This is a genomic window from Balneolales bacterium ANBcel1, assembly GCA_029688905.1.
Taxonomy (GTDB): Bacteria; Bacteroidota; Rhodothermia; order Balneolales; family Natronogracilivirgulaceae; genus SLLW01.
In genome coordinates this window covers 1-57,671 of sequence record JARULB010000008.1, presented here as the reverse complement: position 1 = coordinate 57,671, position 57,671 = coordinate 1, and the positions used below count along the sequence as shown (strand labels likewise).

Annotated in this window: 47 protein-coding genes and 6 tRNA genes; 33 read left to right on the top strand and 20 right to left on the bottom strand. The window is 52.0% G+C overall.

Annotated elements, in window-relative coordinates; all coding sequences use genetic code 11:
* Nucleotides 1-127 precede the first annotated feature (127 nt).
* The 7 genes from QA596_11350 to QA596_11320 form a co-directional block, all read right to left on the bottom strand.
* A tRNA-Glu gene (locus QA596_11350) sits at nucleotides 128-203 on the bottom strand.
* A 17-nt stretch (nucleotides 204-220) separates the two neighbouring features.
* Nucleotides 221-294 (bottom strand) — tRNA-His (locus tag QA596_11345).
* Between the two features lie 16 nt (nucleotides 295-310).
* A tRNA-Glu gene (locus tag QA596_11340) sits at nucleotides 311-386 on the bottom strand.
* Between the two features lie 24 nt (nucleotides 387-410).
* Nucleotides 411-481: transfer RNA gene (locus QA596_11335), tRNA-Cys, on the bottom strand.
* A gap of 17 nt (nucleotides 482-498) precedes the next feature.
* A tRNA-Arg gene (locus QA596_11330) sits at nucleotides 499-572 on the bottom strand.
* Nucleotides 573-725: 153 nt separating this feature from the next.
* Nucleotides 726-799 (bottom strand) — tRNA-Pro (locus QA596_11325).
* 479 nt (nucleotides 800-1,278) lie between these two features.
* A complete protein-coding gene (locus QA596_11320; GenBank protein ID MDG5768057.1) occupies nucleotides 1,279-2,286 on the bottom strand; it encodes a glycosyltransferase in 1,008 nt (335 codons plus the stop codon).
* Nucleotides 2,287-2,427: 141 nt separating this feature from the next.
* Here QA596_11320 and QA596_11315 point away from each other — a divergent pair, with 141 nt between their 5' ends.
* Nucleotides 2,428-3,591 (top strand): hypothetical protein, encoded by a 1,164-nt coding sequence (locus QA596_11315; GenBank protein MDG5768056.1) that lies wholly within the window; start codon nucleotides 2,428-2,430, stop codon nucleotides 3,589-3,591.
* A 73-nt stretch (nucleotides 3,592-3,664) separates the two neighbouring features.
* Here QA596_11315 and QA596_11310 read toward each other — a convergent pair whose 3' ends face one another.
* From QA596_11310 to rpsT, 3 genes are all read right to left on the bottom strand, one after another.
* Nucleotides 3,665-6,265: an ATP-dependent Clp protease ATP-binding subunit gene (locus QA596_11310; protein MDG5768055.1), complete on the bottom strand. Its 2,601-nt coding sequence runs from the start codon at nucleotides 6,263-6,265 to the stop codon at nucleotides 3,665-3,667.
* Between the two features lie 503 nt (nucleotides 6,266-6,768).
* Nucleotides 6,769-8,280, bottom strand: a complete 1,512-nt coding sequence (gene gpmI / locus QA596_11305; GenBank protein MDG5768054.1) for a 2,3-bisphosphoglycerate-independent phosphoglycerate mutase — start codon at nucleotides 8,278-8,280, stop codon at nucleotides 6,769-6,771.
* A 178-nt stretch (nucleotides 8,281-8,458) separates the two neighbouring features.
* Entirely contained in the window at nucleotides 8,459-8,713 is a 255-nt protein-coding gene (gene rpsT / locus QA596_11300) for a 30S ribosomal protein S20 (protein MDG5768053.1), read from the bottom strand.
* Between the two features lie 168 nt (nucleotides 8,714-8,881).
* On the opposite strand from rpsT, the gene cmk reads away from it, so the two are divergent.
* From cmk to nadA, 3 genes are all read left to right on the top strand, one after another.
* The gene (gene cmk / locus QA596_11295) at nucleotides 8,882-9,559 is read left to right on the top strand and encodes a (d)CMP kinase (GenBank protein MDG5768052.1); all 678 of its coding nucleotides are present in this window, start codon (nucleotides 8,882-8,884) and stop codon (nucleotides 9,557-9,559) included.
* An 81-nt stretch (nucleotides 9,560-9,640) separates the two neighbouring features.
* On the top strand, nucleotides 9,641-11,806 hold the full coding sequence (rpsA, locus tag QA596_11290) for a 30S ribosomal protein S1 (GenBank protein ID MDG5768051.1): 2,166 nt from the start codon (nucleotides 9,641-9,643) through the stop codon (nucleotides 11,804-11,806).
* 91 nt (nucleotides 11,807-11,897) lie between these two features.
* Nucleotides 11,898-12,938: a quinolinate synthase NadA gene (nadA, locus tag QA596_11285; GenBank protein ID MDG5768050.1), complete on the top strand. Its 1,041-nt coding sequence runs from the start codon at nucleotides 11,898-11,900 to the stop codon at nucleotides 12,936-12,938.
* A gap of 143 nt (nucleotides 12,939-13,081) precedes the next feature.
* Here nadA and QA596_11280 read toward each other — a convergent pair whose 3' ends face one another.
* Together QA596_11280 and QA596_11275 are read right to left on the bottom strand one after the other, a co-directional pair.
* Nucleotides 13,082-13,333, bottom strand: coding sequence for a hypothetical protein (locus tag QA596_11280; GenBank protein MDG5768049.1), 252 nt, complete (start codon nucleotides 13,331-13,333; stop codon nucleotides 13,082-13,084).
* A 90-nt stretch (nucleotides 13,334-13,423) separates the two neighbouring features.
* Nucleotides 13,424-14,425: a MoxR family ATPase gene (locus tag QA596_11275; protein MDG5768048.1), complete on the bottom strand. Its 1,002-nt coding sequence runs from the start codon at nucleotides 14,423-14,425 to the stop codon at nucleotides 13,424-13,426.
* 259 nt (nucleotides 14,426-14,684) lie between these two features.
* Between QA596_11275 and QA596_11270 the strand changes: the two genes are divergently transcribed.
* The 19 genes from QA596_11270 to folE2 all read left to right on the top strand — a co-directional run bounded on the left by QA596_11270 (nucleotide 14,685) and on the right by folE2 (nucleotide 34,024).
* Nucleotides 14,685-15,197 (top strand): NADH-quinone oxidoreductase subunit J, encoded by a 513-nt coding sequence (locus tag QA596_11270; protein MDG5768047.1) that lies wholly within the window; start codon nucleotides 14,685-14,687, stop codon nucleotides 15,195-15,197.
* The gene (nuoK, locus tag QA596_11265; GenBank protein ID MDG5768046.1) at nucleotides 15,194-15,496 is read left to right on the top strand and encodes an NADH-quinone oxidoreductase subunit NuoK; all 303 of its coding nucleotides are present in this window, start codon (nucleotides 15,194-15,196) and stop codon (nucleotides 15,494-15,496) included. Before QA596_11270 ends, nuoK begins: the two co-directional genes overlap by 4 nt.
* Nucleotides 15,497-15,583: 87 nt before the next feature.
* Nucleotides 15,584-17,602, top strand: coding sequence for an NADH-quinone oxidoreductase subunit L (nuoL, locus tag QA596_11260; GenBank protein MDG5768045.1), 2,019 nt, complete (start codon nucleotides 15,584-15,586; stop codon nucleotides 17,600-17,602).
* Between the two features lie 18 nt (nucleotides 17,603-17,620).
* Nucleotides 17,621-19,246, top strand: coding sequence for an NADH-quinone oxidoreductase subunit M (locus QA596_11255; protein MDG5768044.1), 1,626 nt, complete (start codon nucleotides 17,621-17,623; stop codon nucleotides 19,244-19,246).
* The gene (locus tag QA596_11250; protein ID MDG5768043.1) at nucleotides 19,243-19,524 is read left to right on the top strand and encodes a 4a-hydroxytetrahydrobiopterin dehydratase; all 282 of its coding nucleotides are present in this window, start codon (nucleotides 19,243-19,245) and stop codon (nucleotides 19,522-19,524) included. The genes QA596_11255 and QA596_11250 overlap by 4 nt, the downstream gene beginning before the upstream one ends.
* 9 nt (nucleotides 19,525-19,533) lie before the next feature.
* Nucleotides 19,534-20,964 carry an NADH-quinone oxidoreductase subunit N gene (locus QA596_11245; protein MDG5768042.1) on the top strand — a complete coding sequence of 477 codons (1,431 nt, stop codon included), beginning with the start codon at nucleotides 19,534-19,536 and terminating at the stop codon, nucleotides 20,962-20,964.
* A gap of 150 nt (nucleotides 20,965-21,114) precedes the next feature.
* Nucleotides 21,115-21,810 carry a MarC family protein gene (locus tag QA596_11240; protein MDG5768041.1) on the top strand — a complete coding sequence of 232 codons (696 nt, stop codon included), beginning with the start codon at nucleotides 21,115-21,117 and terminating at the stop codon, nucleotides 21,808-21,810.
* Nucleotides 21,811-22,152: 342 nt separating this feature from the next.
* Nucleotides 22,153-22,524: a 30S ribosomal protein S6 gene (gene rpsF, locus QA596_11235; protein ID MDG5768040.1), complete on the top strand. Its 372-nt coding sequence runs from the start codon at nucleotides 22,153-22,155 to the stop codon at nucleotides 22,522-22,524.
* A 26-nt stretch (nucleotides 22,525-22,550) separates the two neighbouring features.
* The gene (gene rpsR, locus QA596_11230; protein MDG5768039.1) at nucleotides 22,551-22,802 is read left to right on the top strand and encodes a 30S ribosomal protein S18; all 252 of its coding nucleotides are present in this window, start codon (nucleotides 22,551-22,553) and stop codon (nucleotides 22,800-22,802) included.
* A 21-nt stretch (nucleotides 22,803-22,823) separates the two neighbouring features.
* Nucleotides 22,824-23,273 carry a 50S ribosomal protein L9 gene (gene rplI / locus QA596_11225; GenBank protein ID MDG5768038.1) on the top strand — a complete coding sequence of 150 codons (450 nt, stop codon included), beginning with the start codon at nucleotides 22,824-22,826 and terminating at the stop codon, nucleotides 23,271-23,273.
* Nucleotides 23,274-23,368: 95 nt separating this feature from the next.
* The gene (locus QA596_11220) at nucleotides 23,369-26,884 is read left to right on the top strand and encodes a hypothetical protein (protein MDG5768037.1); all 3,516 of its coding nucleotides are present in this window, start codon (nucleotides 23,369-23,371) and stop codon (nucleotides 26,882-26,884) included.
* A 327-nt stretch (nucleotides 26,885-27,211) separates the two neighbouring features.
* The gene (locus tag QA596_11215; protein ID MDG5768036.1) at nucleotides 27,212-27,964 is read left to right on the top strand and encodes a MotA/TolQ/ExbB proton channel family protein; all 753 of its coding nucleotides are present in this window, start codon (nucleotides 27,212-27,214) and stop codon (nucleotides 27,962-27,964) included.
* 27 nt (nucleotides 27,965-27,991) lie between these two features.
* A complete protein-coding gene (locus QA596_11210) occupies nucleotides 27,992-28,261 on the top strand; it encodes a hypothetical protein (GenBank protein MDG5768035.1) in 270 nt (89 codons plus the stop codon).
* An 8-nt stretch (nucleotides 28,262-28,269) separates the two neighbouring features.
* Nucleotides 28,270-28,827: a biopolymer transporter ExbD gene (locus QA596_11205; protein ID MDG5768034.1), complete on the top strand. Its 558-nt coding sequence runs from the start codon at nucleotides 28,270-28,272 to the stop codon at nucleotides 28,825-28,827.
* An 18-nt stretch (nucleotides 28,828-28,845) separates the two neighbouring features.
* The gene (locus tag QA596_11200) at nucleotides 28,846-29,304 is read left to right on the top strand and encodes a biopolymer transporter ExbD (GenBank protein MDG5768033.1); all 459 of its coding nucleotides are present in this window, start codon (nucleotides 28,846-28,848) and stop codon (nucleotides 29,302-29,304) included.
* 158 nt (nucleotides 29,305-29,462) lie between these two features.
* Nucleotides 29,463-30,479, top strand: coding sequence for a thiamine-phosphate kinase (gene thiL, locus QA596_11195; GenBank protein ID MDG5768032.1), 1,017 nt, complete (start codon nucleotides 29,463-29,465; stop codon nucleotides 30,477-30,479).
* 111 nt (nucleotides 30,480-30,590) lie between these two features.
* Nucleotides 30,591-32,594, top strand: a complete 2,004-nt coding sequence (ftsH, locus tag QA596_11190) for an ATP-dependent zinc metalloprotease FtsH (GenBank protein ID MDG5768031.1) — start codon at nucleotides 30,591-30,593, stop codon at nucleotides 32,592-32,594.
* A 90-nt stretch (nucleotides 32,595-32,684) separates the two neighbouring features.
* Nucleotides 32,685-33,104, top strand: coding sequence for a 6-carboxytetrahydropterin synthase (locus QA596_11185; GenBank protein ID MDG5768030.1), 420 nt, complete (start codon nucleotides 32,685-32,687; stop codon nucleotides 33,102-33,104).
* A 20-nt stretch (nucleotides 33,105-33,124) separates the two neighbouring features.
* Nucleotides 33,125-34,024 carry a GTP cyclohydrolase FolE2 gene (gene folE2 / locus QA596_11180; GenBank protein ID MDG5768029.1) on the top strand — a complete coding sequence of 300 codons (900 nt, stop codon included), beginning with the start codon at nucleotides 33,125-33,127 and terminating at the stop codon, nucleotides 34,022-34,024.
* A gap of 129 nt (nucleotides 34,025-34,153) precedes the next feature.
* Here folE2 and QA596_11175 read toward each other — a convergent pair whose 3' ends face one another.
* Nucleotides 34,154-37,903 carry a multifunctional oxoglutarate decarboxylase/oxoglutarate dehydrogenase thiamine pyrophosphate-binding subunit/dihydrolipoyllysine-residue succinyltransferase subunit gene (locus QA596_11175; protein MDG5768028.1) on the bottom strand — a complete coding sequence of 1,250 codons (3,750 nt, stop codon included), beginning with the start codon at nucleotides 37,901-37,903 and terminating at the stop codon, nucleotides 34,154-34,156.
* Nucleotides 37,904-38,247: 344 nt separating this feature from the next.
* Here QA596_11175 and QA596_11170 point away from each other — a divergent pair, with 344 nt between their 5' ends.
* The 4 genes from QA596_11170 (at nucleotide 38,248) to QA596_11155 (ending at nucleotide 43,846) form a co-directional block, all read left to right on the top strand.
* Nucleotides 38,248-40,047 carry a M3 family oligoendopeptidase gene (locus QA596_11170; protein ID MDG5768027.1) on the top strand — a complete coding sequence of 600 codons (1,800 nt, stop codon included), beginning with the start codon at nucleotides 38,248-38,250 and terminating at the stop codon, nucleotides 40,045-40,047.
* A 27-nt stretch (nucleotides 40,048-40,074) separates the two neighbouring features.
* Complete coding sequence (locus tag QA596_11165) at nucleotides 40,075-41,547, top strand: GAF domain-containing protein (GenBank protein ID MDG5768026.1); 1,473 nt, start codon at nucleotides 40,075-40,077, stop codon at nucleotides 41,545-41,547.
* Nucleotide 41,548: 1 nt separating this feature from the next.
* A complete protein-coding gene (locus QA596_11160; GenBank protein MDG5768025.1) occupies nucleotides 41,549-42,721 on the top strand; it encodes a phosphopentomutase in 1,173 nt (390 codons plus the stop codon).
* Nucleotides 42,722-42,964: 243 nt separating this feature from the next.
* Nucleotides 42,965-43,846 carry an RNA polymerase sigma factor RpoD/SigA gene (locus QA596_11155; protein ID MDG5768024.1) on the top strand — a complete coding sequence of 294 codons (882 nt, stop codon included), beginning with the start codon at nucleotides 42,965-42,967 and terminating at the stop codon, nucleotides 43,844-43,846.
* A 384-nt stretch (nucleotides 43,847-44,230) separates the two neighbouring features.
* Here the strand turns inward: QA596_11155 and QA596_11150 are convergent, their stop codons facing one another.
* Complete coding sequence (locus tag QA596_11150; protein ID MDG5768023.1) at nucleotides 44,231-44,449, bottom strand: hypothetical protein; 219 nt, start codon at nucleotides 44,447-44,449, stop codon at nucleotides 44,231-44,233.
* Nucleotides 44,450-44,697: 248 nt separating this feature from the next.
* Nucleotides 44,698-45,264 carry a hypothetical protein gene (locus tag QA596_11145; protein ID MDG5768022.1) on the bottom strand — a complete coding sequence of 189 codons (567 nt, stop codon included), beginning with the start codon at nucleotides 45,262-45,264 and terminating at the stop codon, nucleotides 44,698-44,700.
* Nucleotides 45,265-45,354: 90 nt separating this feature from the next.
* On the opposite strand from QA596_11145, the gene QA596_11140 reads away from it, so the two are divergent.
* Nucleotides 45,355-46,911 (top strand): outer membrane protein transport protein, encoded by a 1,557-nt coding sequence (locus QA596_11140; GenBank protein MDG5768021.1) that lies wholly within the window; start codon nucleotides 45,355-45,357, stop codon nucleotides 46,909-46,911.
* A 261-nt stretch (nucleotides 46,912-47,172) separates the two neighbouring features.
* On the opposite strand, the gene QA596_11135 is transcribed toward QA596_11140, so the two are convergent.
* Complete coding sequence (locus QA596_11135) at nucleotides 47,173-48,093, bottom strand: universal stress protein (GenBank protein MDG5768020.1); 921 nt, start codon at nucleotides 48,091-48,093, stop codon at nucleotides 47,173-47,175.
* Between the two features lie 293 nt (nucleotides 48,094-48,386).
* Here QA596_11135 and QA596_11130 point away from each other — a divergent pair, with 293 nt between their 5' ends.
* The gene (locus QA596_11130) at nucleotides 48,387-49,163 is read left to right on the top strand and encodes a hypothetical protein (GenBank protein MDG5768019.1); all 777 of its coding nucleotides are present in this window, start codon (nucleotides 48,387-48,389) and stop codon (nucleotides 49,161-49,163) included.
* Nucleotides 49,164-49,196: 33 nt separating this feature from the next.
* Nucleotides 49,197-50,072, top strand: a complete 876-nt coding sequence (locus QA596_11125; protein MDG5768018.1) for a mechanosensitive ion channel family protein — start codon at nucleotides 49,197-49,199, stop codon at nucleotides 50,070-50,072.
* Nucleotides 50,073-50,148: 76 nt separating this feature from the next.
* Here the strand turns inward: QA596_11125 and QA596_11120 are convergent, their stop codons facing one another.
* From QA596_11120 to recG, 4 genes are read right to left on the bottom strand one after another with little or no spacing between them, the layout of a single operon-like run.
* A complete protein-coding gene (locus QA596_11120) occupies nucleotides 50,149-50,883 on the bottom strand; it encodes a P-II family nitrogen regulator (protein ID MDG5768017.1) in 735 nt (244 codons plus the stop codon).
* A complete protein-coding gene (locus tag QA596_11115) occupies nucleotides 50,876-51,604 on the bottom strand; it encodes a DUF1538 domain-containing protein (GenBank protein MDG5768016.1) in 729 nt (242 codons plus the stop codon). The genes QA596_11120 and QA596_11115 overlap by 8 nt, the downstream gene beginning before the upstream one ends.
* A 6-nt stretch (nucleotides 51,605-51,610) precedes the next feature.
* Nucleotides 51,611-52,303: a DUF1538 domain-containing protein gene (locus tag QA596_11110; protein MDG5768015.1), complete on the bottom strand. Its 693-nt coding sequence runs from the start codon at nucleotides 52,301-52,303 to the stop codon at nucleotides 51,611-51,613.
* 57 nt (nucleotides 52,304-52,360) lie between these two features.
* Nucleotides 52,361-54,454: an ATP-dependent DNA helicase RecG gene (gene recG, locus QA596_11105; protein MDG5768014.1), complete on the bottom strand. Its 2,094-nt coding sequence runs from the start codon at nucleotides 54,452-54,454 to the stop codon at nucleotides 52,361-52,363.
* A gap of 188 nt (nucleotides 54,455-54,642) precedes the next feature.
* Here recG and rpsL point away from each other — a divergent pair, with 188 nt between their 5' ends.
* The 3 genes from rpsL to fusA are packed head-to-tail and all read left to right on the top strand — an operon-like array spanning nucleotide 54,643 to nucleotide 57,647.
* Nucleotides 54,643-55,017, top strand: a complete 375-nt coding sequence (gene rpsL / locus QA596_11100; GenBank protein MDG5768013.1) for a 30S ribosomal protein S12 — start codon at nucleotides 54,643-54,645, stop codon at nucleotides 55,015-55,017.
* Nucleotides 55,018-55,052: 35 nt separating this feature from the next.
* Nucleotides 55,053-55,520 (top strand): 30S ribosomal protein S7, encoded by a 468-nt coding sequence (gene rpsG / locus QA596_11095; GenBank protein MDG5768012.1) that lies wholly within the window; start codon nucleotides 55,053-55,055, stop codon nucleotides 55,518-55,520.
* Nucleotides 55,521-55,544: 24 nt separating this feature from the next.
* Nucleotides 55,545-57,647 carry an elongation factor G gene (fusA, locus tag QA596_11090; GenBank protein MDG5768011.1) on the top strand — a complete coding sequence of 701 codons (2,103 nt, stop codon included), beginning with the start codon at nucleotides 55,545-55,547 and terminating at the stop codon, nucleotides 57,645-57,647.
* Nucleotides 57,648-57,671 lie beyond the last annotated feature (24 nt).

The following is a 57,671-nucleotide window of genomic DNA, read 5'->3' as shown; positions in this document are numbered from 1 at the left end:
TGCCGGTCCGCTCGGTGAATTGAATCAGGAATATGTTCCCCGTCGCGGGATGAAGCGAAAGCACCTTTCCGGCTGACAGCCATCCGCCATAAAAAAAGCCCGGCTTCTGAACAGAAACCGGGCTTGATGGTACCGCGTACGGGATTCGAACCCGTGCTACCGCCGTGAAAGGGCGGCGTCCTAGACCCCTAGACGAACGCGGCATCACTGCTATGAAAAGGGAGCCCAATGGGATTTGAACCCACGGCCTCCAGGGCCACAACCTGGCGCTCTAACCAACTGAGCTATGGGCTCCGTGATCGACATCGGATGGTACCGCGTACGGGATTCGAACCCGTGCTACCGCCGTGAAAGGGCGGCGTCCTAGGCCTCTAGACGAACGCGGCATAAACATCGAAGCTGATTGAGTGAGGCGACAGGCGGATTCGAACCGCCGTACGAGGTTTTGCAGACCTCTGCCTAGCCACTCGGCCATGTCGCCAAAAAAAACGGTTGTTGTACGCCCGACAGGACTCGAACCTGTAACCTACTGCTTAGAAGGCAGTTGCTCTATCCGGTTGAGCTACGGGCGCCTGTCTGACTGCGGGCTCGTATTTTGCTGCATGGCATCACCGGCTTCATATCGACGATATCACCCGAAAATCATTGCTCCGGGCACATCTCCCATGGCCGGAATCAGCTGCCCTGTAATCTGCCATGAGCGCATTGTGTATCCATGAATGATGTCGGGGCGACAGGATTTGAACCTGCGACCCTCTGCTCCCAAAGCAGATGCGCTACCGGGCTGCGCTACGCCCCGATCATTGATTTCAACCGAATGAGTTCAACTTGCGATGTCGATCGCTTTTATCATCAAGAACAAAGAACACGCAGAGTATGGTTTTATTATTGCAATCTCTGCTTTTGCAAAGACTGTAAATATAATGGAAATCCAGATGCAAATCAATCATGCATGGGTGTAAAAAAACGGATGATTGTGATTGACCTGGCTGCATTGCATCGCTGCGGTTGCCGGAGCGTGCGAATTTATGGCTGAGCAATGAATTTGGGGTATCTGCGGCTTGGGTAGTTTATTTACGGAGAACCGAAATGGTTGCATGCGGCGGGGACAAATGTCAATCCGGAAGTTTCGAGGTGTCCGGTCGGACAGGCAGTTGCAACCGGGCGGCCACACAGGCAAACAGGGAACCGCGGGTTGGGGCGTCCGGGAAGCCTGGGGCGGGGAGTGATGGCCGGGAATACAACCCACACGCATTGTGGATAACGGAACCCCGACGATCAGCGGTAGAAGTTTTTTTCAAATGCCCGCGCGTCGGTGCGGCCCAGGATGTGGATAATCACCAGCGCGTGAAGCAGTCCGGTTCCGTAACCGGAGAGCTGAAAAAGTGCCGCAGGCGGAACCAGGAGTGCGGATACAAGATGTCGGGTCTTCCGCCATCCATCCAGAAAAAGCAACAGGCAGAACAGCGCCGGGGGAAGCCAGAGCCAGCCGCCGGCAACCGGCAGCGACAGAAAAGCCGCCGCCAGATAGAGCACAAACAGGGAGGGCATCCAGTGGACGGCCTTCATCGTGCCGGGATGGCGCTTGTTCAGCACGACACGGGCCATGCCGGAGTTATAAACCTGCTTGAAAAACTTTTTGAGATCGGTTCGCCGTTTGTGATAGACCCAGGCCCTGTCCAGGAGTGCCGTACGATACCCGGCCGCGATCAGTCGCATGCTCAGATCCAGATCCTCTCCAAACCGCAGCGAAGAAAAACCGTCTACGGCATCAAAGGCGCTTTTCCGGATACCCATGTTGAAGCTCCGGGGATAGTAGCGGTCGAGTTGTTTGCGGCCGCCGCGGATTCCGCCGGTTGTAAGAAAGGAGGTCATGGCATAGTCAATCGCCTTCTGCGTGGGGGTGAAGTCGTCTGAAGCGCGATCGGGTCCGCCGAACACATCAACATTCCCATTGGAAAGGCCCTGCTCCACGGCGTCCATGTATCCGGGCGGGATGATGCAGTCGGAATCGAAGAAAATCAGCCATTCCCCTCTGGCCATGCCGGCACCGGTGTTTCGCGCTCCTCCCGGCCCCCGGTTATCCTGATACAGATAGCGTATGTCCGGTGTGTCCCGGCTGTTGCGGCAAACCTCTCCCGAACGTTCTTCCGATCCGTCATCCACAACAATCACTTCTGTCCGGCTCATGACTTCCGCAGGGGCAGCAGCAAGACTTTCGAGCAGCTCGCTCAATTCACCCGGACGGTTGTAGACTGGAATGATAATGGAATATCGTATGGTCATTGACGCCGCATTTTCAGTATTTTAGGTACGCGGGTTAGCAGCCTGCCGGCACCGGTGTCCCGCCGCTTCATCACATGGCACCGCACGTTCTGATGATAAGGCATTGTCATATATATTACCCGAAAAACAACACCTGATTTCATGGTTTTCACCCTGCGCATCCTCGTTTTTTCGCTCTTTCTTTCCGCGGTGTTACCTGTCGGCTTCTCCCTGGCCCAGGATATCCAGTTTTCCTTTACTCCGGAGACGGCGAATTTTGCGCCGGACCGGTTTCGGATGGATATTTTTCGGGATGATGGTGAGACCCGAAGTGCCCGGTTTACCGCCAACGAAGTGATTTTCGGAGACGGTTCGTCCATGATCGCCGGAGCGCATCAGTACTCGGTAAGCGCGAACCGCGCCTATGTGGGCGCCCTGTTTATACGCGGCGGACAGGTTTCCGTCGAGATATATCGCAGTGACGGCGATCTGGTGAACAGGATTGCCCCACTAGCTGACCACGACTCCAACGACCCGTCCATTCGACTCTATATGCAGAATGACGGCAGCTTCATATACCAGGACAATATCGCCGGTTTTACCTTTTATGATGAGCGCGGCGCGGAGGTGTTCCGGGCATCCAACAGCTCCGGAAGTGTGGACGGGGAGACAATTTCGACCTATTCGACTCCGGATTACGCGAGGGTCTCGTATGTGATCAACCCGGAGATTTATGACGGCGACCTGGTGCGTTCCCGCGTCCAGAAGATGGATATGCCGGGTGAGCCCGAACCGGTAATCTCATTGCCCGGGATGGCAATCCGTGAGGTTGTACCTCATCCCGCCGGACGAATGCTCGTTATCCTGGCGCAAGATGCCGAAACCGGTACCGATCGCGGTTACGTGACCTCGTTTCAGGGACAGTTGCTGGCGGAACTGGATTACGAAGAGAATGAAATCCGCGAACTTGTTCTGAGTGATGATGGCCGTTTTGTGACAGCACGTGCGTCGGGCAGAGTGCTGGTCCATCGGGTGATAGACGGTGAGCGCCTTGGGAGTGCCAGCTTTTCGGAGACCGTGCTTGTGGCGGCCTACATGCCGGACGGGATTCTCTCGGTGTTGACAGGCCGCAGATCCGCCGACGGTCAGCTGGAGAACCTGAGAGGCCACATGATCGATATTGAACAGCGCAGAGTGGTTCGCGAAACGACAACCCGGACCGTCTACACTTCGGAGTTGTTCCCGCTCAGATTCATGTACGTATCGTCCGGCACCTACCGGCTGGAGGGCACAAACCGGGGTCTTGAGATTCGGCACGGGCTGTAATATCACCGCACGGTGCCTCAGCGTTTAGGGAAACTCCGCAACAGATTAGGGACAATCCGCAACGGCGGCTCATTCAGTTCTTGTTCTGCGATATGTTTTGCGACGGCTTGCCGTTGCTTTCGCCCTGCCGGGTTTCTTCGTTTTCGGAGTTAACGTCCGTGGCGAGGTTATCGGGATCTTTCCATTCGAAGAGGAGTCCGTCGCGGGCATTGTTCATTTTGATGCGAATAGTGGATCCGCTTCTTTTTTCAGCCCCCAGAATTTCCTCGGCAAGCGGGTCTTCCACATAGCGCTGGATGGCGCGTTTAAGCGGCCGCGCACCGAATTTCTGGTCAAATCCTTTGTCGGTGAGGAACTCTTTGGCGCCTTTGGTAATGTCCACTTTGAACCCGAGGCTTTCAATCCTTTCAAAAAGTTCATTGGCCATATTGTCGATGATCTGGAAAATGTCATTCCTCTCGAGCGGCTTGAAGACAATGACATCGTCGACGCGGTTCAGGAACTCCGGATTGAATACCTTGTTAAGGGCGTCCTGGATAGTGGACTTCATTTTGGAATAGTCGGAGGCGCCGTCGCCGTCGGCAAAACCGATACCGCGACCCATGTTCTTGATGTCACGGGCCCCGATGTTGGATGTCATGATAATAATGGTGTTCCGGAAGTCGACTTTACGGCCAAGGCTGTCGGTCAGGATACCGTCATCCAGCACCTGAAGCAGCAGATTGAACACATCCGGGTGTGCCTTTTCGATTTCATCCAGCAGTACGACACTGTAGGGCTTGCGCCTGACCTTCTCGGTGAGGATACCACCCTCTTCGTAGCCGACATAGCCCGGAGGGGCTCCGATCAGGCGGGAAACCGAGAATTTTTCCATGTACTCACTCATGTCGATGCGAATGAGGGAATCAATGGAGTCGAAAAGGTATTTCGACATGATTTTGGCCAGCTCGGTTTTACCGACTCCGGTGGGACCCAGAAAGATGAATGAGCCGATGGGCCGCGACGGATCCTTCAGTCCGGCGCGCGTCCGCTGTATGGCCTTGCTCAGCTTGAGGATCGCCTCCTCCTGGCCGATCACATGCGCGGAGAGTTCCTCCTTCATTTTTAGCAGTTTCTGGCCTTCGCTCTGAGCGATTTTGTTCACCGGAATACCGGTCATCATGGCAACAACGGTGGCTACATCCTCTTCCTCGACGTTGTAGATGATCTTTTCCGACTCTTTCTCCCATTCGCGCTGGGCATGTTCCAGTTCCTCGATCAGCCGTTTTTCGTTGTCGCGAAGCCGGGCGGCATCTTCAAAACGCTGCTTCTTGACCATATTGTTTTTCTCGGCGCTGGTGATTTCGATCTCTTCCTCCAGCTTTACGATATGCTCGGGAACCGTGATGTTCGACAGGTGCACACGGGCGCCGGCCTCATCCAGGGCGTCGATGGCTTTGTCGGGCAGGAACCGGTCGGTGATGTAGCGGTCGGTCATGGTGACGCAGGCGGCCAGGGCCTCTTCGGAATACCGGACACTGTGGTGTTTTTCGTATTTGCCCTTGATCTGGTTCAGAATCGTAGTGGTCTCTTCAGCAGAAGTGGCATCCACCATGATTTTCTGGAACCTTCGCTCCAGGGCACCGTCCTTTTCGATGTACTGCCGGTACTCGTTGAGCGTGGTGGCGCCGATAGCCTGCACATCACCTCTGGCAAGTGCCGGCTTGAGCATGTTGGATGCGTCCAGCGAACCGCTGGCCCCGCCAGCTCCCACGATGGTGTGAAGCTCGTCAATGAAAAGGATGATATCGGGAATCTTCTCCAGCTCGTTCATGATCGCCTTCATCCTTTCCTCAAACTGGCCGCGGTATTTGGTGCCTGCGACCAGCGCGGCGAGGTCGAGCGCGATCACTCTTTTGTCGTAGAGAACGCGGGATACCTTTCGTTGCATGATGCGCAATGCAAGGCCCTCGGCAATGGCCGTTTTGCCGACACCCGGTTCACCGATAAGGACCGGATTGTTCTTTTTCCGGCGGCTGAGTACCTGCGCCACGCGTTCGATTTCTTTCTCACGGCCGACGATGGGATCCAGCTTGTCCTCTTCGGCCAGTTTGGTAAGATCGCGACCAAAATTGTCAAGGACGGGAGTTTTTGTCTTTTCCATTTTTCGTTCTCTTGCACTTCCGGATGAAGATTTCGGATTATCTGAAGTCGGTGATTCGCTGGCTCTGGGCCGGGATGTTTCCGATCGGGATGCGTGGCCGGAGACAATCAAATCCAGATCCTCCCTGACCGCATCGTAAGTAACATTGAACTGCTGAAGGATCTGGGCGGCGATATTCTCGTCGTCCCGCAACAGGGACAGCAAAAGATGCTCGGTTCCGATCGTGTCACTTTTGTAGAGCTTGGCCTCCAGATAGGTGATGCGGAGCACTTTTTCGGCCTGTTTGGTGAGCGGGATGTTCCCGACAGTGACAGCGGCACCGGTTCCGCGGACCGTCTCCTCGATGGTTTTCTTGAGTTTGTACAGGTCGCAGCGGAGGTTCTTGAGTATTTTTATGGCGACACCGTCTCCGAGACGCAGAATTCCGAGAATGAGATGTTCGGTTCCGATATAGTCGTGGCCGAGCCGTAACGCTTCCTCCCGGCTGAACTGAATGACATCGCGAACCCTGTTAGAAAAATTGCCTTCCATAAAAACGTATAGCTGATGTGATTAACCGTGAACAAACTCTTGTCCGGAGACGTAATTGAAAACCGTGGAGCGGATTTAAACGTTCAGAACAAAAAACGAATGTAGCCCCGCCTTAGTGTAAATGCAAGGATTTGCTCAGTAATAATTCCGGGCAGGAAAGCAGATCTTCTTCTCGATCAGCAGGGGTAGTAATGGAAGAAAAGACGGGTTCCTCAGCGCCGGCGGAGCAACCAATGGGACGGTCTCCACGACCCGGTTTCAGCATGCCTCAAAGCCGGCCTCGGCCGCATCCTCCATCCGGCCGAAAGCGTTCCCGGTTATATACCGGTTCATGGCGAATCCGGTGCGGGAAGCCTTGCACAGACGCCTGTTCCGAAACATGCTCTGATCCACATGTAGTTTCCGTAGCCAATCGTGGTCACGGAATGCCACGGCGTTTCTTTCGAATTGACGGAGGAGGTACAGCGGACCAGAACCTCCGTTTAACGGGCCCTGCAAGGGGTTCAGAAAAGGGGTTTACCGGTCATTTCATCAGGCTGGGAAATTCCCATCAGCTTAAGCAGTGAAGGAGCAACATCGGCCAGAATGCCGTCTTCGGGGGTGGAAATACCCGGCTCATTCAGCACGATAAACGGCACCTTGCTGGTTGTGTGCGCTGTATGCGGACTCCCGTCTTTCTCTTTCATGATGTCGGCGTTGCCATGGTCGGCGATCACTATGATCTTGTATCCTTTCTCCGTGGCGGCTTCAACCACTTTTTTGAGGCAGGTATCAACCGTTTCAACGGCTTTGACGGTGGCATCGAAATCGCCTGTATGCCCCACCATGTCCGGGTTGGCATAGTTGAGAATGATCATTTCATACTGCTCGCCGTTAATCAGCTTGACCAGCTCTTCGGTGAGTTCCGGGGCGCTCATTTCGGGTTGGTGATCGTAGGTGGGAACCTTCGGACTCGGAACCATTTTCCGGTCTTCACCCTTGTTCGGTTCCTCCACGCCGCCGTTGAAAAAATAGGTTACGTGCGGATATTTCTCCGTTTCGGCGATTCGGAGCTGTTTCATGCCATTTGCTGCGATCACTTCCCCAAGGGTATTGGTCATGGAAATAGGGGGGTAGGCGACATGCACATTCTTGTATCGCTTGTCGTATTGTGTGAAACAGACATAGTGGAGGTTAAGGCCGGATTCCACCGGAAAGTCATCAAATTCCGTTTCGGTGAGGGCGGTTGTGATCTGGCGCGCCCGGTCGCCGCGGATGTTGTAGAAAACCACCGGGTCGTTTTTGCCGAGGCGGGATTCAGGAGAATCATCCAGTACAAGTGGTTTGATGAATTCGTCGGTGACGCCATCCTCATACGATTTTTTGACGGCTTCGACCGGATCGTCGGCTTTCTCACCTTTTCCGTGGACAAGCAGGTCGTAGGCCAGCTGGGTCCGTTCCCAGCGGCGGTCACGGTCCATGGCGTAATAGCGTCCAACCACAGAAGCGATTTTGCCCACACCCGCCTTTTTGCTCTCTTCCAGAAACGTTTCGACATATCTGGCTCCGCCGTGGGGGGAGGTGTCGCGGCCGTCGGTGAAGGCATGGACGAAAACGTTTTCGATGCCTTGCTGCTGGAAGAAGCGGAGAAGAGCGAACAGGTGATTATTGTGGCTGTGCACTCCGCCATCCGAGAAGAGTCCCATGATGTGTACTTTGCCGGATTTCTTTGCCTGTTCGGCAGCGGACAGAAGCGCCTCGTTGGCAAAAAAGCCACCGTCTTCAATATCCTTGTTTACCCGGGTTAGTTCCTGCCAAACGATGCGTCCCGCACCGATATTCAGGTGGCCGACTTCGGAGTTGCCGAACTGACCTTCGGGGAGCCCGACATCCAGGCCGGACGCACTGAGTTTCGAATTGGGTTCATTTTCAATCAGGGAATCCACGAAAGGAGTATGCGCTTTCTTGATGGCACTTGCGGAATCGTCTTCAGGGAGTCCGTAACCGTCAAGAATTGCGAGCAGGGCTTTGGCCATGGGAAAATAGTTTTTAGAGTCTGGGTGTGTCTGTGGCAACCAAATACAGGGACACACAAAAAGAGAAGTGAAAGCCAGGGGAGCCGGCAGGTGCCTGGTCCCCTGAAGAATCATTCGTCAGGAATAATTCAGATGATATTCGAATCCGGGCCAGGGGGAGTGGCCGGATCAGAGATCATTACCCGAGGTTGTTCACGTGCCGAACCAGCCTTGACTTTTTGTTGGCAGCGTTGTTTTTGTGGACAAGCCCCTTGCAGGCAAGACGATCGATGTAGGAAACGGCATCAACAAGCAGCGCCTGTGCCTGTTCTTTGTCGCCGGCCTCGAACACCTTGCGGCTTAACGTTCTCATTTTGGATCGCTTGTCACGGTTGGCAAGACGACGCTTTGCGGATTGGCGAACACGTTTTTCTGCTGATTTATGTTGCGGCATGATCTGTTCTTAAAACTTTCGTTGGTTTCGAAATGATAAAAATTAGATAGACCTCAAATTTATGATTATGTCCAGCTATTTACAAGAATGTTTTGCAAAAAAAAAAGATATCGCATAAATTACCGGACATTTTGAAAAGTTGTGGCGTAAGGAAATCGGAACAAATCATTGATCATAGTCATAGATGGGCCGGCAGGTGCCGGTAAAAGTACAACCGCCAGGGAAATCGCCCGTCAGACCGGGTTTGATTATGTTGACAGCGGTGCCATCTATCGCGGGCTTACCTATCTCTTCACGGTATGCGGCAATGACCAATTCGAGTTTCTGGAAAAGATACAAAGCCACGGACTGCGATTTGATTTCAAGGGTACCGAGGCCCGGGTTTTCAACAGAGGAAGAGAAATAACCCGCGATATTCGGTCCGGTGTAATTAATGACCATGTGAGCAGGGTTGCGGCCATGCCGGAAGTAAGGGAAGTCGTTCGAGGCATCCTGCGCGAAGAATCCGGGAACCGCAACGTAGTTCTGGAAGGAAGGGATCTCGGCACGGATGTATTTCCGGATGCCGACCTCAAATTTTTTCTGACTGCCGACCAGAAAGCGCGCGCCCGGCGCAGATACGATGAAAGCATCGAAAAGGGCGAGAGTGTCACATATGAAGAAGTGTTGCAAAATGTTGAAAAGCGGGACCGGATCGATTCCACCCGTGCCGTCGCGCCTCTTAAAAAGGCGGATGATGCCATTGAAATCGATTCAACGTCCATGACGTTTGACGAGCAGGTCACAAGAATTATGGAACATATCCGTAGTAAAAGGACAGGCTCGGGCGACAATCTAACGATATAAACCGAAACATAAACCCCAATCCCCTGGTTGTTGGCACATAATACAATAACCGGGAGGCTAACTGAAACCAGGTAAAGTTACATGACCGATGAAGTAAAAAAGGATCAAAAAATCGAAGAAGCTCCTGAAAATATCAAACCGGCTGAAGAACAGGCGGAAAAAGCAGCAGCGAGCAATGAAGATGAGGTGAAAGAGACGGCCGCTGAGAAAAAAGATACGGCTGCAGAAAAAGCGGATGACACTGCCACTGAAAAGGAGACGGAAGAGATAAAGAGCGCGGAAGAAGAGGGCGCCGGCGAAAAAGCCGATGCAGAAGAGGCGCAAAAGGATGTTGAGGAAGCTCCGGAAGAAGCAGGCGGTGTTGAAGAAACTGCCGGTGAAGAACCCGAACTCACTGAACAGCAGAGCGAACCGGAGGCCGAAGAGTTAGATGAATCCAGCATCCCCACCTTCAGCGGTCTGGTTGGAGACAAGGTGTATAATCTGGATGAATTGCAGGAAGCTTCCGAAGAATACGATGATGACCAGTTCAATCAGATGGTCAAAATGTATGAAGGAACCCTGACCTCCTTCACCGAAAAAGAGATTGTTACCGGCCGGGTCCTTTCAGTCGACGAGAAATATGTAATAGTCGATATCGGTTTTAAGTCCGAGGGCATTGTCCCTATTAATGAATTCAAGGATCCCGAGAACCTGAACATCGGTGATGAAGTAGAAGTTTTCCTTGACAAGGTTGAAGACCGGGACGGCCAGCTGGTGCTTTCGCGCCGCAAAGCGGACTCCCTCCGTACATGGCAGGATATTGAAGAGGCCCACAACACCGAAAAAATCATTGAGGGCTATATCAAGCGCCGTATCAAAGGTGGAATGGTGGTGGACATCCACGGTATTGACGCCTTCCTTCCCGGATCTCAGATTGACGTGCGCCCGGTACGCGATTTTGACGCCTATGTCGGAAGAACCATGGAGTTCATGGTGGTCAAACTGAATATGTCCAGTGAAAATGTGGTGGTTTCACACCGCGCCCTGGTTGAGTCCGACCTGGAAGAGCAGCGTGAGCAAATACTTGCCAGCATGGAGCCCGGACAAATTCTGGAAGGTGTGGTTAAAAACATCACCGACTTTGGTGTGTTTATCGACCTTGGCGGAGTGGACGGACTGCTGCACATCACCGACCTCTCATGGGGACGCGTGGAGCATCCCTCCGAAATCGTACGCCTTGACCAGCGTCTTAACGTGGTCGTTCTTGAATTTGATGAGGAGCGAAAGCGGATATCACTCGGCCTCAAGCAACTCCAGCCTCACCCCTGGGACGAGATTGACAGCAAGTATCCCGAAAACGTCCAGGTGCAGGGTAAAGTGGTCTCCATTGCCGATTATGGCGCGTTCATTGAACTGGAGAAGGGCGTAGAAGGCCTGGTCCACATCAGTGAAATGTCTTGGACCCAGCACATCAAGCACCCTTCACAGCTGGTCGAAAAGAACCAGGTTATCGAGTGCGTAGTGCTGAACATCAACAAGGACGAACGCAAGGTGTCCCTTGGTGTCAAGCAGCTGCAATCGGATCCGTGGGAAGATCTTCTGGAGCGATATCCGGTTGGTTCCAGGCACAAAGGAGTGGTCCGGAACCTCACCAACTTCGGTGTCTTCGTGGAACTGGAGCCCGGAATCGACGGACTGGTACATATTTCCGATATGAGCTGGACCGAAAAAGTGAATCACCCGAGCGAAATCGTCAACAAGGGCGAAGAGCTGGAAGTGGTTATTCTCTCCGTTGACTTTGACAACCGCCGAATTTCACTTGGCCACAAGCAGGTACAGCAGAATCCCTGGGAGAAATATGCTGTGGAATATGCCGTAGGCAATGAAGTGGAAATAACGGTAACAAAAGTCACTGACAAGGGAGTTTTCGGTCAGCTGCCGCTCGGCGTTGAGGCGTTCATGCCGGCGCGTGAAGCTGAAAACGGCGACTCGCTGAAAGAGTCCTATAAAGAGGATGAAACCGTCAAGGTGGTCGTTACCGATTTTGATGAAAACAACAAAAGTATTGTTGTCAGTCAAAACAAGATCGGCCAGATGGATGAAGCCAAACAGAAAGCTTCCGCCAAGGGTAAAAAGAAGGAAGCTCAGGCCGAGCCTGCCGCTTCAGGAAAGTTGACTCTGGGAGAAATGTCGGGGCTCAAGGACCTGAAGGAGAGGCTGCAGAAGAAGGAAGAAGAGTCAGGAAATGAAGACACCAAAGAGTAACTTCTGACCGTTAGCTTCTTCGGAATCTACATTAAAGGAGGTATGGCGATAGTGCCGTACCTCCATTTTTTTGGACAATCACCCAAAAAATATGCCTGGTACAGTGTCACAAGCAGCTTCGGTTTCCGATACGTATGAACATCTCAGCAAACTGCTTGACAAGATTGTTCCGGAATCCGAAATACGCGTGAAAGCGGAAATTGCCTTTGAGATCAACAGGCTGAAAAAGGAGAAAAACGCGGTTATCCTGGGGCACAATTACATGGAACCCGCGCTCTTTTACAGTATCCCCGATCATGTGGGCGACTCATTGGGTCTGGCCAGGATTGCTGCCGAATCCGATGCTAAACGCATCGTGTTCTGCGGTGTACGCTTCATGGCGGAAACCGCCAAAATTTTGAATCCGGACCGCATGGTGCTGCTTCCCGCCGAAGTGGCCGGGTGTTCGCTTGCCGCCAGTATTACGGCGCAGGATGTCCGCGATCTCAAAGCCCGATACCCGGGAATCCCTGTGGTCACCTATATCAATACCTACGCCGATGTGAAGGCCGAAACCGATGTATGCTGCACTTCAAGCAATGCATCCGATATTGTGAGCAAGCTTGACAGCGATTCGGTGATCTGTCTTCCGGATGAATTTCTGGCAAAAAACATCGCAAATGAAACCGGGAAGAAGGTAATCTATCCGGGAAGCGACCGCTCGGGGCACAACGATATGGTAGTATGGGACGGACGCTGTGAAGTACATGACAAGTTTACGGTCGCGGATATTGATAATGCCCGCAGGCAGTTTCCCGATACCGTTGTTGTGGCACATCCGGAGTGTTCGCCGGAAGTGGTGCAGGCGGCGGACTATAGCGGATCAACCACGGCCATGGTCCGTTTTGTGCGCGAATCGGACGCCGAGCGATTTCTCATTCTCACGGAATGTGCCATGGGGGATAATATCGCGGCAGAGAACCCGGACAAGGAGATGCTCCGGATGTGCAGCATACGCTGCCCGCATATGAATGAAATAACACTCGAGGATACGCTGCGGTCGTTGAGGGAGGATGTGTATCAGATAGAAGTTGAGGAGAGCATCCGGGTACGTGCCAAAAAATCCCTGGACCGCATGCTGGAAATGAGCTGATATTCCCGGGCTGATGAAGCGGATAGCCCGTTCTGCGGGACACTTCTCCGCACGCCTGGTGACGCGCCTATCTTTATAAGTCTTTATACAAAAAAGCCTTCCGTTACATACAGAAGGCTTTTTTTTGTCACGTTGACTCTGGTCTATTTTTCCTTGTAGAAAAACACTTTTCCGTTTACGGTATCCTTGCCGCTTTTGATTTTGGCACCGGACTCCCTGTTGTATGTGTATACAACATTTCTCATGGAGTTAAGCTCTTTTTCATTGTTGAAGGTCACTTCCAGGGCATCTCCACCAGGCTCCAGTTTGTTAAGTGCGTCAATAAGAGGTCTGAACTTTGAGGAGCTCTTTTTGGTGATGCGTACATCGTTGCGGGGGACAAATTTCAATTTCATGGTAATGGGATTTGTTTAATTGTATATAAATTGCCCTTATAAAATAGCTATAATATCATAGTAATGTCAACGACTGTACATATACATATATTATGGTACCTGGATGTTTTTTAATATGGTTTCTATAATGTTATCTGTTTGTATTTCTTCAGCCTCTGCTTCATAAGTTAAAACAATACGGTGTCGAAGAACATCGTACGCGATGGATCGAACATCTTCGGGAGTTACGTAGGCTCTGTGCTGGCAAAAGGCTACGGCTTTTGATGCCAGGTTTAAATTAATGGTGCCTCTGGGAGATGCACCATATTCAATCAATCCGTCAACAGCGGTTATATCATATTTTTCGGGATACCGTGTAGCCATTATAATATCAACGATATACTGCTCCACACGCTCATCCATGTAAATCTCATTTATTACCTGGCGGGCATCAAGAATGGTTTGGGGCTTGACGACTCTTTTCGGCGTCGTTTTCTCACCTGTGCGCGCCATCCGGCGCATGATCTCCAGTTCGTCTTCTCCGGAGGGGTAATCGACTTTGATTTTCAACATGAATCGGTCTACCTGGGCTTCGGGGAGCGGATATGTACCCTCCTGCTCGATAGGGTTCTGCGTTGCGAGCACAAGAAACGGGCTGTCGAGCTTGTAGGTAGATTCGCCAATGGTTACCTGGCGTTCCTGCATCGCCTCGAGCAGGGCGCTCTGTACCTTGGCAGGTGAGCGGTTTATTTCATCCGCCAAAATTATATTAGAAAATATCGGTCCCTTTTTTACCGAAAAATCACCGGTTTTCTGATTGAAGATCAGGGTTCCGATCAGATCTGCGGGAAGCAGGTCCGGGGTGAACTGGATGCGCTGAAACCCGGTGTCAATCACCTGCGCCAGGCTGGATACAGTAAGAGTTTTGGCCAGGCCCGGTACTCCCTCGAGCAAAACGTGTCCGTCAGCAAGCAAACCGGTAAGCAGCTGGTCAATCATGGGCCGCTGGCCAATGACAACCTTTTCCAGCTCCTGATGAATTTCATTGATAAACGCGCTTGAGACCTCGATTCTTTCTGTAAGGGCCTGCATATCCGGATTGCAACGACTCATGTTCTGCAGTGTTTTGGATTCGTTAAAAATTCTCGTGATTGAAGGAAAAAAAGCGGACGTGGATACAAAGATTTTGTAAATTCATGACCGAATTTACAAAAAAACAGAGAGATCCCTTCGAATTGATTCGATCCGTTTCCTTTTTGTTTCCGGATGGCCGGATGTAAATCTCAATATTTCCCTATATTTGACAACTAAGAGGTTGAAGACACAAGGATTTTTGGGTACCTTGATGCTCATTTTTCAATTGCGGTAACCTATGGAGATTTACTTCTTTATCCTGTTCGCCACATTGGCAGTCGCATCTGCGGTCGGAATGATCCTCAGCAGGGATACGGTCAACAGCGCCCTGTTTCTGGTGCTTAATCTGGTTTCTGTAGCCGGAATTTTTCTTTTGCTTAAAGCACAGTTTCTGGCAGTCATTCAGGTGCTGGTTTATGGCGGGGCCATCATGGTGCTGTTCCTTTTCGTCATCATGCTGCTCAACCTCAACAGTGAAGAGAACATGCTGAGCCGCTTCAGTGTGAAATATGCCGTGGCATTTTTTCTGGGGGTTATCATTCTCTCGATGCTGGTTTATGCCATTGCCAGTGCTACCGGAACCCTTCCCTACATTTCTCCGGAGATGGAACAGGTTGGCACGGTTGAGGCCCTGGGGGATGCCCTGTACACCACCTACATGCTGCCGGTTCTGGCTACAGCTGTCCTGCTCACCGCCGCCGTGGTCGGTGCGATTCTGCTTGCTCAACGAAAATACAGAAAGGTTAAATGATAGAACTTGACTGGTACCTCGGCTTGTCCGCAGTGCTGTTTACCATCGGCGTCATCGGTGTTCTTACCCGTAAAAACGCCATCGTTATCTTCATGTGTGCCGAACTGATGCTGAACTCGGTTAACCTCACCCTGGTCTCATTCAGCGCCCAGCTCGGTGATGTACACGGACAGATACTCGTTTTTTTCTCCCTCTGTGTAGCCGCCGCCGAAGCTGCCGTAGGGCTGGCCATCATCATCGCCATATTTCGCAATCATCTGACCGTGGACATCACGAAAATAAACCTGCTCAGATGGTAAACCGAACACAGGGCTGTGGTGTTGCTTTTTCCAACGCCCCGGTTTCGCCGGACCATAAACGCTAATAACTGGTAACTGTTTAACTACATGGACGCATACGTTCATCTTGTTCCCTGGATCGTTCTTATTCCGCTTGCGGGGTTTCTCCTAAATGGCATTGCCGGGCTTGCCTCCGAGAACTACCGGACGAGAGAATCGTTCATAGGAACGGTATCCACGCTGGCCGTATTCATCCCGTTTGTCCTGGCCGCCTATCTCTTTATCATGATGCAGGGCGATAGTGAAAGCGCCAGTATCAGCCTGTTTACCTGGATTGAGGCCGGGGATTTTTCGACGGATATCGGCTATCGCCTCGACCAGCTATCCCTGCTCATGACGCTGGTCGTAACCGGAGTCGGTGCACTTATCCATTTTTACTCCATCGGATACATGGCAGGAGATGAAGGGTACTGGAAGTTTTTTGCTTTCATGAACCTGTTTATCTTCGCCATGCTGAATCTGGTGCTGGCCGACAATATGCTGCTGTTGTTTCTCGGCTGGGAAGGCGTCGGCCTCTGCTCCTATCTGCTGATCGGGTTCTGGTACACCGACATGGCCAAATCCGATGCCGCGAAAAAGGCTTTTCTCTACAACCGGGTAGGAGATTTTGCCTTCCTGATTGCCATGTTCATGATTTTCCAGACCATCGGCTCCCTCAGGTTCGAGGATATCCTCGCCGGAACCGCGCTGTTTTCAACAGACCAGGTCTTTCTGATCGGCTTTTTGATATTGATTGGAGCCACCGGTAAAAGCGCACAGATTCCGCTTTTCGTCTGGCTGCCCGATGCCATGGCGGGACCGACATCCGTATCCGCCCTTATCCATGCCGCTACCATGGTTACCTCCGGAATCTATGTGATTTCCCGTCTGTCGCCACTGTATATGCAGTCGCCCGAACTGATGCTGGTGGTGGCCGTGATCGGAGCTTTTACCGCTATTGTCGCCGCAACCATCGCCCTGACACGCTACGACATCAAGGCTGTTCTTGCCTATTCCACAGTTTCGCAGCTGGGCTTCATGTTCCTGGCTCTTGGCTCAGGAGCTTATGTGGCTGCCATGTTCCATGTTGTCACCCATGCCTTCTTCAAAGCCTGTCTGTTTCTGGGTTCCGGTTCCGTGATTCATGCCATGCACCATGTGGAGCACAAACTGCATGAAGAGGGAAAGGAGGCTCATTTCGACCCGCAGGATATGCGCTTCATGGGAGGCCTGAAGGAATACCTCCCGTCAACCTATAAGACGTTTCTGATTGCCACGATAGCTATTGCCGGTATTCCGCCTCTGGCCGGTTTCTTCTCCAAGGATGAAATCCTTGTGATGACATTCAACGCCGGGATGGGTGAATACGGCGCCGTTTACATAGGCCTTTGGGCGGTGGCGCTTGTCACGGCTTTCCTGACTGCCTTTTACATGTTCCGTCTCACACTGGGTATCTTTCACGGGAAATTCCGTCTGCCCGAGAAGGTACCGCAAGCCGCCGGAGCCGATAAGCTACTGCATGAAAGCCCGTTTACCATGACATCGGTACTCTGGGTCCTGGCAGGCCTCTCCGTGGTGGGCGGATTTATAGGAATTCCGAATTTTGTTGTGGCCACGTTCACGGGAACGGCCGATGTCAACCTGCTTTCCAACTGGCTCGACAGGGTCACTCTGGATGCCGACCTTATCCTCAGCAAGCAGGTCGAGTGGATGCTGCTGTTCGGTTCGGTTGTGATTGCTTTAGCCGGAGTCTTTGTCGCTTTCATGCTTTACGGTGAGAAAGAGCCGGAAAGCCAGGACCGGCGAATCGCCACCAGGCTGGGGGCGCTGTATCAGGTCTGGAACGACAAATATCTGCTGGATGAGATCTATGAAGGCGCCATTGTCAGGCCGACGGTGCGTGTCTCGGACCGGGTACTTGCCGTGTTCGACATGAAGATCATCGACGGATTTGTGAATTTTGTCGGCTCTGTGGTCCAGTTCGCCGGCAGCCTGCTTCGCTATTTTCAGACCGGTCTGGTGCAGTCTTATGCCTATGGCATAGTCCTTGGAGTCATTCTCGTTGTTGCCATGCTGCTGTTCCGATAATTTTTCAATGTTGTGTACATGGAGTTACTGCTAAATATCGTCATCTACCTGCCCCTGTTCGGGGCGTTGCTGCTGCTTGTAATCAGGCAGGAGGAGTGGGTCAAATGGACCAGCCTGCTGGTGACCACAGCCACCTTTGCACTGTCACTTCCGCTGCTCTTCCAATTTGACATCACCGCAGCAGGAACTGTGCAGTATATGACCGTTTCTGAACCGTTTCTCGGTGACTGGGACGTCAAATATATGATGGGCCTGGACGGCTTGAGCATGCTGCTGTTCATGCTGACTACCTTCATGGCGCCCATTGTGGTGCTTTCGGCGTGGCGATCGGTCACCAAGCACGTGGCGGGCTTTTTTTCCATGCTCCTTATACTCCAGACCGGATCGCTCGGCGTTTTCGCGGCCATGGATCTGTTCATGTTCTACATCTTCTTCGAACTGACCCAGATCCCCATGTTTTTCCTGATCGGTATCTGGGGAGGCTCCGACCGTATCTACGCCACCGTCAAGTTTTTTATCTATACGCTGGTAGGATGGCTGCTGATGCTTGTCGCATTGATCTATTTAGGGTACGCCGCCGGAAATATGGTCAATGACGGCGTGTTTACCACTGACTGGCGGCTACTGACCGACCCCGCCTTCCAGCTCGGACTGGTGGAACAGACCTGGCTCTTTCTGGCTTTCGGCTTCGCATTCTGCATCAAGGTTCCCATCTTCCCCTTTCACAGCTGGCTTCCCTTGGCTCATACCGAGGCGCCGACCGCCGGGTCTGTGGTGCTTGCAGCCATCGCCCTGAAAATGGGTACCTACGCCGTCATGCGTTTCCTCATTCCGCTTTTCCCGAATGCCGCGATCGCGTTCGCGCCCATGTTCGCGGTGCTGGGTGTGATCGGCATCATCTACGGAGCGCTGGTCGCCATGGTGCAAAAAGATATCAAAAAGCTGGTGGCGTACTCTTCTATCAGTCACCTCGGATTCGTGGTGCTGGGAATGTTTGCCTTCAATACGACCGGGGCGCAGGGAGCCATCATCCAGATGGTCAACCACGGCCTTTCCACCGGAGCGCTCTTTATCATTGTGGGCATGCTCTATGAGCGGCGCCATACGCGGATGATCGCGGACTTCGGCGGGATCGCCACGAAAATGCCGGTATTTACGGTGATGTTCATGATGGCTACGCTGGCTTCCATCGGACTGCCCGGTCTGAACGGCTTTGTAGGCGAGTTTCTGATTCTGGTAGGGGCGTTCAGCTCGGATGTGCTGGGTTCGTACTGGTATGCCGTCATCGGTGCTCTTGGGGTCATTCTGGCGGCGGCCTATATGCTCTGGATGTTCCAGCGGGTTATGTTCGGCCCCATCACCAACGAAGCAAACAACAATCTGACCGACATAAACGCACGCGAGATCGCGGTCCTTGTTCCGTTGATGATCTTTATTGTCTGGATTGGAATCCGGCCCGGCGATTTCACGAAATACTCGGAAGTGGAAGTTACCCGGCTACTGGATGATACCCGCGAACGGGCGGAGCTAGTAGCGCGAAATGCGACACAGTCCGACCTGCCGGGATGGGCGCAACATCTCTATGATGTGACTCCGCAGTATGCCGTAATTCTGGAAGAAGAAAAAAAGGAGGTGACACAATGAACCAGGCTCTTGATGCTGCACAAATAGAAAAAGAACTGGATGCGCTGGACGGCTGGTATGTAGAGGGCGAAAAGCTTACCAGGGAATTCTCCTTTGCCGGATTCCGGGAAGCACTCTCCTTCCTGGTCAGAATCTCTTTCGAGGCCGAGGAAATGGGACACCATCCCGAAATTTTCAATGTCTACAAGGATGTTCGGATTCAGCTGGCAACCCACGATGCCGGCGGAAAAATTACCGGCAAGGATATCGAACTGGCGAAACGAATCGACGCGATTTAAACATAATTCATGGAATCTGCTAACGAACTATTGACCATTCTGCCGCTCATAATCATAGGGGCCGCCGGCCTGCTGGTTATGATGCTGGATGCATTTACGGAGAATCCGCGCCTGTCGTACGGTACCACGGTGCTTCTTTCCATCCTCGCCCTCGGTGTGGCCATTTACGACCTGTTCGGACCCACAGGTACCTCCTTTTACGAACTGATCACGTACGGGGGAACCGCTGCATTCGGCGCGGTCCTGGTCATGACCGGCACCCTGTTTTCCGTGCTGCTTACACGCGACTATCTGGAGAACATCGGGCATCATATTGCGGAAGTCTATTCCATGATTTTGTTTGCAGCGTTCGGGATGTTGCTGCTGGTGCAGTCAAACAATCTGGTTACCCTTTTTCTGGGTATCGAAACCATGTCCATTTCTCTCTATGTGCTGGCCGGACTGGTGAAAGGGGAGAAGAAGAGCATAGAAGCGGCGCTGAAGTATTTTCTGCTGGGAGCCTTTGCCACCGGTTTTCTGCTTTATGGAATCGCGTTGCTCTATGGGGCTTCCGGTTCAACATTCCTGGTGGATATCGCCGCCGTCGAAAACAAGGGTCTCATCTACTGGGCCGGTGTGGCGTTGCTGCTGGTCGGCTTTTTCTTCAAGATATCGGCCGTGCCCTTCCACATGTGGACGCCCGATGTCTATCACGGAGCGCCGACGACCATCACGGCCTTCATGGCTACCGCTTCCAAATCGGCGGCAATCGTGGCTTTTGTACTGGTGTTGAGCCGGGCACTCCCCGAAGCCCGGACCGAGTGGGCGGATGTGATCTGGGTCTTTGCCATCCTTACCATGGTTGTTGGAAATGTGCTGGCGCTGGTCCAGGATAATGTAAAACGGATGCTGGCCTACTCCAGCATCGCCCATGCGGGTTACATAATGATCGGTCTGGCGGCCGGAACCCCCGCCGCTTACAGCGCGGTACTGTTCTACCTGTTTGCATACACGCTAATGAATGTCGGTGCCTTTGGAATAGTCGCCTATATGGAATGGCACAAAGGGCAGGATTTCACAGAGATCAAGAGTTACTCCGGCCTCGGCTTTCAGCAGCCGGTTATGGGAGTGATGATGTCCATCTTTCTCTTCTCCATGGTGGGCATTCCGCCATTTGCAGGTTTTATTGGAAAGTACCGCGTTTTTGCCGCTGCCATTGATGAGGGACTGATCAGTCTGGTCATCGTCGGTGTGCTTGCAAGCGCCGCCTCGGTGTATTATTACCTTCGTGTGATGGTCTATCTTTACATGAAGGAGAATGAAACCGGTACCGTGCTCACCCGGCCGGGTGTGGTTTACACGGGAGCGTTGCTGCTGCTGGCTGCCATGACAATCTATTTCGGTATTAATCCGGGCGGCCTGGTCGATCTTCTCGGCAGCTTCAAGGGAGCTTCCTATTAGCAGTCAGCCGGAAGCGATGGAGGTTTCTGCAGCTCGCCAGTGAACCTGTTCCGCTGAATCCATGAACCGGGCTTGACGGGGCATACGGAACGGCTGAAAAAGCGGATCAGTTGTAATAAAAAGGGATAATATTTACAAAAACTGATCGCTATGGGAGTTATCGAAATTATTCAAACCACTGTTCTGTATTTGCTGATCACCATCGCGGGTATCTTTGTAATTGTGAATCCGCTGACAACCGCGTTTGCCTTCATGTCGCTTACAACGCGCATGAAAGAGGAGCGAAAAAGAGAGCTGGCCCTGCGCGCCACGAAAATATCCACCGGCCTCTTTTTTATTTTTGCCTTGCTGGGCGGTGTGATCTTTCAGTTGTTCGGAATTACGCTGGCCGCTTTCCGTATTGCCGGAGGAATCATCCTGTTCGGAATTGCGATGGGGATGATCCGCAGCAAAGGAGAAGATGAGAGAAAACAAACCAAGCCCGAAGGAGAGATCGCGGACGATATTTCTGTTATTCCGCTGGCGATTCCGTTCATCAGCGGCCCGGGGTCCATTGCCACCGTAATGATTCTCACCAGCGAGGCGCCGAGCATCTACCATACGGGCCTGGTGTTTGTGGCGGTACTTGTGACCACCATCACCTGCTATTACTCCATGATCTATTCCAGGGTGATCGTACGCTACCTCGGTGACAGCGGGAAGCAGATTGTCACCAAGGTATTCGGACTTATTCTGGCGGTTATCTCCGTACAGTTTGTGATCAATGGCGCAGCCAATGTCCTGGTGGACTTCGGAATCTTCGATATTCCCGGAATAGATCCGGGTCCGGGTTTCGAATCCGAATAACCAGCTTGGCCTTTCTGTTCAACCATATCCGAAAACAGGATATCTCGGGATGGCTGGATCCGCCGCCCTGATTGGGTTATGCGTTGATGCACAGCAGAACCGAAAACGACATCGGCGGATATGACCGCGGACGATGCGCCAAACCGGAGCCGCAAACGCGTTTCCGATTGGAATAAACCTGCAATGTCGTTATCTTTACGCCGCCTGCCGCTGGAGACTCCAGCGGCTGTTTGTTATAAACAACCGAAGGTGATATGATTCATTCGTGGCGGAAGCGCCGGCAGCACCTGCCGGCCTGATTCACGGATGTGCCATGTGCCGGAAGAAAACCGATAAAGACACATGAAAAAGAATTTTTATGAAGTGACCTTTATCATCAATCCCGTTCTTGAAGAAGATCAGGTCAAGGAGGTCAAGGAGAACTTTGAGTCCTTTGTGACCGGAAAGGGCGCGGAGATTGATGAAGTGGATGAGTGGGGCATCAAGCGCCTCGCCTACGAGATGGATGGAAAGAACAGCGGCTACTACGTGAATGCCTACATCAACGCTCCCTCGACGATTGTGACCGATCTCGAGAAGTATTTCAAGCTGCAGGAAAACGTTCTGAGACACCTTGTGCTGAAATACGACAACAAGATGCTCAAGCACCTTGAGATGAAGAAAAAAGGCAAATTGCCGGTCATTTTCACGGAAACGCCCGAAGAAGAAGCGTAATCCACCCAACGTAAAGGAGAAAAGAAATGTTAAAAAACCCCGCACATCCCAAGAAAGGAAACCTCAAGGAGAAAGAGTGCAAATTCTCCAAAGCCGGTGTGATTTACATCGACTACAAGGACGTGGACACGCTGGAGCGGTTTGTCAATGATCAGGGGAAAATCCTTCCCCGCCGTGTCACCGGTACCAGCGCGAAATATCAGCGGCAACTCGCCCTTGCCATCAAACGGGCCCGTCATCTCGGCCTGCTTCCGTTTGTTGCCGAAAATCTCAGATAATCACATTTTAAGGAGTTAAACATGCAAGTTATTCTTAAACAGGATGTCGAAAAACTGGGGCTGGCCGGTGAAGTCGTTGATGTGAAGGATGGTTTCGGAAGAAATTACCTGATTCCCACCGGACGAGCCGTACTCGCAACCCCCGGAGCCCGCAAGGCGGTCGACAATCAACTCAAAAAAGTACTGGAGCAGCGCAAAGCTGATCTCGAAACAGCCAGGGAAACCGCTGAAAAACTGCAGGGAATCAACATCACCCTTGCCGTGAAAGCAGGCGAACAGGGCAAAATTTTCGGTACGGTCACCAACGTTCAGATCGCCGATGCCCTCAAGGACAAAGGTTTCGACATCGATCGCAAGAAGATCCAGATCGATGACAACGTCAATCAGCTTGGCGAATATACCGCCACCATCAGCCTCCATGAAGAGGTGAAAGTATCCCTTACTTTCTGGGTGGTGAAAGCCGAGGATTGATTGCTCATGGAAGACTATCTTTCCTGAACTATCCGTTCTTTCAAAGGAAACACAGTTGCTGTGTTTCCTTTTTTTTTATCCGGCGATAACTTCAATTGGATCTTTTGAGAAAATGGGTCTTTTTCTGGATGGCTGCCGCGGGCGTCCTGGCCTCGGCAAATCTGCAGGCACAGGTGGCTTTGGAGAAAGAACGTGTGGTGGCAGTTACCGTGGCCGACTCCCTCGTGGTGCTGGATCCCTGGATTCTTCCGGAAACCTTCGACGTTCTGGCTGATGGTGAACCGCTGGCGGAGGAACAGTGGTCACTGGATCCCGTGAGAGGGGTGTGGAGCTGGGATGCACCGCAATCCGTCAGGGCTTCCGCCGATACCCTGCGCTTCTCCTACCGGGTATGGCCCCTGGATCTGCCGGTCTCGGTCTATGAGCGGGAATGGGTGGACACCGATACCCTGCGGGATGCCGACGATCCGGAAGAGTTCGAACAGATTGCCCGAAGAGCTGTGACCCGGCAGGATCTGTTTGCGGGCACCGACCTGAACCGGAGCGGAAGTATACGTCGCGGCGTGGTTGTAGGGTCCGCCCAGGATTTCTCCCTGGAAAGCGGACTCAATTTCGACATCTCGGGCAACATCACCGACGACCTGGAGCTGGTGGCCTCTCTTACCGACCGCAGTACCCCCATCCAGCCCGACGGTACCACGCAAACCCTGAGGGAATTTGACCAGGTCTATATACGCCTTAGCCACGAAATGGGCCGGCTTCAGATGGGTGATATCGATATGCGTCTCGACCGGAGCAATTTCGCGGTGATCGACCGGCGGCTCCAGGGGGTGGATGTCCGCGCCAATCTGAATCGGTATGGCGATTACCAGGGCTCCGCCGCCGTGGTGCGCGGCCAGTATCACGAAATGGCATTTCGCGGGGAGGATGGTGTCCAGGGCCCGTACCGCCTGGCCGGGGCGGAGAACGAAGCGTTCATCATCGTGCTTGCCGGTTCCGAACGGGTGTACATAAATGGTCAGCGCATGGTTCGCGGGGAGGAAAACGACTACGTGATTGATTACGGACTTGGTGAAATCACCTTCACTTCCAACCGCATCATCACCGACCACTCCAGGATTACGGTCGATTTTCAGTACCTGACCGATGCCTATACCCGTACGGTGATATCTGCCGAGGCGGAACACGACCGGCTGCTGAACGGCAGAGCATCGTTCGGCGCTTCGATCATCCGCGAAGCGGATAATGTAAATATGAGCAGCCGCCTGTTTCTGACCGATACCGAGCGGGAGGTTTTGAGACAGGCCGGCGATGATCCGTCCAGGGCGGTCGTCAGCGGGGCGGATTCGGTCGGCTTCCGCCGCGATGCCGATTTTCTGCTCTACAGCCGGGTCGACACCCTCTTCGAAGGGGAACAATACCGGATCTTTGAGCACATTCCGGGGGATTCGTCAGGAGTATTCCGGGTTCAGTTTAGCCGGGTCGGCGAAGGAGAAGGCGACTATCGGCGGGTCGGCCGGGCAGCGAACGGCATTCTGTATGAATGGGTTGGTCCGGGCAAAGGCAATTACGCCCCGCAGCGGCAGATCTCCCGGCCGGTTGAACAGAGCATGATCGCCCTCCGAAGCTCGTTTCGCGCAACATCACACCTGACGGTTTACGGAGAGTGGGCGGGCAGCTACCACGATCGCAACCGCCTGTCGCCCCTGGACAATCACAACAACCACGATATGGGCTTTTTGGGAGGGGTGGAACTGACCTCCCGGCCAACACGCCTGGGCCGTTTCGGGCTGGATGTCAGAGGCCGTTACGAGGGGGAGCACTTTGCCTATTTCGACCGGGTCAGGGAGGTTGAATTCGACAGGCGTTGGAACCTTTCGGAGTTGCAGGCGGCCAGTGAAAGAAGGCTGGAGGGCAGCGGGAGATGGGCCCCATCGGACTTCACCGAATTGGAGATAGGAGCAGGCGCCATTGAACGCGGCGAGTTCGATGGAACACGCGGCGATATGAGGCTGCTTTCGGAAGAGGAGGGGCTGCCGGGTATCGATTACTATCTGGAGTATGTCGCCAGCAGTGACCGCTACCGGGACCAGGAGGGCAACTGGCTGCGACAGCGCGGACGCATCGATCACACATGGTCTGCTCCCGGCGGAACCCTCCACCCGGAGTTCGTTTTCGAACAGGAGGATCGCAGGCAGCGAGCCACGGTATCGGATTCGCTGCTTCCGCAATCATTTCGGTTCTTTGAAATCGGTCCGGGCCTGTTTTACCGGATCACCGACGAGTTCCGGATCGGAAGTACCCTCCGTTACCGGGAGGACAGAGGGATACTGAACGGGGAGATGCGGCAGGAGTCGCATGAAATGACCCAGAGATATGTTCTGGAGTATGGCAGGGGCAGCCAGTTCCGGACAGAGAACATGCTGGGGCTGCGCAAACGGGTGTTTGATGAGGCATTCCGGCAAGAACAGCAACGGATGGACAGTCGCGGAGTACTGGTGAGGTCTGTAACCGACTATCGCCCCTGGAACCGGTTTGTCGAAACGCAGCTGCTCTACGATGCCAACACCGAACGCAGGCCGTTGATGCAGGAGGCGTTCATCGAAGTGGGTCCCGAGATGGGCCAGTATGTCTGGGAGGATCTGAATAACGACGGGGTTCAGCAGGTGGATGAATTTTTCCCGGAACAGAGTCCGAATGAGGGCACATTCATCAAACAGCTCATTCCATCGGAAGAGCTGTTTCCCGTGATAGCGCTCCGGGTGCGATGGCGCACATCGCTGGACCCGTCCCGGCTGATCGACCCGCACGACGCCCGGTTTTCCGATTGGCTGGATTTTCTTTCGGGCATACGGTGGAACTCGGTGGTCGATATCCGGGAGGAGAACCGCACGGAAGATCTCGAGGACATTTATTTACTGCGACTTGACCGGTTTCGTGACGACAGCCTCACCATCTCCGGCAGGGTGTTTCTGGAACAGGACCTGGAGCTGTTCCGGAATAATACACGCCGGGACCTTCGTTTTACCGCCGACCGGATGCTGTCACAGAACCGGCAGGCAAGCGGTATTGAGAAGCAGCGGATTGAAAACCTGACTGCCAGGGGTGGCGGCCGGCTTGGCAGGCGTTACAGGGTGTCGGCGGCCATAACCGTTGGAAAAAGCGAGAACCTGAGCGAAACATTCGCCTCGCGAAACTATTCGATTATAAGCAGGGAAATTCGGCCGCGGGTGGATATCCGCTGGAATCAGTCCGTTAACTCCGGTGCCGGGGTATCGCTGATCCGGAAAAGGGATAGCCACCCCGCAGAAACGGCACAGGTGACCGGGGTCACAACCCATCTGGATTCCAGACTGAATCTCGCCGCCCGCTGGCAGGCGACGGTGCGTGTGGAATACCGCCGTTTTGATCTGAGCGGTGGCCCATCCACAACCATGGGAGAATTTGAAATGACCGAAGGCGCCGGCCTGGGCAGCACCTGGTCCTGGTCGGTTCAGTCCGATTACCGGATCAGTGACTTCCTGAGGGCCAGTCTTCAATACGACGGCAGAACAGTTACGGCACGTCCCCTGGTGCAGACAATGAGATTTACGATGAGTGCAGTTTTTTAATCCTATTTTAATAAAAAAACGCTATTTTGCTGCTCAGGATAAATTGATACATACGTAACGTTGAATGGTATCGTTTTTTACAGTTCCGCAATTGTTGGCAATTATGGTTACGCCTCATACGGAATCTGCAGCTTCAATACTATTTATCCCCGATTATATGACCCCATTTATATGTTTTTTCCTGAATCTGGCGGTTCCTGGCCGTCGGATTGCCTTAGATGCTAAGGACTCAGGGGCTTTGACATTTGATGCAAAATAGTCTATAATCTCCACATTGCGAATTGTCTATTACCAGAATACAACATTAGTAAAAAATCGGAGAATCGTATGACCCTCTCGTTTAGTGCACTGCTCTTCCAGGGCGCCCTGGAAGAAGGATTATTCAACATGCTTGTCGGTTATTTCAATGAAGGTGGTCCGTTCATGTGGCCCGTTCTCATTGCATTGATCCTTGGACTTGCCATATTTCTCGAGCGTCTGATAACGCTCAACAGAGCTGATATCAACACCCGTAATTTTATCCTGGATGTCAAAGAGGCGTTGCAGGATGGAGGCATTGAGTCTGCCGAAGAGCTTTGCTCTTCCACCCGTGGCCCTGTTGCTTCCGTTTTTCAGGCCGGTCTGCTTCGTGCCGATGAGGGTATCGATGCGGCGGAAAAAGCGATTCAGTCCTACGGCTCCATCGAGATGAGTTTTCTCGAGCGCGGCCTGGTCTGGCTTTCCCTGTTTATCGCCATCGCTCCGATGCTTGGATTTACCGGAACCGTTATCGGTATGATCCAGGCCTTTGATGCCATTGAGGCTGCCGGTGATATTTCACCGAGTCTGGTTGCCGGAGGTATCAAGGTAGCTCTTCTTACAACTGCTTCGGGTCTGATTGCCGGTATCATTCTGCAGGTCGGGTACAACTACTGCGTTTCCAAGATCGACCGGCTGGTTGTGGATATGGAAGAAAGCTCGATTGTACTGGTTGACTCCATTGCACTTCTCCAGCAAGGCAAACCGATTATTTCGGAAGAGGAGAAAGCAGAGCGCAATGCCAAAAAAGGTGAGGATTCTTCTGAGGAGTCCGCTTCCTAACCACTTACCTTTTAAATTTTTCTCATTATGTACGTACCCATTGCAATCGGACTGATGCTGGCATTGGTTGTTGTAGGCCTGCTGTCCATGGTCGGATTTGGTATCAAAAACATTATTCAGGGAAAGCAGGAAGTTTTCAAGATTCTGATTTATGTGATACCTGCTGTCATTTTCGGCATATCCTATCTTATAACAGGTGGTGTTACCGATGCGGCCATGCTTACCATGCTGATCACCATGGCGGTTCTCGCCCTGATGCTGATCATAACCGGTATTCGTACCACTTTTAAATTCTGAATTCAGATATGCTTCTAAAAAAACGCTCACGTGAGACAGCGGAAGTACCTCAGGCAGGGATGGCGGATATCGCCTTCCTGCTCCTGATTTTCTTCCTTGTTGTCACGACGATCGACGTTGATACCGGTATCGGGATGCAGCTGCCCCCGCCGCCGGATCCGGAACAGGAGCCGCCTCCAATCCGGGAACGTAATCTCATGAACATTCTCGTCAACGCCCAGGGGCTGATTCTGATCAATGAGGAGCCCGCCAGCCTGGCTGAAGTACAGCAACTGGTCATGGATTTTGTGGATAACGAGAACCGGGCTCAGGATCCGAATCTGGCCGAGTCTCCGCGGCAAGCCATTGTCTCTATCAAGACCGATCGCCAGACCTCTTACGAGATCTATATCGATATGCTTGACGAGGTGATCGGGGCATATCGGCAATTGCGCAACGAGGCTGCGCAAAGGGAGTTTGGAATCTCCTATCGCGAGTACACAAATCGTGTTCCCAGGGAAGACAACGTCATTCGCGAAATGTATCCTCAGAACATATCCCTTGCTGAACCAGATCCCGGTTCATAATAATTTGTTGATGTAATTATGTCAAAATTTCAAAAAAAACAGGCACAGACCAAGCAGCAGGTTCCTACCGCTGCCATGCCGGATATCATCTTCATGTTGCTCATCTTCTTCATGGTGGTAACGGTATTGCGCGAGGTGGAGCTTCAGGTCAGGGTAGATTTTACCCGTGCCGACAACATTGAAAAAATTGAGCAGAAACGACTGGTCAGCTACATCTATATCGGACCGGAAATTCTTGGTGGTGGCCGTTATGGTCAGACTCGCGTGCAGATTGACGACGCTTTGATCGACGATATCTATGCCATCCGGAATTTGATGTACGATAAACTGATGGAAGAGCCCCGTCTCATTGTATCCCTCCGGGTTGACGAGGAGTCCGAGATGGGCGTGGTCAGTGATGTGCAGCAGGAGTTGCGCGAGGCCGGAACCCTGCGTATCAATTACTCTACGCTGCGCGGAGAAGGTGCTCCAATGTAATTCTTTCCCACTGGTGCTAACGCTGCTTTAGCTGTAAAGCGAATGGTACCGGATGTTGTATTCTGAAGGCAACCTGGATTGTTCCGGGTTGCCTTTTTTTTCGTTTCATGAGGTATTGCCGAAACCGGGCAATACACTCCACTTTCAAGGCTCATCTTATGAATAAAAAGATATCGGATATCGGGCGTCAGGGCCTGATCAGAAAACTGAGTGCCTCTGCTGGTTGGCGTTCCGATCTGGTGATCCAGGGTATCGGCGACGATGCCGCTGTCCTGGAAAAAGACGAACACTCATATTCACTTGTTTCCAGCGAAACTTTTGTCGAAGGTGTAGAATTTGATCTTTCATTTATGCCGTTTCATCAGGTTGGCGCCAAAGCAATATCGGCGGCTGTAAGTGATATCTACGCCATGAACGGCCGGCCCGAAGCGGTACTGGTCAACCTCGGTATTCCGAACAGGATAACGGTGGAAATGATTGAGGAGCTTTACAAGGGGATCGGCATGGCCTGTTCCGATTACGCGTGCCAGCTGGCGGGCGGGGATCTGACAGGATCCCACAATGCGCTTGTAATCTCCGTGACGGCATACGGTGTAGTTGAGAAGGAAAGCATTACTTATAACAGGGGAGCCCGGAGGGATGATGCCATTTGTGTTACCGGTGATCTGGGCGGCGCGCTTGCCGGCCTTAAAATCCTCCTTAGGGAGAAGAAACACTGGGAGGATTCGCAGGACCCGGTGATGCAGCCGGATTTATCCGACTGGGACTATATTGTAAAGCGCCAGCTTGTACCCGTTGCGCGAAAAGATGTCATCTCCATCTTCCGGGAACATCAGATAATACCCTCCTCCATGGTGGATATAAGTCAGGGCTTGATTCATGATCTAAACCGGCTTTTTGCAGATTCCAGGACAGGCGCATATATCTATCAGGCCGCCATTCCGATAGATCTTCAAACACGACAGGCTGCCGATGAAATGAAAGAAGACGTGGATAAATATGCTCTGTACGGAGGAGAGGATTTTGAACTGCTCTTCACCGCCGGGGAAAAAGAAGTGACCCGCCTGGCCGAACATTTCAGTAATTTTGCCGTTATAGGGAAAGTCACAGACGATGGCGGGAAGATTGAAATGCAATCGGCGGAAGGGGATGTCATATCCTTCGAACCGGAATAGGAAAATAACGTATCTTTTGGCTCCTGCTGCTGTCATCATTACAGCGCGCTACTTACGAACCACCCCGTGCCGTATTGAAGAGCTAAACCCGAGTCAAAGGCAGATATCGCCATGTCAGATAAAAAAAACCGGGCATCCGGAAAAAAGAACGCAGGGAAGAACGGACGCAAAGGCCCTCGCCTGTCCATCTGGTTCTATGTAGTGATACTTCTGCTTCTCCTGACGGTTCCATATCTGTCGCTGTTTCCCGATGGCGTGAAAACCATAAGTTACAGCACTTTTCTGGATCACGTGAAAAAGGGTTATGTGGAAAGTGTTACCGTTATCGACGGCAAGTATATCGAGGGCTATTATCATTCGGATGCCGTCAATGAGGGGCATGTTACGTTTGAGGAAACCTCCGATTTTAACTGGTTCGGAATGGCCGAGGAGGAGCCGCCAACCTACCCCTTCAAACTGACCATGATCGAGGGCGATGAAATTCGTCCACTGCTGGACGAACATCAGGTGGCGTATGATGCGAAAATCAGCGACAATTGGTTCAGCGGACTTTTTATCTGGATGATTCCGTTGATTCTGCTCATCGCCTTGTGGATATTCATTTTCCGCCGGATGAACCCCGGTTCACAGATGATGAATATCGGCAAAAGCAAGGCGGCTCTGTACGACCATCAAAGCGACGATGGAATCACATTCAAGGATGTAGCCGGCCTGGAAGAGGCCAAGGAAGAGGTAGAGGAAGTGGTGGCTTTCCTGAAGGATCCCCAGAAGTTTACCCGGCTGGGAGGCAATATTCCCAAAGGGGTGTTGCTGGTAGGGCCGCCCGGAACCGGAAAAACCATGCTGGGAAAGGCGACGGCGGGCGAGGCCAACGTCCCGTTTTTCAGCCTGAGCGGATCCGACTTTGTTGAGATGTTTGTCGGTGTGGGAGCATCCCGTGTTCGCGATTTGTTCAAGGAGGCCAAGGAGAAAGCCCCCTGCATCATATTTATTGATGAAATTGACGCCATAGGCCGGAGTCGCGGCAAGAATCAGGTTACCGGCTCCAACGACGAGCGGGAGAATACGCTGAATCAGTTGCTGGCGGAGATGGATGGTTTTAATACCGATAAGGGTGTGATCATTATGGCAGCCACCAACCGGCCCGATGTGCTGGACTCGGCGCTCATGCGGCCGGGTCGTTTCGATCGTCAGATCCTTGTCGATAAACCCGATCTGAACGGCCGGAAGGAGGTTCTTGAGGTTCATACCAAGAAACTGACTATTTCGGATAATGTGGATCTGCACCTTTTGGCCTCCCAAACACCAGGATTCGCCGGTGCCGAACTGGCAAACATGTGTAATGAAGCGGCCCTGCTGGCTTCCCGCAGAGATAAAACGGCGATTGAAATGATTGATTTTCAGGATGCCATCGAACGGGTCGTAGCCGGACTCGAAAAGAAGAACAAGATCATCAGTCCGGATGAACGCCGGGTGATCGCCTATCACGAAGCGGGCCATGCCGTCGTCGGCTGGTATCTGGAGCACACCGATCCCGTCATGAAAGTGAGCATTGTGCCCCGCGGGTTTGCCGCTTTGGGCTACACGCTTCAAACGCCGCTCGAAGACCGGTTTCTCATGACGACCGAAGAGCTGGATGACAAAATCTGTGCCCTGCTTGGAGGCCGGGTTTCGGAAGAGATTATCTTCGGAAAAGTATCCACAGGCGCCAGAAACGACCTGGAACGTGTTTCCGCGCTGGCCTATGCGATGGTTACGGAATACGGAATGGGCGACGAACTCGGGTATATGTCATTCCACGACTCCTCGGCAGACGACAGTGGATTCGGTTTTGGAAAAAAATATTCCGAACGGACGGCCGAGAGGATCGACAGCGCTGTGCAGAGTATTATCAGGCGCAACCTTGATAGAACCAGGAAGCTTTTGCTGGACAAGAAAGAAATGCTGGTAGCTCTCTCCGAAACACTGCTGGAAAAGGAGATTATGGGATCCCGTGAACTGATTGATTTGCTTGGAGAACGACCAGTAGGCAGATATCCTCAAACATCTCGCCGTGATGAGATGGAGCTTCAAGGTCCGGGTACCGAGAGCGGGGACAAGGCGGAGCAGCAATAAAAAACAGTGTATGAATTGCACCGCAGGAACCGTGGGTGATGCTTTTGTGTTGTCGTATTTCCGCTAATCACAATAGACAGTTAACCGACCGTGATATTCGTAACCCGCAAAGAGCACTTTACTGCCGCCCACAGATTGCATAATCCCGAAAAAAGCGATTCATGGAATCGTGAGACATTCGGGCCATGCAACCACCCCAACTGGCACGGCCACAACTATGTTATTGAAGTGACCGTGGCCGGAAAGCCGGACCCCGAAACCGGATATGTAATCGATTTGGGCAAGTTGAAAGAACGGATCCAGGAACGGATTATCATCAAATGCGACCACAAAAACCTCAATCTGGATGTGGATTTCTTGCAGGGAGTGATACCCTCGGCGGAGAACCTGGCGCAAGCTTTCTTCATGGAACTGCACGGCGATGTTCGTGAACTGTGCTACGAAGGTTCGCTCTATTCGGTGAAGCTGTATGAAACGGAAAGGAATATAGCGGAGTACCGTGACGTTTAACCTACGATTTATACATCCCAATGAGCACCTATAATTTGAAACGCTTTTACGATCCCACATTCACGCTTTCAGATGCTTATAAAAGCAGCTTGCCTGATTTGCAAAACGGACCGGCTTCGCTTATTGAAGGGGCGAATGTTCCTATCCAGCAGGTTGGAATATCAAACTTCCGCCTTCCAATGAAATATCGTCGCCTGGACGGCGAAATCCTCACGCTGGAGACATCCGTTGATGGCTATGTGAGTCTGGATGCCGGAAAAAAAGGCATCAATATGAGCCGTATTATGCGCTCATTCTATGATTTCAAGGATGATATCGTTTCGCAGGAGGTGTTGGAATATATTCTCAGAGCTTATCGTGAGAACCTGAAAAGCCGTGAGAGCCATGTACGGCTGAGCGTCAATTACCCACTGCTTCAGGAAAGCCTCAGATCTGGCCTAAGTGGTTATCAGTACTATCCGGTATCATTTGAGGGCCATATGGACGAGAACGGGGCTATGCGGAAGTACATGAATATTGATTTTGAATACAGCAGCGCCTGCCCGTGCTCTTACGAGCTGGCGGAGCATGCCCGCGAAATGAGAGATGTAGCGGCCATATCCCACAGCCAGCGGAGTGTTACCAACGTTACGGTGGAGTGCCATGAGTACGTCCATCCCGAAAAACTGATCTCCCTGTTGAGGGAGGCGCTCAAAACAGAGACCCAGGTGATGGTTAAGCGCGAGGATGAGCAGGCTTTCGCCGAATTGAATGGCGCCTATCAAAAATTTGTCGAAGATGCCGCCCGGCTGGTGTATGAGCGCCTCGACAAGCAGGAGGAGATTCGGGATTTCGTTGTGCGCTGTTCGCACATGGAGAGCCTGCACAGCCACGACGCCGTCAGCAGAATCTGCAAGGGCATACCTGGTGGTTTAAGGTAACGGAAAAGCCGACAAAAAAGCCTGGTATGGCTGGGCCTGAGAGTGGATCATCGGCCTTGCCCGGTACTGCGGTCGATTGTCTGGCCGGCTTCGCATGCCAGCCTGCAGAGACCAGATTTACAGTACGGTTCAGGCAGTGCTCTTCGCTTTTCCGGCAGTAACACCCAGCGCTTCACGGACCAACTGCTCCTGCTCAAACGCGTGGAGGCTGGTGGATCCGGTTGCCGGTGAAGCCGATGCTGCACGACCGGAGTAGACAAGTTCCTGCCCCTCTCTGAGCAATGGACGGAGTCGGTCCTGCATGAACTGCCATCCCCCCATATTCCGGGGTTCTTCCTGGCACCAAACTACCTGTTCCGCATTTTCATGTGATGCTATCAGGGATGCGATATCGCGATCGGGGAACGGGTAAAACTGCTCGACTCTGGCTACAGCGACATCATCAATCTGCTCGGCTTCCACCATATCCATCAGGTCGTAATAAACCTTGCCCGAGCACAGTATCAGTTTCTCGGCATCAGAGGCACTTTTCATCCTCTGGTCTGAAATCACTTCCTGGAAACGACCATCCGCCAGCTCCTCGATTGAGGCCACCACTTTGGAGTGTCGCAGGAGGCTTTTCGGAGCCATGATAACCAGCGGTTTGTTATCTGACCTCAAGGCCTGACGCCGCAGTAAATGGTAGTACTGCGCCGGTGTCGTGCAGTTGGCCACCTGGATGTTATCATTGGCACTAAGCTGCAAGAAGCGCTCCAAACGGGCGGAGGAGTGTTCCGGCCCCTGGCCTTCATACCCGTGAGGGAGCAGCATGACGATACCGCTTGTTTGGCGCCATTTGCTTTCACTGGCAGCGATATACTGATCGATGATAATCTGTGCGCCGTTGTTGAAGTCGCCGAACTGAGCTTCCCACAGAACCAGGGCCTGCGGCCTGAGGCTGCTGTAGCCGAACTCAAATCCCAAAACGGCAAATTCGCTTAAGAGGCTGTTGAAAACCTTAAATGTGGCCTGGTTATCCTGAAGATTGTTGAGTGGTACGAATGTCTGCTGCCGCTCGGTTCCGTGTAACACCGAGTGGCGGTGGGAAAAGGTGCCGCGCTCGGAGTCCTGGCCGCTAAGCCTCACAGGCCGCTCTTCCACCAGCAGGCTGCCGAAAGCAAGCGCCTCGGCAAACCCCCAGTCGATCTTCTTCAAATTCTTTTCTACGATTTCGTTTCTCTTGGCCAGAATGCGCAGCAATTTCGGATTCCCGTCGAAATCGGGCGGCAGCGTATTCAGCTTTGTACCAATTTCCTTGAGCCGCTCCATGTCGAAACGGGTGTCCGGCAGGTCTTTGGACCACTCCTCCTGCTTTTTTTCATGACGCCTGACAATTTCAACGGGAGAGGTACCCTCATTCTTTGCTTTTCTTGCATCTTTGAAGGCGGATTCAAGCAGCTCGTCAAATTCTTCGAAAATCTGCTGCGTCTCCTCTTTTGTCAATTCTTTCCGGCGCACCAGCTCATTCGTATAGCGTTCGCGCACACTCGGATGATCGTAAATTTCCTTGTAGAGACTGGGTTGTGTAAATCCCGGCTCGTCCCCCTCATTATGACCGTGTTTGCGGTAGCAAATCAGATCGATCACCACATCCTTGCCAAATTTCTGACGATAATCGAGTGCCAGCTTGATACTTTGAATCGCCGCCTCGGGCTCATCGCCGTTAACATGGAAAATGGGAGCCAGAATCATCTTTGCCAGATCCGATGCATACTCCGTGGATCTGCCGTCCTTGGGCAACGTGGTAAAACCAATCTGGTTGTTGATGATAAGGTGGATGGTTCCACCGGTAGAAAAACCTTCCAGCTGCGACATGTTCAGGGTTTCGGCCACAACCCCCTGGCCGGCGAATGCGGCGTCACCATGGATGAGCAGAGGAATAACCTTTTTATCCGCCTGTTCGTCATCACTCTGATCCTGAAGAGCCCTGACCGCCCCCTCGACTACCGGGTTCACCGACTCAAGATGGCTGGGGTTCGGCATGAGCAAAAGTTTAATTTCATTGCCGTTCTCGGCTTTGTGGACCGATTTCGCACCCAGATGATACTTGACATCACCGGTACCCATGGCCGACTCGGGATCGATATTGCCTTCGAATTCGGCAAATACCTTTTGATAGGATTTGTTGAGCGTATTCACCAGTACATTCAGACGCCCACGGTGGGCCATACCCAATACGACATCCGAAACCGCATAAGTGGCCGCCCGCTCCAGCAAATAATCGATCATTGGAATAACCGTATCGGCTCCTTCCAGTGAGAACCGCTTGTGCCCGATATATTTCTTGTGCAGGAACTCCTCAAAGGCACTCGCCTGATTCAGCTTGCGGAGGATTCGCCTTTTTTCCTCCTTGTTGAGTCCCGGATTGTTCATGGTGGATTCCATGGTATCCCGCAGCCAGGACCGTTCCTCGACTTCCAGAATATGAGTGTACTGGGCGCCGATGTGTCCGCAGTAGGTATTCCGTAGAATATCGATGATATTTCGAAGTGTTGTGACCTGCTCGGAACCACCCAGTTTGCTCGGGTAAAATTTCCTGTCAAGGTCCCATACCGTAAGCCCGTGATAGTGAAAATCGAGCTCGGGGTTGTATCCGGTCCCAAACTTGAGCGGATTAAGCTCGGCCATGACATGCCCGTGTCTGCGGTACCGGTCGATCAGCCGGCTGACGGCAACCGCCTTTTTGTCGGATATTTCCTTGTCGGACCCTCCGTCCAGGGCTCCAATATACTGGTCGGTGCCGTAGGGAATCGGCTCGTAGGGAATGTCCAGCTCATCAAAGATGGATTCGTAAAACTCGGTAGGCCCGGAGAGAAGCTCCTGGATACGGGCAAGGAATGACCCTGACTCCGCTCCCTGAATAATGCGGTGATCGTAGGTGCAGGTGATATTCATCACACGGCTGATACCGAGATGGCTCAAAAGATCCTGGGACATCGACTGGAACTCCGCCGGATAGTTGATGGCTCCGGTGGCGATTATCGCGCCCTGCCCTCTCATCAGCCGGGGCATGGACGATACCGTTCCAATGGTGCCCGGGTTGGTAATGGAGATGGTCGTGCCCAGATAGTCATCAATTTCCAACTCGCCGTTGCGGGCCCGGTTGACCAACTCGTGGTATGCCTCGAGAAACTCCCGGAAGGTCATGGTATCCACTTTTTTGATATTGGGTACCACAAGATTTCGGGAGCCGTCCTTGTTCGGCAGGTCGATGGCGATGCCCAGGTTGACGGAGCCGGGTACGACCCTGGCCGGTTTCCCCCCTTTTTCTCCAAAATGGTGGTTCAGCTGCGGGAAATCCTTCAGTGCGGCAATAATGGCCCACGCGATGAAATGAGTGAGTGTCGCTTTGGGCTGAAGCCTTTTTTCAAGGTAACTGTTGATGATCCGCCGGTCTTCCATCAACATTTTGACAGGTATCACCCTGAGAGAAGTCGCTGTGGGAACTTCAAGGCTTTGAGACATGTTCTCTGCCAGCTTGACAGCTACGCCCTTAAGCGGTTTGTACTCAAAGTCTTCGGACTCACTCTCCGTATCATCACCCCGTTGATCCGTTTTTTCCCTGGCCCCGCTTTTGGCGGAAGTCTTCTGATCGGCGGCGGGAGCCTTGTCGTTTTTGGGTCGTTTGGGAAGATCCGACGGCTCGGACGGTGTCTTTTTGCCGGTAGCGGGATCAGCGGTGCCTTCAGTTGCAGCAGATTCCGGACCGGATTCGCTCTCCAGTTCATCAAAGTATGTTCGCCAGTATTCCGGAACGGATTCCGGGTTTTCCAGGTATTGATCGTAGAGATCCTCAACGAGGGCGGCATTCGGACCGAATTGTGCTTCTATTTTTTTCAAAATCGCCAGGATGTTTTATGAAGTGTGTTTTTGGATACGTGCAAATTTCAGGCACGGAGCATCGGAGAATTGTAGAAAACTAAAGTATAATAACGATATGAGGAATAAAAACGTTGATGCAGGAGGCAAAAAAGAGAGGCTCCTGACGGATAACCCGGGACGTGTTACAGAATCACTTCCGTATGCCGGACCGGTCGGGTCGCCCAGGAAGCCGGCACAAACTTTTTCCGGTAACTCCGAACGGTTTGACGTCTGAATACCACACGGGTGAAAGTCGGATCAACCCTTACCCGAGGTTACTTTTTTTCTTATACTCCGTGACCATAAAAACGAAAGAACAAATAATGGCAACAAAAGAGCAAACAGGCGCAGAAAAAGTGCGCTGGGATCTGTCGGATCTCTATCATGGCCTTGATGACCCTCAATTTGCAAACGACCGCGAGCTGGCGCTCCAAAAAGCGGATGCCTTTGCCGAAAAATGGCGCGGACGAATTGCGGAACTGACCCCCGCCGAATTCTCATCGGTCCTGGACGAGTATTCCGGGATACTGGAAATCATGAGCCGTCTGGGTTCCTTCGCGTACCTTGGCTGGACCACCAACACCGAGGATCCCGCACTGGGCAAGGCGGTTCAGGAATCCAATGAGCTCTCTTCGGAGATCTCCCGGAAACTGGTGTTCTTCACGGTGGAATGGCTGGCCATGGAGGAACAGGAGGCAGCCCGGCTGATTGAAAGCGACGAACTGACTTTTTACAGACACTATCTGGAAACGTCCAGGATGGATAAGCCCCATATCCTGGAAGAGAAGGAAGAGAAAATTCTTTCGGCAAAATCTGTTACCGGCGCAAAAGCCTGGGTCCGTTTTTTTGATGAAACGCTTGGAGCATCCCGTTTTGTCCTGGATGGTGAAACCCTTACAGAGTCGGAAATACTGGGCAAAATGCATGACCCTGACCGGAACGTCAGGCGAAAAGCATCGGAAGTGTTCACGGAGGGTCTGGCCCGGAGGAAGCACCCGCTGACCTATGTGTTCAATACCTTGCTGGTCGACAAATACACCAACGACCGCCTCAGAAACTATCCCCACTGGCTCAAAGCGCGCAACCTGTCAAATGAAATTTCGGATGAGAGCGTCGATTCACTTGTGGATGCCGTCGTAGCACATTATCCGCTGGTGCAGCGATTTTACAGATTGAAAAAGAAACTGCTCGGCCTGGATGAGATGATGGAGTTCGATCGTTATGCGCCCGTCCGCAAAAACAGGGAGAAAATCAGCTGGACTGAGGCGCGCAGGATTGTTGTCGAATCCTACACCGAGTTTCACCCTGAGATGGGCCGCATCGCTGACCTGTTTTTTGAAAAGCGCTGGATTGATGCCGCCATGGGCCCGGGAAAACGGGGCGGCGCCTATTCCGCATCCACTGTTCCCTCGGTGCACCCGTATGTGTTCATGAACTATGAAGGCAGGATACGGGACGTCCAGACCCTCGCCCATGAACTGGGGCACGGGGTGCATCAGTACCTGTCACGCAAGCAGGGCATTCTGCAGGCAGGGACGCCGCTAACTACGGCCGAAACGGCCTCGGTCTTCGGCGAGATGCTGGTATTCCGAAAACTGCTGTCCTCCCTGGATGACCCTGCTGAAAAGCTGGCGCTGCTGGTTGGGAAAATTGATGATACCATCGCAACTGTATTTCGTCAGGTTTCCATGAACCGGTTCGAAGACCGCATCCACAAAGCCCGCAGGGAAGAGGGCGAACTCACCACCGACCGTTTTTCGGATCTCTGGATGGAGACCCAGAAACCGGTATATGGTGACTCGGTAACGCTCTCGGATAATTATCGCCTATGGTGGAGCTATATCCCGCATTTTGTCCATACTCCGGGGTATGTCTATGCCTATGCGTTCGGTGAACTGCTGGTGCTTGCCCTGTATCAGGAGTACCAGCGGGCCCCGAACGGTTTCGATCAAAAGTATCTGGCAATGCTCGAAAAGGGAGGATCCGAATGGCCCGACAGGATGACCGATGAACTGGGCGTGGACATCCGGCAACGCACTTTCTGGAATCGCGGGCTGCAGGCCGTGGAAACCATGATCGGAGAGGCGGAATCCCTTCTTGATTCTGTGGACGCTTCACGGTAACATATTCTGGTAACCAATGGCAGCGAAATGACATACAAAGACAACAGGGAGGGCGAACATCTTCAAAACTTCAAGAAGATGATTCGCGATTTGCTAATTCTGCTAAGGACATCGCTGCAGGCGGAGACGGTCTCCCTGCACTGGGTGAACAGCAATCGGGATGTGCTGGTCCTGGAGGGGTTTGAAACCAACCAGAAGAATGTGGTTTACCAGGATCGTGTATCCAGGAAAGAGCACTTTTTAGGCAGGTTTGATGCGATCAAGTCGGTAACCCGCCTTGAGACGGGAACCCATCTCGCCACCTCCGAACTGACCCATTACACCTCTGATCCTCCGGTAAATTATCTCTATCTGATCCCGTTTACCTACAACACGGAAACGGTAGCCATAACGACGGTGGAGACATCCGAAAAATCGCAGCTTACCGGAACAGAAGAAGCCGCTATTGCCGCGTATGAAGATGTACTTTTCCGCCTTTTGAAAACACATCTGGAGTTGAGCGACCTCTCCGAAAAGCAGACGGAGTGGAGTGATTACGAGGAAACGGTGAAAAAACTGATCCGGTCGCGTTCCGCCTATTCGCTCGTTACCTGCCTGCTGGAAGAGCTTCAGGAATATGCCGGCAGTAACGGCGGCGCCGTACTGATGGCACGAGGCATGGATGACTGGCACACCGTGCTTTATTCGGAAAAAGCAGCTTATCCGCCGCCATTAGGACTACGTGTTCAGGAGAACTCCATCTCGGGCCAGGCGCTTGGCAGCGGGGAGCCGTTATTTTCAAGCCATCTGAACGCAAACCCCAAGCGGATCTCGGTTCACGAGCCGTTATGCAACGGAGCCTCTCTGGCCGTGCCGGTCATGCACCGACAGCGAAGACAGCTGGTTGCACTCTCCTACTCGGAAAATCCGCTCGTTTTCAATGAAGCCACGAAACATAAAATTGGGAATCTATGCCGGGTAGCCGGACTCAAAATGGAGTCCATGTTCCCAGGGCTGGATGTGCAGGAGGATATTTTTGCCGCAGGCAATTCCGGCTATCGCAAAGATCTTTTTTCAGGGGCGCTGTCGACGCTGCAACGGCATCACAAAAACCGGAATGGGGTATTGCAAAGCTGGGTCGGTATGGTGGGCATCGGGAATATTGCCGATTTGCGCAGCAAACACCGGCTCGACGACCTGCTTGATCTGCAGCATCAGGTTCTGCGCCGGCTCAGGCCGCAGGAATACGGATTTTCCGGAATCCTGGGAGAATACAGCGACTATGTCTACTGCTTTCTGTTGCAATCTGCCGATGAGGCGGCATTCGGTCAGTGGACGGATGGTGTTGAAGAGGCATTTCGGAGTCCGGTCCCGTTTTCCGCCGGCATCAGCGAGCGGGTAACCCTGCATCTCGGTTATTTATTGATGGATAACGGGACGGATGCAGACCGGATCATCGGAGAGGTGAGAAAAGCGATGAACCAGGCTATGAAGCAGGAATTATTTAAAATGGAGGTTTAGGATGGGGGTGTGCTATCTGCTGATTATCGACGGACTGGGTGTCGGTGCCCAGGAAGATGCCGAAAGCTACGGTGATGCCGGCAGCAACACCCTAGGGCATGTCGTGAATCAAACCCGGTGCAAACTGCCGGAATTAGAAAAACTGGGTCTCGGTAACATCATCCCGCTCGAAACGGTCGCCCCTGTGAGAAATCCACTTGCCGCGTTTGGGAAAATGCGTCAGCAATCAGCTGGCAAGGATTCGACCTCCGGACACTGGGAAATTGCCGGGGTGCGGATGGAGCGTCCGTTTCCAACATATCCGAAGGGGTTCCCGCAGGATGTCATCCGGAAATTCTGTGAACGGACCGGCAACGAGCGGGTGCTGTCCAACCGGCCCGCATCCGGTACAGCCGTCATTGAGCAGTTTGGCGAAGAGCACCAGAAGACGGGGTTGCCCATTGTCTACACTTCGGCCGACAGTGTGTTTCAGGTGGCGTGTCATGTGGATACGGTTCCGCTTGAAACTCTGTACGATTGGTGTATCATTGCCCGTAAAGAGATTATGGTGGATGAGCACGCGGTAGGCCGGGTGATTGCACGTCCCTTTGCCGGTGAGCCGGGAGCCTATCATCGAAAATCGGATCAGAGGCACGACTACTCACTGGTTCCCCCCGACCCCTTTCTCCCCAAATACTTGCAGGAGCAGGGCATTGAGACTGTCTCTGTCGGCAAGGTCATCGACCTGTTTGCAGAAAAGGGATTTACGAAGGCAATACGGACAAAGAGCAACACCGAGGGCATAGAGAAGCTGCTGCATGTGATGGGCGAGATGAAAACCGGATCCGAAAGCTTTGTGTTCATCAATCTCATCGAAACCGACCAGAATTTCGGTCATCGTAATGATGTGCCCGGTTTTGCCGCGGCCCTGGAGGAGATCGACCGTGCCATTCCAAAGTTTCTGGAGCATTTGAAGCAGGATGACCTGCTGATCATTACCGGCGATCACGGGAATGATCCGGCCATGCCCAGTACCGACCACTCCCGGGAGTTCACGCCCCTTCTGGTGTATCCGGCCCATAAAGCCGATTCACCGGAACTTCAGACCCGGGCGGGGTTCTCAGATGTTGCCGTTTCAGTATGCCACTATTTTGGGCTGGATAACCCCTTTGCCGGGAAAAGCTTCATCAGATAAGTAACGATTTGTCAGAACTCAAAGGAATGCTGGACTGCGGTTGAGCTGTTTTAATAATTGCCGATAATAGACAAATAACATCTTTACTTTTGAATCGTTTTGAAATAGCCGTTCCGGAACGTTTCCCGAATCTCACCGATAATAAATAGTTGTACAAGAAAACGTGTTCTAAAGATCGTATATTTGCGGAATTAAAATCCCCGGACCATTCGATTGAACCAACACCCAAACCAAGTATTTCAAGTGGCCAAAAAGAAGAAAGAACCAAAAAATCCAAGTCCCAGCGGAATTTCAACCAGAGAATCACAGTCCCTTGACCGGTATTTGCAGGAGATCGGTAAAGTGAACCTGATCACTCCCGATGAGGAGGTGGATCTGGCCAAAAAAATTCAGGCCGGTGACCAGGATGCTCTTGAAAAACTGACCAAGGCGAATTTGAGGTTTGTTGTCTCTGTTGCCAAACAGTACCAAAACCAGGGGCTGTCGCTCGGTGACCTGATCAATGAGGGAAACCTGGGCCTGATCAAAGCCGCCAAACGTTTTGATGAAACCAGAGGCTTCAAGTTTATTTCCTACGCGGTCTGGTGGATCCGTCAGTCCATTTTGCAGGCGCTTGCCGAACAGAGTCGAATTGTCCGGCTTCCGTTGAACCGGGTGGGTGCCCTCAATAAAATCGGAAAAGAACTCTCCAAGCTGGAGCAGGAGTACGAACGCATTCCCTCGGCATCGGAACTTGCCGAGAGCCTGGAAATGACGGTGTCTGAAGTTTCCGATACCCTGAAAATCTCAGGACGCCATCTTTCTGTGGATGCGCCGTTTGCCCAGGGTGAGGATAACCGTCTGCTGGATGTACTTGAGAATGAGGAGACCCCAGATCCCGACAACGACCTGATGGGTGAGTCGCTGAAGGTGGAGATCGAAAGAGCTTTGTCGAAGCTGACCAAGCGGGAAGCAGAGGTGATTCGACTCTATTTTGGAATTGGCCGTGAGCATTCCCTGACCCTCGAAGAGATCGGTGAACGTTTTGATCTTACCCGTGAACGTGTCCGCCAGATCAAGGAAAAAGCACTCAGAAAACTCCGCCATCACAACAGAAGCCTGGCCTTGCGAGTGTATCTGGGATAAAAACCCTGCTAAGCAGCGACGGATGCGTTTATTTTGTCTCTGAGAGATCGGATAGGGAAAAGGGGAATCTCATCGAACCTTTTTTTCTCTGATACGTAAAAAAAGTAGAATTATCAGTGCAATTTTTGGTTTTTCTTCTATATTGCTAGTATACGGAAGCAATCCAGATCATGTACAGTCCGGGCAAGCGGCCCGGAAGATAAACTATACGAGAGGAACAGGTGAGGCCTGAAGCCTGAAGTCTCTGCAAATTGGAAGCAACAAGAAAATCAGGCAGAAATCGTTCTAAAGTTACATGGTTGTCGATGCAGCATTAAGGTAACCCAACCATAACGGGCAGTAAAAATCACCAGGGAGTTTATCATGGCACACTTCAAAAATCTCTTAATAATTGCTGTCGCAGCCCTCTTTGTTACCGGATGCTACACACAGGTGCATGTAATCGATGATCGCCAGGCGCATTACGACTCCGAGCGTCATTCCGAAGAAGTCTATACGGTACAGGATGCGTACGACCTGGGCTACGATGATGGAATGGAAGACGCAACCATTTATTTCCGTGATTATTCCCGCAACCCGTGGCCGCGACAAGCGGGTATTCATTACGGGCACCGGTCTCACAGCATGTGGAGTCTGGGCTTTTCCATGGGGTACAGCAACGTATATTATGATCCCTATTTCGGAAACCATTTTTGGCCCATGTACGGATATGGGGCATATCACTGGAGAACCCGGCACTATCCATACGCCTGGTACCATTTAGGAGGGTATCATCACTATGGATGGCACAGATGGGGGCGACCACACGCTTATTACGGCATATTCGGGCCCCGTTATGTTGTGGTATACAATTACCAGAATGTCACCGGAGTTTCACCACACAGAACCCGTACCGTGCGCGGATCGGGTAGTGTAACCGCCACCCGCTCCACCGATTTCATAGCAAGGGATGCATCTCGTAGCAGTGTAAACAGAAGTACTGCCACAACACGCAGTGTTAATCGGGCAGCTCCTTCAACGGTTACCAGAAGCACAACTGCTGTAGCAAGAACCGATCGTTCGGGCGCTTCATCGGTTCGAACGGATCGTGCCGCCACTACAACCCGATCGCCCGCATCCGGGGTGCAACGATCTTCTCCGGCTACCACCACTACCCGCAATACAGGGTCGGTGACCAGGTCCACGACAAATACAACGCGCAGCACCGGCTCAGTGACCAGGTCCACGACCAATACCACGCGAAGCTCCGGATCGGTGGGTTCATCCGGATCGAGCAGGGGCAGCAGTGGGTCAGTGAGCAGAAGCGGCAGCTCGACAAGCCGTGGAAGCGGAAGCTCGGGAACCTCCCGCAGTCGTAATGACTGATATTTTACCGGATTTTTTGCATTGAGAGAATTCAGGGTGCACTCCTTTTGCACCCTGTTTTTTTTTGCAGATGAACCAGCCTGATGCAGCCTTCAACCTGGTGGTAGCTTTTATCACCCAATTTCCATCCTATTCCTTTATTCATGGCTATCCGTTTTTCTATTTCGCCCGTCCTGCTCGCCTGTCTTTTTTTGCTGACGGGCGCTCCGGCCGTTCAGGCTCAATACAGTTTTGACGCACTTCGCCTGTCACAGCAGGTCCCAGGTCAGGATCCCCACAGCATTGCACTGGGAAGCTCATCGGCAGCCCGCTTGCAGGGACTGGGGTCCTATCTTGTCAACCCGGCTGTTGCCGGCAAAATCGAGAAGAGTTTTTTTACCGCCGGGCTGGGCATTCGCGATGTTTCCCAGGAATCGACCTATCTGGGACAGACCACGTCTTTTGATGACAATCAAATCGGCCTGACCAACATCGGTTTCGCTTATCGGGTTCCGACTGCCGTTGGCAGCCTGGTGATTGGCGGTGGATACACTCAGACCGCCGACTTTAACAGCGCCTACAGTATTGATGCGTTCAACGATATGACCAGCCGCACCTATCAGTCGCTTACCGATTACACGAATGATATCGCCTATAACACCTTTGCCATAGACGACCCGCACGGTCAGCTTCAGTCGGTTTTCGATTATGGCGGTTTTGAAGGGGTGTTTCAATATGCGGAAACCACGCATCGGGGCCAGTCCGGTGAATACAGCCTGTTTCTGGCAACCGAGTTTCAGCAAGACCTCTTTCTGGGAGTTACGGCAGGCGTTCCCGTTTCCAATTACCGGTTCAACCAGGTATTTATCGAAGAGGCTCCCTGGGATATTAACCGCCAGCCTCTCTATACCGGAGAAGCAAATACCGGTACCTACAACATTGACCAGTTGCTGTTTGAGGAGCGGCTTCGTGTGAACGCCGTAGGCTGGAATTTCCGGGCAGGACTGCTCTATACCGGGTTATCCTTTGTTGATGTTGGTGCCAGCTATGCGCTTGGAACCCGCTGGAAAGTGGAAGAGCGCTTCGACACTTATTACCAGACCGAGTTTCTGGATGTCGTGACATTTGACGGTGTGGTTCAGACGGATAATGGCGATACCTTCGGCCCCGTTGTCAGTTCCGAGATTGAAGGAGAGTACTCCTACAGTGTTACCAGTCCTGCCCGCATCAACCTTGGAGCCGCAACAAAAAATCTGCCGTTTGTGGATGTATCCTTTTCCGCCGAGCGGATCAACTACAGCAGCATCCAGCTGGATGATTTTGACGCTCAGGACCGCCGTACAGAGATATCCGAGAACAATTTTATCAATGAAAACTTCGAGGATGTCTGGAATTTCAGAGCCGGTGTCGCCTTTACCACATTCGGGGCGTTTGAACCCCGTCTTGGGTGGGCTTATATGAGCAATCCCATAGGATACCTTGAAGACAATGACCGCCAGTTTCTCAGCGCCGGCCTGGGTATCGGCCTGCAGCAAAATATGAGCATCGACATTGCCGTCCAGTATGGGCTCTGGAATACCACCGAGGATGTCTATTATGTCGACGAGAGTACCGGTATTATTGTTGATGATGCCACCGGCTCACCTGTTACATTCTTCGAGACCGCAGACCAGGATGTGACGCGGCTGCATGCCACTGTAGGTTTGAATATCCGTTTTTGAGGTGTGATAAGGCTTGCTGTTTCCATGTCAGGCATTTCACGCCATCCGGTTCTGCTTTGGAGGAGTAGAGTGAACCCGAGCCGGCTCTTATCCGACACTCCGTCAATGCGATGCCACAAGGCAAATGGATATCCGTGTGTCTCTGGATTGAGCAGTGAACAAGCGGTGTAGCCGCCATACCAGTATCAAAACCGGGGAACCGGGCAACGCAGGTCGTTATCGGGGAAATGGAATCAGCACGTTTGCAATTGTCGAAGCGGATTAAAACTCGCGGTTTTTAAAATGAAGCTTCTTCGCCTTTTCTGTACTTATTCCCTGGGGGTTGAAGGTAAATACCGCGTTTTTGACAGTACGAACGACATGTGACGCCGTACTTCCCATCATAAGGTACTCCAGCCCGGACCTGCCGATCGATGACATGAATACCAGCTGATATGCTCCATCCATGGCCAGCTTCTCGATTTCCGCGTGCGGAGAGCGCTTTCCGGTAATCACTTTCGCATGAACCTGCTCCCGGATGTTCCTGAAATGCTCATCGGCAAGCGCCGAAAGTTCCTCTTCCCGTGACTGGATGGTACCCTTAACGGCGTTGGCATCGAAAAACTGCTCTTCACTCACAACATGCACCAGATCTATCGTGCCACCGGTAATCTCCGCAACACGGTTGGCAAAAGGAAATATCCGGAATGAGTTTTCCGAGAAATCGGTGGTTACCAGCAAGGAGGTCAACTCACCGAGATCGGACTCTTCGGTAACGGTGATCATCGGCTTGTTGCACATCCGCAATACCTTTTCCGTAACCGATCCCATCACAAATCGACTGAAGCCGGTACGGCCATGGGTACTCATGATCACCAGATCAAAATCTTTTGTATTGTAGGTGATGGCCCGGGCTGGATTGCCGACATCCAGCAGCGGTGAAGTTAACAGATCTTCCGGAACATGTTTCCGGGCCGCTTCCTGAAGCCTCCTGTTCAGAACTTTCTCGATCTCTGTGTATTTTTCATGCGGGGTAATGCCGGATCCCACATAATAAAACCCATCGAGGTCGGTCACCGGAATGTAGGCGTGAAAGGGCGTGATTGTGCCCTGAAACCTGGTTGCAAACAGGTTGGCCGCCTTGAGCGCGTGTTCGCTCAACTCGGAAAAATCAATTGGAACAAGGATTTTCGGGTTTTTCATGGCAGACTCTCTGATCAAAATGATGGATGAGTGACGACCGAACGGGATCTTCAGGCAGTGTTGCTGTATCTTGTTGTTGCGATCGGGATTCAACTGGAAATATAGGTAAACAGCGCGGTATTGGAAACAGGGCAGTACAGTTCTGAATAACGTTACCGGTACAGCGACAGCGGGTGGCTGTTATCTCCTGAAAAGTGTTCAGAAAGCGCAATATCACCTGAAATGACAACGCGGAATTTGACGATTTGCATAGAATGCACTAACATGTGCTGGAAACTCAAATTGAGCAACTCATGAATGATTTAGTCTGGAAAACAGTAACCCTGGAAGATGATGTTATTGCGAGCCATCGGATAGGCCCGTTGTCCATATATCTGAAAAAAGTATTTAATGACATCTGGGTGGCTGCCGAACGTGATGAAAGCGGCAACCATGACCCACTGCCCGTTCCCGAAAATCCGGACTGGATGCGGACGGCTCTGCCCAAAGCATATCATGAGTATACCTTTACTCCGGTATTTCCCGATCGGCCGGTCGTTGTAAACACTGAATATTCCTATCGGATTTATCCGGGTGGTAACGCGCGGGTATACTGCAGGGTGCCTGTTTTCGTGCGTATTTCACCGGTGGATAAGCCCGACCTGGTCATCGCCGAATTGCCGACACTCATACTCTCAGGCACCTGGTTCGGCATTTTTACCGAAGGGGAGCACTCCTACGCACTTTCTTCCACCCTGCGACGTGTGATAACCAGCGATTTGCACGAACCCCATCTCGTGATTTGTCCGATGGTCATCCACAATACCAGTGAAAGCGATTTGAAGTTCGAGAAAGTATGTCTGCGTTCGGAGCGCCTGTCCATTTACGAAAAAGACGGGGTGATGTGGGCGGACGAGACAAAAATCACTCATCATTCAGGAGAAGCACACAGCGATATTGAAATGAAGGGGGTGCTGCCGCCGGAGGCCGAAGGCGGAAAATTGTTGTCCGGGCCGCGGCTCAATGTTAAAAAGAGCCTGGCGGTCAGAACATTCAAGCTTCTGCGTGATTTTGGAATTGCCGGTCACTGATAACGATACGTTTAATGCCAGGAGGAAGGCACCATGGATTTTATTTCAGGCCTGTTTGAAGGATACTTGACCGAAGCCCGGTTACTACAGCTGATACGCGTCCTGTTTCTGATAGTCATTGGTTTTTTTGCGCTGATATTCATCCGTCGCTCACTGATACGGTATGTTTCAAAGCAATACAACGCGCATTATGGAATGCTGGTCGGCAAACTGGTTTTTTATTCCGGCGCGGTGCTTCTTGTGATCATGGTTCTTCACGATCTGGGATTCGGGCTTACACCTCTTCTTGGCGCTGCGGGTGTAGTCGGACTGGCACTGGGTTTCGCATCTCAAACAAGCATTTCGAATGTTATCAGTGGTTTTTTTCTGATTGCTGAACAGTCTTTCAAAGTGGGGGATGTGGTCAGCGTAAGTGGCAATGTGGGAATTGTACTTTCCATCGACACCCTGTCGGTCAAACTTCGCATGTTCGACAACCGCTTTCTGAGGGTTCCCAATGAGTCAATGATTAAATCGGAATTCATCAACATCACCCGGTTCCCCATCCGAAGGGTGGATTGCAACATCTCCGTGGCTTACAAGGAAGACCTGAAGAGGGTCAGTGAGGTGCTGTTTGATGTCGCGGAAAAAATCCCCTATTCCCTGCAGGAACCACCGCCATTGCTGATTTTTGACAAGTTCGGCAACTCATCCATCGACATTCTGTTTGTCGCCTGGGCCGCCAGGGAGGATTTTCTGAAACTGCGAAACGGGTTGAATATGGGTATCAAGGAGCGTTTTGACAAGGAGGGTATCGAAATTCCGTTCCCGCATGTGTCGGTTTATGCCGGATCTGCCAGCGAGCCGCTGCCTGTTGACCTGATCGGTTCCGGTAACCTGAAGACCCGAAGTACCTCATCCGAAAAGTAGCAACGAGTCGATACCTCACAGAAAGGGCGTGCTTTTTGAAGGGCAAAAAAGAGGGTAAACACCGGGAAGGTGATTGCTATTCGCCGCTGCCATTACCTTGCTTATGCTTGTGAAGCATGTCCTGAACCAGGTGATTGATGCCGAGCACCTTTTCAACATTCAGAACGAAGGCGATACCCTTGCCGGGTTTGTCAAGTTCTCCTGTTTTTACAATGGTTTCGAGTACCTCGTCGGTAATGGACTGTGGAACCAGAGTGAGAATCACCTCTTTTTCAGGTTCTATATTGAAAGAGAGCAGCCTGCCTCGTTCGTGTACTCCGGTGCCCCTGCCTGTTATGATGGTGCCCCCGGCAGCACCGGCTTTTCGGGATGCCGTAATGATTTCTTCACAAAATCCTTTGTCGACAATGGTGACGATCAGTTCAAACTGGGCGGTCTCATCCATGGCTTTAAGCGGTAAATCTTCGGGTTTATTCTTTTTCTTGTGCAAATGAACAGCACCGGTAAATCGCGTGATATCCAGAATAAACGCGACACCATTACCCGGCTTGCTCATTTTTACACTTTTGCTGATGATATCCAGCACCTCTTCGGCATGTTCATCGGACACAACGGTAAAGATGACATCCTTTTCAGGTTCCAGGGGAATCCCCCAAAACGTTTTACACTTCTCAATTCCCGTTCCCTGGCCGTGCATAATTGTGGCGCCCTCGGCGCGCTTCCGTTTTGAGGCTTTCACAACACGGGCGGTTTTGTCACGGCTTACAACCGTAACAATCAATTTCTGGCAGTTTTTTAAAATGTCAATCATTTCGGCGCTCCTTCCATGCGTATAGTAACCCGAGCGTAAGTACGGAAATAATGGGTGCCAAAGCAACCAGTGCAATCATTCCGAAGCTGTCGATCATCGGATTTCGGTCGGGGAGTGCTTCTCCTACTCCGAGTGCTATCGCCATAATAAACGTAACAGTCATCGGTCCTGTTGCGACCCCTCCGGCATCAAAAGCGACGGATGTGAATGTCGGAGAAGTGAAGTGCATCATAATCAACGCGATAATATAACCGGGAAGTACAAGCCAGACGATCGGAATGCCGACCAGCAGTCGAAGCATGGCCAGCGCGATAGAAACCCCAACACCGATACAGAGCGTGTAGAGCAGTACATTTTTCGGGATGTAACCGCCCGATACCTTATCCACTTCATGGTTCAGAATTCGTATGGCAGGTTCGGCAATGGTGGCGACAAATCCCAGTAAAAAACCGATCGGCACCAGGACCCAGCGGTAGTCTTTTGATCCGAGCACTTCGCCCATCAGCTTGCCGGCGGGTTCAAACCCGACATGAACCCCCTGCAGAAACAGTGTCAGACCGAAAAAAGCCAGTACGATACCCTTGATGATATCGGTCACCTTCTTCCACGGAATGCGAAGGAAAAGTACCTGGGCGATCAGGAAAAAGATAATGAGTGGTACAAGGGCAAAGACCACTTCGATAATGACACCCGTAATTCCGTTGAAAATTTTCAGTTCCATACTGTCCTATCCATAAATAATTCCGAGGATCAGAACGGCCAGTACCGGTCCGATGGAAGCCAGTGCAACAAGCCCGAAGCCATTGTCGGTTGTTTTTCGTCCGCCAAGTACTGCCGCCACTCCAACGCCATAGGCCAGAATAAAGGGAACGGCCAGCGGACCTGTTGTGACCCCGCCGGCGTCAAAGGAGATGGATACAAACTGTTCGGGTACAAATATGGCAAGGATGAACACCGCCAGATATCCACCGGTCAGCAGATATTTTATGGGGATGTCGTATATGATGCGGAGAATGGCTAGTCCGACGAATATGGCCAGGCCCAGGGCAACGGTATAGATCAGCAAATGGCGATTTACCTCGCCGTCGGAGACATTGTCAACATAATTTGCCAGAACACGAACATCCGGCTCGGCCACGGTTACTACGAATCCAAGCAGAAAGCTGATCAGTACAATTAGCCAAACCTTGCCCATTCTCGGTAAAGAGGAACCAATCATCTCGCCGATTGGCAACAACCCAATGTGAACGCCCAGGAGAAAAAAGATGAGTCCGGCCGATACCATAACCGCACCGATGATGAATTGCAGAAAATCTTCCAGGGGCAGCCAGATGATGGTAAACTGCAACAAAATGACAACAATCGTCACCGGCAATATGGCCTGAACAACTTCTCTAACAGTTTCCTGAAGATTTTGCATATGTTAATTCGTCTGTTACCGGTTGCTGTATGGTGAGAAGTGGTTATGGGGACAGGTTCAGCTCATTCTGAAAAATTTCTTTTTTTCCCTCAAATAGGGAATAAAAACCCTCCGAAGTGCATTCAGCTCAGGACTTTGCAGATCGGGGTCGGTCTGAAGCAGTTTTACGGCATTCTCTTTTGCAACCTCCAAAAGAAACTGATCGTTCAAAAGGTCGGCGTAACGGAACTCGGGGAGGCCGCTTTGCCGTGTGCCCAGAAAATCTCCGGGTCCGCGAAGTTTCAGATCCGCTTCGGCGATCTTGAATCCGTCGGTGGTTTCTTCCATGGTTCCGAGCCGGCTTCGGGCCTCCTTGCTCTGTTTGACACCGGCCATGAGCAGGCAGTAGCTCTGACGTTGCCCCCGACCGGTGCGTCCGCGAAGCTGGTGCAGCTGCGACAGGCCGAATCGTTCAGCATGTTCCACAACCATGATAGACGCATTGGGCACATCCACCCCAACCTCAATAACGGTAGTTGAAACCAGAATCCGGATTCGGTTACTGGAGAAATCCCGCATGATCGACTCTTTCTCGGTAGCTGTCATCCTGCCGTGCAGGAGACCGGTACGGTGATCCGGAAACTCGGCGCTGATTTGGCGGAAGCCTTCCGTGGCGTTCTTAAGGTCCATGGCTTCCGATTCTTCAATAAGTGGATACACGATGTAAACCTGGCCGCCGTCCTGCAGTTGCTCTTCGATAAACCGGTAGACCTTCGGTCGGTCGGCTTCCCGGACAACACGCGTGATAATCGGTTTGCGCCCGGGTGGCAGATCACGAATAATGGAGACGTCGAGGTCGCTGTACAGGGTCATGGCGAGGGATCGGGGAATCGGTGTGGCGGACATTACAAGGATGTGGGGGCGGTCACCTTTTTCGCGGAGAAGTGCGCGCTGCGATACCCCGAACCGGTGCTGCTCATCGATGATTGCCATGCCCAGCCGGTGAAAACGAATGGATTCCTGGATGATCGCGTGGGTGCCGACTACAATGTGGGCAGTACCGCCCGCGATATCGGACAGGAGGTCGTCTCTGAGGGCCTTTTTCTGATTGCCAACGAGCAGTCGGACATTTACCCCCAGCGGGTTCAGCCACCGACTCAATGAATGATAGTGCTGTTCCGCGAGTATCTCTGTGGGAGCCATTAAAACCGACTGGTAGCCGCTGTCCAGGGCCATCAGCATGGCGCCGATGGCGACGATTGTTTTTCCGGATCCGACATCCCCCTGGAGCAGCCGGTTCATCTGTTTTCCGGATCGGATATCTTTTTTGATGTCACCAAGTGCCGACTTCTGCCCTTCGGTCAGTTCAAAGGGTAACGTTTCTTTGAAAAACCGGTGGGTGGCAGGACGGGTTTCGGCCATTACATTGCCGGGCGCTTTTTCGAGCACATCCCGCTTGAGCGTCACGACACTAAGTTCGAAGAGAAACAGCTCCTCAAATTTGAACCGCTCAAGCGCCGCATGATGCTGTTTTGGAGACTGCGGTGCGTGAATCCAGCGTAACGCCTCTTCACGCAAGGGGTAGTTCAACTGTTTGAGCAGTGGCTCCGGAAGAAACTCCTGAAATGAGAGCTGGTCAAGTACGGTTAATATCCACTTACGCAGCAGCCCGGAAGTGATGTACGTTTTCTTGAAGAACTGATTTCCATGATAGACAGGAACGATTCCGGTGAAACCATCCTCATTCACGGAAGTATTGTGCCCGTTTTCATCTCCGGCCGACAGTTGCTCAACTTCAGGGTGTGCCATGGTGAGATAGCGGCCGTACCGTTTGACCGTGCCGTAGTAGGCGACCTGTTCTCCTTGTTTGAGACTCTTTTTAAAATAGGAGAGGCCTTTGAACCAGACTCCTTTCACCATACCGGTTTCGTCCTGGAGAACCGCTTCAAGCCGTTTTTTTCTTCCAAACCCACTCTCTCTGACAGAAGCCAGGGTTCCTGTTACCGTCACTTTTTCACCGGCACCCTGCAGGCTGCCGATCCGGAGTACGGTGCGTCGGTCGATGTAGGCTCTCGGGAAAAAAAGAGCCAGGTCGGCCGGAGTGAAAATACCGGCCTGGTTCAACGCTTTTTCCCTTGCCGGGCTGATTCCTGAAATGTTAGTAAGATTCAACTGTTATAATGATATATATCAGACGCATTAACAACAAGCCAAAAAGAGCGGTGTATTGGGTGCAAAAGTAAAACAAAGGCTGTTGTCGATCGATATTTGGATTATTGTATGACATTGTGTTTGCAAATGGCAGGGCAAATTCCATATCTTTTCAAACTATTTAACATCCATTTCAAACAGAATGAACCGTGCCAACGATACAGCAGCTTATACGTAAGGGCAGAAAGAACAAAACTAAGAAAACTACGTCTCCTGCGCTACAAAACTGTCCGCAGCGTCGCGGGGTATGCACTCGTGTATATACCACTACACCTAAAAAGCCGAATTCGGCATTGCGGAAGGTAGCTCGTGTACGTCTGACCAATGGAATTGAAGTGACGGCGTATATACCGGGCGAAGGCCACAATCTTCAGGAACACAGTATTGTGTTGATTCGTGGCGGCCGGGTGAAGGATCTGCCGGGTGTGCGATATCACATCATTCGCGGCGCGCTTGATACTGCCGGAGTGAGTGAAAGGCGTCAGCGCAGAAGCCTTTACGGCTCCAAGCGCCCGAAGCAGTAGGGTTTTGTAATGTTAACTTTTTAGTTATTTGACCAATGCGAAGAAGAAGTGCCGAAAAAAGAATAGTAAAGCCTGATCCGGATTTTTCGGATAAGTCCGTAGCGCGATTTGTGAACTGCCTTATGAAGGACGGGAAAAAAACCACAGCCCGCAGAATGTTGAAGCAGGCTTTTTCGGTGATAGAAGAGAAGACCGGCAAGGTTGGTGTAGAGGTGTTCAAGGACGCTTTGAATAATACCGCACCGGTAATTGAGGTGAAGAGCCGCAGGGTTGGCGGATCGACCTATCAGGTGCCTGTTGAAGTGCGCCCGGAGCGCAGTACGGCACTAAGCATGAGGTGGCTGATACGTTCGGCAAAAGCCAGAAACGACAAGTCCATGTCGGCCCGGCTTGCGCGGGAAATTATGGACGCCGCAAATAATGAAGGTGGTGCGGTCCGCAAAAAAGACGACACACACCGGATGGCCGAAGCAAACAAGGCTTTTGCCCATTTTCGTTTTTAGTAATTACGTTTACGCATAAGAATCATGGCAGCTACTGCAACAAGCAATTCAAAAATCACCGAGCAGATTAGAAAAACGCGTAATATCGGCATCATGGCGCATATCGATGCCGGTAAGACGACCGTTACGGAAAGAGTCCTGTTTTACACCGGAATCAGTCACCGACTGGGCGAGACCCACGACGGAGCGGCTACTATGGACTGGATGGAGCAGGAACGGGAGCGCGGGATTACCATTACCTCGGCGGCTACTACCTGTAACTGGAACGATCACAGGATCAACATCATCGACACGCCGGGTCACGTAGATTTTACTGTAGAGGTTGAGCGATCCCTTCGTGTACTTGATGGTGCCGTTGCCGTCTTTTGCGCTGTCGGCGCCGTCCAGCCACAGTCCGAGACCGTATGGCGCCAGGCGAACAAATACGGTGTGCCAAGAATGGCATTCGTTAACAAAATGGACCGTACCGGGGCCGATTTTTACAATGTTGTTGAGCAGATGAAACTCAGGCTCAATGCAACTCCTGTTCCGTTGCAAATCCCGATAGGCTCGGAAGCAGAATTTCGCGGAGTAGTTGACCTCATGAGCATGAGGGCTTTTGTATGGGATGATTCCACCCAGGGTAAGGAGTTCGCCGAGGTAGATATTCCAGAGGATTTGCAGGGCAAAGCGGATGAATTCCGCAAGATCATGATTGAGTCCATTGCGGACTATGACGACACCCTGATGGAAAAGTATCTGATGGAGGAAGAGATTTCCGTTGAGGAGATGGAGGCGGCGTTCCGCAAAGCGACGCTTGATTTGAGCATTACTCCCGTTCTCTGCGGTTCCGCTTTCAAGAACAAGGGAGTGCAGGCACTGCTCGATTCCACGATCAAATACATGCCTTCCCCGCTTGATGTTGATTCTATCGAGGGAATCAATCCGGATAATGAAGAGGAAAAGCGTGTTCGCAAAACCAGCATCGATGAGCCCTTTGCGGCACTGGCGTTTAAAATTATGACCGACCCCTATGTCGGTAAGTTGACCTTTATTCGTGTCTATTCCGGAGAACTGGATGCCGGTTCCTATGTGCTGAATGCATCCACCGGAAGAAAAGAACGAATCGGCCGGTTGCTGAAAATGCACGCCAATTCCAAAGAGGATATCGAAAAGGTTCGTGCCGGTGACATCTGCGCTGCGGTAGGGATTAAAACCGTGCATACAGGAGATACGCTGTGTGATGAAAAATCGCCGATCATCCTGGAGCAGATGGTGTTCCCCGAACCGGTAATCAAGCTTGCCGTGGAACCGAAGACAAAGGCGGATAACGACAAACTGACCACCGGCCTTGCAAAACTTGCCGAAGAGGATCCCACCTTCAAGGTGAATGTAGATGATGAAACCGCCCAGACAACCATTGCAGGTATGGGTGAGCTTCACCTGGAAGTAATTGTGGATCGGCTGAAGCGCGAGTTCAAGGTAGAGGCGAACGTCGGCCAGCCGCAGGTCTCCTATCGTGAAGCCATTACCAAGCCGGTAACCCATCGTGAAATCTACAAGAAGCAGACCGGTGGTAAAGGTAAGTTTGCCGATGTCCAGTTCGAAATCATGCCGATGGAAGGAAACACCGGATTCGAATTTGTTAATGAGGTGGTAGGCGGCAACATCCCCAGAGAGTATATCTCATCGGTGGAAAAAGGCTTTAAACTTGCGCTTAACAATGGAGTTCTGGCCAATTATAATGTGGAAGGGGTCAAGGTGCGGGTCTTTGACGGCTCCTACCACGATGTGGATTCAGACGCTGTCAGTTTTGAGATGTGTGCCAAGCTTGGATTCAAGACAGCTGCCCGAAAAGCCGCTCCGATACTTCTTGAGCCCGTCATGAAAGTAGAAGTAATCACTCCGGAAGAGTACATGGGTGATATCATCGGAGACCTTAACGGGCGACGTGGCATTATTGGCAAGATGGAAAACAGGGTCGAAGGATCGGTCATTGATGCGGAAGTGCCTTTGTCCGAAATGTTCGGATATTCCACGCATTTGCGTTCTCTGTCGCAGGGCCGTGCCGTCTACTCCATGGAGTTTGAAAAGTATGCGCCGGTTCCCGATTCCATCGCGAAGGAAGTCATTGAAGAAAAAAAATAACCTGAAAGCTCAATAGTTTTAGCT

What these genes read in the sequence shown, in the direction of transcription:
- QA596_11320 (MDG5768057.1), bottom strand. Translation starts at nt 2,286, where the DNA reads ATGACCATACGATATTCCATTATCATTCCAGTCTACAACCGTCCGGGT.
- QA596_11315 (MDG5768056.1), top strand. Translation starts at nt 2,428, where the DNA reads ATGGTTTTCACCCTGCGCATCCTCGTTTTTTCGCTCTTTCTTTCCGCG.
- QA596_11310 (MDG5768055.1), bottom strand. Translation starts at nt 6,265, where the DNA reads ATGGAAGGCAATTTTTCTAACAGGGTTCGCGATGTCATTCAGTTCAGC.
- gpmI (MDG5768054.1), bottom strand. Translation starts at nt 8,280, where the DNA reads ATGGCCAAAGCCCTGCTCGCAATTCTTGACGGTTACGGACTCCCTGAA.
- rpsT (MDG5768053.1), bottom strand. Translation starts at nt 8,713, where the DNA reads ATGCCGCAACATAAATCAGCAGAAAAACGTGTTCGCCAATCCGCAAAG.
- rpsA (MDG5768051.1), top strand. Translation starts at nt 9,641, where the DNA reads ATGACCGATGAAGTAAAAAAGGATCAAAAAATCGAAGAAGCTCCTGAA.
- nadA (MDG5768050.1), top strand. Translation starts at nt 11,898, where the DNA reads ATGCCTGGTACAGTGTCACAAGCAGCTTCGGTTTCCGATACGTATGAA.
- QA596_11280 (MDG5768049.1), bottom strand. Translation starts at nt 13,333, where the DNA reads ATGAAATTGAAATTTGTCCCCCGCAACGATGTACGCATCACCAAAAAG.
- QA596_11275 (MDG5768048.1), bottom strand. Translation starts at nt 14,425, where the DNA reads ATGAGTCGTTGCAATCCGGATATGCAGGCCCTTACAGAAAGAATCGAG.
- QA596_11270 (MDG5768047.1), top strand. Translation starts at nt 14,685, where the DNA reads ATGGAGATTTACTTCTTTATCCTGTTCGCCACATTGGCAGTCGCATCT.
- nuoK (MDG5768046.1), top strand. Translation starts at nt 15,194, where the DNA reads ATGATAGAACTTGACTGGTACCTCGGCTTGTCCGCAGTGCTGTTTACC.
- nuoL (MDG5768045.1), top strand. Translation starts at nt 15,584, where the DNA reads ATGGACGCATACGTTCATCTTGTTCCCTGGATCGTTCTTATTCCGCTT.
- QA596_11255 (MDG5768044.1), top strand. Translation starts at nt 17,621, where the DNA reads ATGGAGTTACTGCTAAATATCGTCATCTACCTGCCCCTGTTCGGGGCG.
- QA596_11250 (MDG5768043.1), top strand. Translation starts at nt 19,243, where the DNA reads ATGAACCAGGCTCTTGATGCTGCACAAATAGAAAAAGAACTGGATGCG.
- QA596_11245 (MDG5768042.1), top strand. Translation starts at nt 19,534, where the DNA reads ATGGAATCTGCTAACGAACTATTGACCATTCTGCCGCTCATAATCATA.
- QA596_11240 (MDG5768041.1), top strand. Translation starts at nt 21,115, where the DNA reads ATGGGAGTTATCGAAATTATTCAAACCACTGTTCTGTATTTGCTGATC.
- rpsF (MDG5768040.1), top strand. Translation starts at nt 22,153, where the DNA reads ATGAAAAAGAATTTTTATGAAGTGACCTTTATCATCAATCCCGTTCTT.
- rpsR (MDG5768039.1), top strand. Translation starts at nt 22,551, where the DNA reads ATGTTAAAAAACCCCGCACATCCCAAGAAAGGAAACCTCAAGGAGAAA.
- rplI (MDG5768038.1), top strand. Translation starts at nt 22,824, where the DNA reads ATGCAAGTTATTCTTAAACAGGATGTCGAAAAACTGGGGCTGGCCGGT.
- QA596_11215 (MDG5768036.1), top strand. Translation starts at nt 27,212, where the DNA reads ATGACCCTCTCGTTTAGTGCACTGCTCTTCCAGGGCGCCCTGGAAGAA.
- QA596_11210 (MDG5768035.1), top strand. Translation starts at nt 27,992, where the DNA reads ATGTACGTACCCATTGCAATCGGACTGATGCTGGCATTGGTTGTTGTA.
- QA596_11205 (MDG5768034.1), top strand. Translation starts at nt 28,270, where the DNA reads ATGCTTCTAAAAAAACGCTCACGTGAGACAGCGGAAGTACCTCAGGCA.
- QA596_11200 (MDG5768033.1), top strand. Translation starts at nt 28,846, where the DNA reads ATGTCAAAATTTCAAAAAAAACAGGCACAGACCAAGCAGCAGGTTCCT.
- thiL (MDG5768032.1), top strand. Translation starts at nt 29,463, where the DNA reads ATGAATAAAAAGATATCGGATATCGGGCGTCAGGGCCTGATCAGAAAA.
- ftsH (MDG5768031.1), top strand. Translation starts at nt 30,591, where the DNA reads ATGTCAGATAAAAAAAACCGGGCATCCGGAAAAAAGAACGCAGGGAAG.
- folE2 (MDG5768029.1), top strand. Translation starts at nt 33,125, where the DNA reads ATGAGCACCTATAATTTGAAACGCTTTTACGATCCCACATTCACGCTT.
- QA596_11170 (MDG5768027.1), top strand. Translation starts at nt 38,248, where the DNA reads ATGGCAACAAAAGAGCAAACAGGCGCAGAAAAAGTGCGCTGGGATCTG.
- QA596_11165 (MDG5768026.1), top strand. Translation starts at nt 40,075, where the DNA reads ATGACATACAAAGACAACAGGGAGGGCGAACATCTTCAAAACTTCAAG.
- QA596_11160 (MDG5768025.1), top strand. Translation starts at nt 41,549, where the DNA reads ATGGGGGTGTGCTATCTGCTGATTATCGACGGACTGGGTGTCGGTGCC.
- QA596_11150 (MDG5768023.1), bottom strand. Translation starts at nt 44,449, where the DNA reads ATGAATACCCGCTTGTCGCGGCCACGGGTTGCGGGAATAATCACGGAA.
- QA596_11140 (MDG5768021.1), top strand. Translation starts at nt 45,355, where the DNA reads ATGGCTATCCGTTTTTCTATTTCGCCCGTCCTGCTCGCCTGTCTTTTT.
- QA596_11135 (MDG5768020.1), bottom strand. Translation starts at nt 48,093, where the DNA reads ATGAAAAACCCGAAAATCCTTGTTCCAATTGATTTTTCCGAGTTGAGC.
- QA596_11130 (MDG5768019.1), top strand. Translation starts at nt 48,387, where the DNA reads ATGAATGATTTAGTCTGGAAAACAGTAACCCTGGAAGATGATGTTATT.
- QA596_11125 (MDG5768018.1), top strand. Translation starts at nt 49,197, where the DNA reads ATGGATTTTATTTCAGGCCTGTTTGAAGGATACTTGACCGAAGCCCGG.
- QA596_11120 (MDG5768017.1), bottom strand. Translation starts at nt 50,883, where the DNA reads ATGATTGACATTTTAAAAAACTGCCAGAAATTGATTGTTACGGTTGTA.
- QA596_11115 (MDG5768016.1), bottom strand. Translation starts at nt 51,604, where the DNA reads ATGGAACTGAAAATTTTCAACGGAATTACGGGTGTCATTATCGAAGTG.
- QA596_11110 (MDG5768015.1), bottom strand. Translation starts at nt 52,303, where the DNA reads ATGCAAAATCTTCAGGAAACTGTTAGAGAAGTTGTTCAGGCCATATTG.
- rpsG (MDG5768012.1), top strand. Translation starts at nt 55,053, where the DNA reads ATGCGAAGAAGAAGTGCCGAAAAAAGAATAGTAAAGCCTGATCCGGAT.
- fusA (MDG5768011.1), top strand. Translation starts at nt 55,545, where the DNA reads ATGGCAGCTACTGCAACAAGCAATTCAAAAATCACCGAGCAGATTAGA.